53 protein-coding genes (2 of these 53 running past the window's edge) are annotated in these 57,671 nt (G+C 42.6%); 25 read left to right on the forward strand and 28 right to left on the reverse strand.

Annotated features, from left to right (window positions below):
• The 3 genes in view from BLS28_RS08625 to rseP are tightly spaced (at most 19 nt apart) and all read left to right on the forward strand, a layout consistent with a single transcriptional unit that may run on beyond the window.
• Positions 1-1,459 carry the 3' portion of a GH3 auxin-responsive promoter family protein gene (locus BLS28_RS08625; RefSeq protein WP_091164731.1) on the forward strand. The gene continues 41 nt to the left of window position 1, outside the view, so the window shows 1,459 of its 1,500 coding nt (coding positions 42-1,500); its start codon lies off the left edge, out of view; it ends in the stop codon at positions 1,457-1,459.
• Between the two features lie 6 nt (positions 1,460-1,465).
• The gene (locus BLS28_RS08630) at positions 1,466-2,653 is read left to right on the forward strand and encodes a 1-deoxy-D-xylulose-5-phosphate reductoisomerase (RefSeq protein WP_091164735.1); all 1,188 of its coding nucleotides are present in this window, start codon (positions 1,466-1,468) and stop codon (positions 2,651-2,653) included.
• A gap of 19 nt (positions 2,654-2,672) precedes the next feature.
• Positions 2,673-4,007, forward strand: a complete 1,335-nt coding sequence (gene rseP, locus BLS28_RS08635; protein ID WP_091164739.1) for an RIP metalloprotease RseP — start codon at positions 2,673-2,675, stop codon at positions 4,005-4,007.
• 175 nt (positions 4,008-4,182) lie between these two features.
• Here rseP and BLS28_RS08640 read toward each other — a convergent pair whose 3' ends face one another.
• The 5 genes from BLS28_RS08640 to BLS28_RS08660 all read right to left on the reverse strand — a co-directional run bounded on the left by BLS28_RS08640 (position 4,183) and on the right by BLS28_RS08660 (position 9,784).
• On the reverse strand, positions 4,183-4,749 hold the full coding sequence (locus BLS28_RS08640) for a DUF4199 domain-containing protein (protein WP_091164748.1): 567 nt from the start codon (positions 4,747-4,749) through the stop codon (positions 4,183-4,185).
• 442 nt (positions 4,750-5,191) lie between these two features.
• Entirely contained in the window at positions 5,192-5,767 is a 576-nt protein-coding gene (locus tag BLS28_RS08645) for a DUF4199 domain-containing protein (RefSeq protein WP_091164756.1), read from the reverse strand.
• Positions 5,768-5,776: 9 nt separating this feature from the next.
• On the reverse strand, positions 5,777-6,445 hold the full coding sequence (locus BLS28_RS08650) for a hypothetical protein (protein ID WP_091164758.1): 669 nt from the start codon (positions 6,443-6,445) through the stop codon (positions 5,777-5,779).
• Between the two features lie 7 nt (positions 6,446-6,452).
• Complete coding sequence (locus tag BLS28_RS08655) at positions 6,453-7,703, reverse strand: dihydroorotase (protein ID WP_091164761.1); 1,251 nt, start codon at positions 7,701-7,703, stop codon at positions 6,453-6,455.
• 32 nt (positions 7,704-7,735) lie between these two features.
• A complete protein-coding gene (locus tag BLS28_RS08660) occupies positions 7,736-9,784 on the reverse strand; it encodes a vWA domain-containing protein (RefSeq protein ID WP_091164764.1) in 2,049 nt (682 codons plus the stop codon).
• A 75-nt stretch (positions 9,785-9,859) separates the two neighbouring features.
• Here BLS28_RS08660 and BLS28_RS08665 point away from each other — a divergent pair, with 75 nt between their 5' ends.
• From BLS28_RS08665 to BLS28_RS08690, 6 genes are all read left to right on the forward strand, one after another.
• Entirely contained in the window at positions 9,860-10,462 is a 603-nt protein-coding gene (locus tag BLS28_RS08665) for a CDP-alcohol phosphatidyltransferase family protein (RefSeq protein ID WP_091164767.1), read from the forward strand.
• Positions 10,463-10,572: 110 nt separating this feature from the next.
• Entirely contained in the window at positions 10,573-11,568 is a 996-nt protein-coding gene (locus BLS28_RS08670) for an aldo/keto reductase (RefSeq protein ID WP_091164768.1), read from the forward strand.
• 26 nt (positions 11,569-11,594) lie between these two features.
• Positions 11,595-12,770, forward strand: a complete 1,176-nt coding sequence (locus tag BLS28_RS08675; protein ID WP_091164769.1) for a dipeptidase — start codon at positions 11,595-11,597, stop codon at positions 12,768-12,770.
• A 73-nt stretch (positions 12,771-12,843) separates the two neighbouring features.
• The gene (trxB, locus tag BLS28_RS08680) at positions 12,844-13,800 is read left to right on the forward strand and encodes a thioredoxin-disulfide reductase (RefSeq protein ID WP_090526227.1); all 957 of its coding nucleotides are present in this window, start codon (positions 12,844-12,846) and stop codon (positions 13,798-13,800) included.
• A 321-nt stretch (positions 13,801-14,121) separates the two neighbouring features.
• A complete protein-coding gene (locus BLS28_RS08685) occupies positions 14,122-16,425 on the forward strand; it encodes a family 20 glycosylhydrolase (protein WP_091164770.1) in 2,304 nt (767 codons plus the stop codon).
• 16 nt (positions 16,426-16,441) lie between these two features.
• On the forward strand, positions 16,442-17,185 hold the full coding sequence (locus tag BLS28_RS08690) for a hypothetical protein (RefSeq protein WP_091164771.1): 744 nt from the start codon (positions 16,442-16,444) through the stop codon (positions 17,183-17,185).
• Between the two features lie 121 nt (positions 17,186-17,306).
• Here the strand turns inward: BLS28_RS08690 and BLS28_RS08695 are convergent, their stop codons facing one another.
• Positions 17,307-18,935: an acyl-CoA carboxylase subunit beta gene (locus BLS28_RS08695; RefSeq protein ID WP_091164775.1), complete on the reverse strand. Its 1,629-nt coding sequence runs from the start codon at positions 18,933-18,935 to the stop codon at positions 17,307-17,309.
• A 187-nt stretch (positions 18,936-19,122) separates the two neighbouring features.
• Positions 19,123-19,707, reverse strand: coding sequence for an LOG family protein (locus BLS28_RS08700; RefSeq protein ID WP_091164777.1), 585 nt, complete (start codon positions 19,705-19,707; stop codon positions 19,123-19,125).
• 97 nt (positions 19,708-19,804) lie between these two features.
• Here BLS28_RS08700 and BLS28_RS08705 point away from each other — a divergent pair, with 97 nt between their 5' ends.
• The gene (locus tag BLS28_RS08705) at positions 19,805-20,584 is read left to right on the forward strand and encodes a hypothetical protein (RefSeq protein ID WP_090525667.1); all 780 of its coding nucleotides are present in this window, start codon (positions 19,805-19,807) and stop codon (positions 20,582-20,584) included.
• A 77-nt stretch (positions 20,585-20,661) separates the two neighbouring features.
• On the opposite strand, the gene guaB is transcribed toward BLS28_RS08705, so the two are convergent.
• The 3 genes from guaB to BLS28_RS08720 form a co-directional block, all read right to left on the reverse strand.
• Positions 20,662-22,134, reverse strand: coding sequence for an IMP dehydrogenase (gene guaB, locus BLS28_RS08710; RefSeq protein WP_091164782.1), 1,473 nt, complete (start codon positions 22,132-22,134; stop codon positions 20,662-20,664).
• Between the two features lie 278 nt (positions 22,135-22,412).
• The gene (locus BLS28_RS08715) at positions 22,413-23,690 is read right to left on the reverse strand and encodes a M16 family metallopeptidase (RefSeq protein WP_091164785.1); all 1,278 of its coding nucleotides are present in this window, start codon (positions 23,688-23,690) and stop codon (positions 22,413-22,415) included.
• A 103-nt stretch (positions 23,691-23,793) separates the two neighbouring features.
• Positions 23,794-25,032: a M16 family metallopeptidase gene (locus tag BLS28_RS08720; protein ID WP_091164789.1), complete on the reverse strand. Its 1,239-nt coding sequence runs from the start codon at positions 25,030-25,032 to the stop codon at positions 23,794-23,796.
• 123 nt (positions 25,033-25,155) lie between these two features.
• Here BLS28_RS08720 and BLS28_RS08725 point away from each other — a divergent pair, with 123 nt between their 5' ends.
• On the forward strand, positions 25,156-25,719 hold the full coding sequence (locus BLS28_RS08725; RefSeq protein WP_091164792.1) for a HEAT-like fold family protein: 564 nt from the start codon (positions 25,156-25,158) through the stop codon (positions 25,717-25,719).
• Between the two features lie 118 nt (positions 25,720-25,837).
• On the opposite strand, the gene BLS28_RS08730 is transcribed toward BLS28_RS08725, so the two are convergent.
• The 4 genes from BLS28_RS08730 to gpmA all read right to left on the reverse strand — a co-directional run bounded on the left by BLS28_RS08730 (position 25,838) and on the right by gpmA (position 29,496).
• The gene (locus tag BLS28_RS08730) at positions 25,838-26,200 is read right to left on the reverse strand and encodes a phosphoribosylpyrophosphate synthetase (RefSeq protein ID WP_218134381.1); all 363 of its coding nucleotides are present in this window, start codon (positions 26,198-26,200) and stop codon (positions 25,838-25,840) included.
• Positions 26,201-26,381: 181 nt separating this feature from the next.
• Positions 26,382-27,992, reverse strand: a complete 1,611-nt coding sequence (locus BLS28_RS08735; RefSeq protein ID WP_218134382.1) for a hypothetical protein — start codon at positions 27,990-27,992, stop codon at positions 26,382-26,384.
• A gap of 239 nt (positions 27,993-28,231) precedes the next feature.
• Positions 28,232-28,717, reverse strand: coding sequence for a hypothetical protein (locus tag BLS28_RS08740; RefSeq protein WP_091164797.1), 486 nt, complete (start codon positions 28,715-28,717; stop codon positions 28,232-28,234).
• Between the two features lie 89 nt (positions 28,718-28,806).
• Entirely contained in the window at positions 28,807-29,496 is a 690-nt protein-coding gene (gene gpmA, locus BLS28_RS08745) for a 2,3-diphosphoglycerate-dependent phosphoglycerate mutase (protein ID WP_091164799.1), read from the reverse strand.
• A gap of 104 nt (positions 29,497-29,600) precedes the next feature.
• Between gpmA and BLS28_RS08750 the strand changes: the two genes are divergently transcribed.
• From BLS28_RS08750 to BLS28_RS08760, 3 genes are read left to right on the forward strand one after another with little or no spacing between them, the layout of a single operon-like run.
• Positions 29,601-30,191 carry an acetate uptake transporter gene (locus BLS28_RS08750; RefSeq protein WP_091164801.1) on the forward strand — a complete coding sequence of 197 codons (591 nt, stop codon included), beginning with the start codon at positions 29,601-29,603 and terminating at the stop codon, positions 30,189-30,191.
• Positions 30,192-30,214: 23 nt separating this feature from the next.
• Positions 30,215-30,598: an SRPBCC domain-containing protein gene (locus BLS28_RS08755; protein ID WP_091164811.1), complete on the forward strand. Its 384-nt coding sequence runs from the start codon at positions 30,215-30,217 to the stop codon at positions 30,596-30,598.
• Between the two features lie 58 nt (positions 30,599-30,656).
• The gene (locus tag BLS28_RS08760) at positions 30,657-31,433 is read left to right on the forward strand and encodes an HAD-IIA family hydrolase (RefSeq protein WP_091164815.1); all 777 of its coding nucleotides are present in this window, start codon (positions 30,657-30,659) and stop codon (positions 31,431-31,433) included.
• Positions 31,434-31,543: 110 nt separating this feature from the next.
• On the opposite strand, the gene BLS28_RS08765 is transcribed toward BLS28_RS08760, so the two are convergent.
• Positions 31,544-31,900, reverse strand: a complete 357-nt coding sequence (locus tag BLS28_RS08765; protein WP_091164818.1) for a response regulator — start codon at positions 31,898-31,900, stop codon at positions 31,544-31,546.
• A 261-nt stretch (positions 31,901-32,161) separates the two neighbouring features.
• Here BLS28_RS08765 and BLS28_RS08770 point away from each other — a divergent pair, with 261 nt between their 5' ends.
• Positions 32,162-33,181 carry a serine hydrolase domain-containing protein gene (locus tag BLS28_RS08770; RefSeq protein ID WP_143020717.1) on the forward strand — a complete coding sequence of 340 codons (1,020 nt, stop codon included), beginning with the start codon at positions 32,162-32,164 and terminating at the stop codon, positions 33,179-33,181.
• An 18-nt stretch (positions 33,182-33,199) separates the two neighbouring features.
• Entirely contained in the window at positions 33,200-33,622 is a 423-nt protein-coding gene (locus tag BLS28_RS08775) for an acyl-CoA thioesterase (RefSeq protein WP_091164824.1), read from the forward strand.
• 2 nt (positions 33,623-33,624) lie between these two features.
• On the opposite strand, the gene xerD is transcribed toward BLS28_RS08775, so the two are convergent.
• Entirely contained in the window at positions 33,625-34,524 is a 900-nt protein-coding gene (gene xerD / locus BLS28_RS08780) for a site-specific tyrosine recombinase XerD (RefSeq protein WP_091164825.1), read from the reverse strand.
• Positions 34,525-34,564: 40 nt separating this feature from the next.
• On the opposite strand from xerD, the gene aroQ reads away from it, so the two are divergent.
• Positions 34,565-34,984, forward strand: coding sequence for a type II 3-dehydroquinate dehydratase (gene aroQ / locus BLS28_RS08785; protein WP_091164826.1), 420 nt, complete (start codon positions 34,565-34,567; stop codon positions 34,982-34,984).
• Between the two features lie 79 nt (positions 34,985-35,063).
• Entirely contained in the window at positions 35,064-37,607 is a 2,544-nt protein-coding gene (locus BLS28_RS08790) for a mechanosensitive ion channel family protein (RefSeq protein ID WP_091164827.1), read from the forward strand.
• On the opposite strand, the gene BLS28_RS08795 is transcribed toward BLS28_RS08790, so the two are convergent.
• Together BLS28_RS08795 and BLS28_RS08800 are read right to left on the reverse strand one after the other, a co-directional pair.
• Positions 37,579-38,616 carry a glycosyltransferase family 2 protein gene (locus BLS28_RS08795; RefSeq protein ID WP_091164831.1) on the reverse strand — a complete coding sequence of 346 codons (1,038 nt, stop codon included), beginning with the start codon at positions 38,614-38,616 and terminating at the stop codon, positions 37,579-37,581. The two genes, BLS28_RS08790 and BLS28_RS08795, sit on opposite strands and share 29 nt — an antisense overlap.
• Positions 38,613-39,497: a lysophospholipid acyltransferase family protein gene (locus BLS28_RS08800; protein ID WP_091164833.1), complete on the reverse strand. Its 885-nt coding sequence runs from the start codon at positions 39,495-39,497 to the stop codon at positions 38,613-38,615. The genes BLS28_RS08795 and BLS28_RS08800 overlap by 4 nt, the downstream gene beginning before the upstream one ends.
• A gap of 35 nt (positions 39,498-39,532) precedes the next feature.
• On the opposite strand from BLS28_RS08800, the gene BLS28_RS08805 reads away from it, so the two are divergent.
• Positions 39,533-40,144 carry a WbqC family protein gene (locus tag BLS28_RS08805; protein ID WP_091164834.1) on the forward strand — a complete coding sequence of 204 codons (612 nt, stop codon included), beginning with the start codon at positions 39,533-39,535 and terminating at the stop codon, positions 40,142-40,144.
• Positions 40,145-41,269 (forward strand): magnesium/cobalt transporter CorA, encoded by a 1,125-nt coding sequence (gene corA, locus BLS28_RS08810; RefSeq protein WP_091164835.1) that lies wholly within the window; start codon positions 40,145-40,147, stop codon positions 41,267-41,269.
• Between the two features lie 46 nt (positions 41,270-41,315).
• Here corA and BLS28_RS08815 read toward each other — a convergent pair whose 3' ends face one another.
• Together BLS28_RS08815 and BLS28_RS08820 are read right to left on the reverse strand one after the other, a co-directional pair.
• Positions 41,316-41,579 carry a DUF3820 family protein gene (locus BLS28_RS08815; protein ID WP_091164837.1) on the reverse strand — a complete coding sequence of 88 codons (264 nt, stop codon included), beginning with the start codon at positions 41,577-41,579 and terminating at the stop codon, positions 41,316-41,318.
• A gap of 37 nt (positions 41,580-41,616) precedes the next feature.
• Positions 41,617-42,552, reverse strand: coding sequence for an MBL fold metallo-hydrolase (locus tag BLS28_RS08820; RefSeq protein WP_091164841.1), 936 nt, complete (start codon positions 42,550-42,552; stop codon positions 41,617-41,619).
• 163 nt (positions 42,553-42,715) lie between these two features.
• Here BLS28_RS08820 and BLS28_RS08825 point away from each other — a divergent pair, with 163 nt between their 5' ends.
• Entirely contained in the window at positions 42,716-42,955 is a 240-nt protein-coding gene (locus BLS28_RS08825) for a hypothetical protein (RefSeq protein WP_091164845.1), read from the forward strand.
• 52 nt (positions 42,956-43,007) lie between these two features.
• Here the strand turns inward: BLS28_RS08825 and BLS28_RS08830 are convergent, their stop codons facing one another.
• From BLS28_RS08830 to BLS28_RS08860, 7 genes are all read right to left on the reverse strand, one after another.
• The gene (locus BLS28_RS08830) at positions 43,008-44,318 is read right to left on the reverse strand and encodes an MFS transporter (protein WP_091164847.1); all 1,311 of its coding nucleotides are present in this window, start codon (positions 44,316-44,318) and stop codon (positions 43,008-43,010) included.
• Between the two features lie 19 nt (positions 44,319-44,337).
• The gene (locus tag BLS28_RS08835; protein ID WP_091164848.1) at positions 44,338-45,000 is read right to left on the reverse strand and encodes a bifunctional 4-hydroxy-2-oxoglutarate aldolase/2-dehydro-3-deoxy-phosphogluconate aldolase; all 663 of its coding nucleotides are present in this window, start codon (positions 44,998-45,000) and stop codon (positions 44,338-44,340) included.
• Entirely contained in the window at positions 44,997-46,028 is a 1,032-nt protein-coding gene (locus BLS28_RS08840; RefSeq protein WP_091164849.1) for a sugar kinase, read from the reverse strand. Before BLS28_RS08840 ends, BLS28_RS08835 begins: the two co-directional genes overlap by 4 nt.
• Entirely contained in the window at positions 46,029-47,429 is a 1,401-nt protein-coding gene (gene uxaC, locus BLS28_RS08845) for a glucuronate isomerase (RefSeq protein WP_091164850.1), read from the reverse strand.
• 209 nt (positions 47,430-47,638) lie between these two features.
• Complete coding sequence (locus BLS28_RS08850; protein ID WP_091164853.1) at positions 47,639-49,345, reverse strand: sodium/sugar symporter; 1,707 nt, start codon at positions 49,343-49,345, stop codon at positions 47,639-47,641.
• Between the two features lie 48 nt (positions 49,346-49,393).
• Positions 49,394-50,719: a xylose isomerase gene (gene xylA, locus BLS28_RS08855; protein ID WP_091164857.1), complete on the reverse strand. Its 1,326-nt coding sequence runs from the start codon at positions 50,717-50,719 to the stop codon at positions 49,394-49,396.
• 111 nt (positions 50,720-50,830) lie between these two features.
• A complete protein-coding gene (locus tag BLS28_RS08860; protein WP_091164861.1) occupies positions 50,831-52,306 on the reverse strand; it encodes a xylulokinase in 1,476 nt (491 codons plus the stop codon).
• A 130-nt stretch (positions 52,307-52,436) separates the two neighbouring features.
• Here BLS28_RS08860 and BLS28_RS08865 point away from each other — a divergent pair, with 130 nt between their 5' ends.
• The 4 genes from BLS28_RS08865 (at position 52,437) to BLS28_RS08880 (ending at position 57,237) form a co-directional block, all read left to right on the forward strand.
• Positions 52,437-53,474 carry a LacI family DNA-binding transcriptional regulator gene (locus BLS28_RS08865; protein ID WP_091164875.1) on the forward strand — a complete coding sequence of 346 codons (1,038 nt, stop codon included), beginning with the start codon at positions 52,437-52,439 and terminating at the stop codon, positions 53,472-53,474.
• Between the two features lie 284 nt (positions 53,475-53,758).
• Entirely contained in the window at positions 53,759-55,081 is a 1,323-nt protein-coding gene (locus tag BLS28_RS08870) for a cytochrome ubiquinol oxidase subunit I (protein ID WP_091164876.1), read from the forward strand.
• Positions 55,078-56,091, forward strand: coding sequence for a cytochrome d ubiquinol oxidase subunit II (locus BLS28_RS08875; RefSeq protein WP_369596622.1), 1,014 nt, complete (start codon positions 55,078-55,080; stop codon positions 56,089-56,091). The genes BLS28_RS08870 and BLS28_RS08875 overlap by 4 nt, the downstream gene beginning before the upstream one ends.
• Positions 56,092-56,208: 117 nt before the next feature.
• Positions 56,209-57,237 (forward strand): GntR family transcriptional regulator, encoded by a 1,029-nt coding sequence (locus tag BLS28_RS08880; RefSeq protein WP_091164877.1) that lies wholly within the window; start codon positions 56,209-56,211, stop codon positions 57,235-57,237.
• Positions 57,238-57,343: 106 nt separating this feature from the next.
• On the opposite strand, the gene BLS28_RS08885 is transcribed toward BLS28_RS08880, so the two are convergent.
• A protein-coding gene (locus BLS28_RS08885; RefSeq protein WP_091164879.1) for a 3-keto-disaccharide hydrolase crosses the window boundary here: on the reverse strand, positions 57,344-57,671 show its 3' portion. Its footprint extends 1,034 nt past the window's final position; only the last 328 of its 1,362 coding nucleotides appear in the window; the start codon falls outside the window, past its right edge; the stop codon is at positions 57,344-57,346.

A 57,671-nucleotide genomic window follows, 5' to 3' on the forward strand; every position in this document is an offset into this window, starting at 1 on the left:
TGTTAATCGGGAATTAAATAAGGTCCGTAAAAACGCGGTTGCATTTCAGCAAAAGGCATTTACAGATCTGGTGCATGTGGCCAAAGACACCAGTTTTGGTAAAGATCATCAGTTTGAAAAGATCAACAACTACGAGGATTTTAAGCGATTGGTGCCTGTACATGACTATGAAGACCTTCGCCCCTATATCGACCGAGTGGTTAATGGCGAGGAGGATGTGCTATGGCCCGGCAAACCTGCTTATCTCGCCAAAACATCCGGTACAACATCCGGTGTAAAATATATCCCCATCTCTAAAGAAAGCATGCCAGAGCATATCAAAGCGGCACGTAATGCTTTGCTAAGCTATATCCACGAAACCGGTAACGCTGATTTTGTTGATGGCAAATTGATATTTTTGCAGGGCAGTCCCATTTTAGCCGAAAAGCATGGCATTTCAACAGGCAGGCTTTCGGGCATAGTTGCACATCATGTTCCGGCTTATCTGCAAAAAAATCGCCTGCCGAGCTATGAAACCAACTGCATAGAAGACTGGGAACAAAAAGTTGATGCCATTGTAGACGAAACTTTTAATGAAGATATGCGCCTCATCAGCGGGATCCCTCCCTGGTGCCAGATGTATTTCGACAGGCTTTCGGCTAAAGCAGGTGGTAAAAAGATAAAAGACATTTTCCCAAACTTTAAGCTTTATGTTTACGGAGGGGTTAACTATGAGCCTTACCGCGCCCGTATTGAGGAAAGTATCGGTTTCAAGATCGATTCGATAGAAACCTACCCGGCATCCGAAGGCTTTATCGCGTTCCAGGATTCGCAAAAAGAAAAAGGCCTTTTATTATTAGTTGATTCTGGGATCTTCTACGAGTTTATCCCATCCGATGAGTATTTTAATGAAAGCCCAACCCGCATTAATATTAAAGATGTAGAGTTGAATAGAAACTACGCGCTCATCATGAACACCAGCGCTGGTTTATGGGGATATAGCATTGGCGATACGATTAAATTTATTTCAAAAGATCCGTATCGTATTGTCGTAACCGGCCGTATCAAGCACTATATATCGGCCTTTGGCGAACATGTTATAGGCGAAGAAGTGGAGCATGCATTAATGAGTGTGGCTAAAGAAGAAGGCATTGACGTAGTTGAATTTACCGTTGCACCCCAGGTTAACCCGGCAGCGGGGCAATTACCTTACCATGAATGGTTTATTGAGTTTGGTACAGCCCCTGACAATCTTCAGGCTTTCGCCATAAAAGTGGACAAAGCGTTGCAGAATAAAAATATTTACTATTTTGACCTGATTGAAGGTAACATTTTGCAACCTTTGGTGATCCAAAGCCTGCAAAAAGATGCTTTTATAAATTATATGCGTTCGGAAGGCAAGCTTGGCGGGCAAAACAAAGTACCAAGGCTATCAAACGACAGGAAGATTGCCGAAGGATTAAAGAGTTTTATAAAATAAAGATAATTGAGTAACCAGGTAAAAAACATTGCCATTCTTGGCTCAACAGGCAGCATCGGTACACAAACACTTGATGTTATAAGGTGGAACAGCAATTTATTCAGGGCGTTTTTGCTCACAGCACATTCCAATGCCGATTTGCTCATTAGCCAGGCTATTGAGTTTGTGCCGGAATATGCTATTATCTGTAATCAAAGCAAATACCAGGAAGTTAAAGAGGCTTTAGCGCATTTGCCCATAAAGGTACTTGCCGGTCACCAGGCTATCATTGATACAGTAACGCATCCCGAAATTGCGGTTGTGCTGACTGCCATGGTAGGCTTTGCAGGGCTTGAACCAACTATTGCAGCTATTAAAGCGGGTAAAGACATTGCCCTGGCCAACAAAGAAACATTGGTTGTTGCCGGCGATATCATAACCGCATTGGCGAAACAAAATGAAGTTCAGATTCTACCGGTTGATTCGGAGCACTCAGCAATATTCCAAAGTCTCGTTGGTGAGGAGTATAAGTCGATAGAAAAACTGATCATTACCGCATCGGGCGGGCCTTTCCGCGGCCGCGGTCTTGATTTCTTAGCTAACGTTACCCGCGAAGACGCGCTTAAACATCCAAACTGGGTAATGGGCGCCAAAATCACCATCGATTCAGCATCGTTAATGAACAAGGGGCTTGAAGTAATTGAAGCTAAATGGCTGTTTGATGTTGAAGCAGATCAGATTGAAGTTGTAGTTCACCCGCAATCTATTATTCACTCACTGGTGCAGTTCAGGGACGGCTCAATCAAGGCACAATTGGGTTTGCCCGATATGAAGCTGCCTATACAGTATGCCCTCACCTATCCCAACCGGATCGAAACGAATTTTAAACGTTTCAGCTTTAGCGATTACCCTAATCTTACTTTCGAAAAACCAGACATGGAAACTTTCCGTAATCTAAGCTTAGCGTATACTGCTTTAAAGCAGGGCGGTAATATGCCTTGCATCATTAACGCCGCCAATGAAATAGCTGTTGCAGGGTTTCTTGATCGTAAAATTGGCTTTTTAACCATGAGCAGTATCATTGAAGAGTGCATGCAGAAAATAAATTTCGTTGCAAACCCTACCTTAGTAGACTATTTGAATACTGACAAAGAAACACGCATCTTTGCGCAAAATTATATACAGCAATTGCCCTCAAAGGCATTACAGTTTTAATATTACATAAATATAAATAATGAGTATAGTGATCATGGTGGGCCAGCTTATACTGGGCCTTTCAATTTTGATAATCCTGCATGAACTGGGGCATTTCCTGGCGGCACGTGCCTTTGGCATCAAGGTAGAAAAATTCTACCTGTTTTTTGATGCATGGAACGTGAGCCTGTTTAAATTTACATATAAAGGCGTTGAGTATGGCATTGGCTGGTTACCGCTTGGTGGCTATGTTAAAATTGCCGGTATGATTGATGAGTCGATGGATACAGAGCAAATGGCTGGTCCACCGCAGCCGTGGGAATTTCGTTCAAAACCAGCCTGGCAACGCCTTATTGTGATGCTTGGCGGTGTTACTGTCAATGTTATATTGGGGATCCTGATATTTTGGGTGTTAACCATGCGTTTTGGTGATAGTTATATACCTAATTCGGCAGCAAAATACGGTATTGTACCTGGCGAAGTAGGTAAAAAAATAGGCCTTCAAATAGGCGACAAGGTTGTCGCTATCAACGGTAAGCCTTTCGAGCGTTTTGATGACCTTACAAGCCCGCAAGTGCTATTGGATAACACTGTATTTACCGTATTACGCGGCACCCAAACTTTGCAGATCAGCATCCCGCGTACCATCCTAAACGATTTGAACGATCATGACATTGAAGGTTTTATCAGTCGCCTGCCCCGTGCTAAGTTCATTGTTGATTCGTTGGAGCCAGGCAGTAACGCTGTAAAAGCAGGTTTAAAAAAGGGTGACAGTATTGTGATGGCGAATAACCATGCGGTTGTATTTTGGGATGAATTACAAGCTCAGCTATCGGCCAACAAAGGCAAACAGGTCGAGTTAGGTATAAAACGTAACCATGAATTGGTTACACTTAAGGCACAGGTTACACCAGAAGGAAAGCTGGGCTTTTACCGTGCAAAAAGCGATTTCCCGGATATCAAAACTATAAAATATGGTTTCTTCGAGGCTTTCCCTATAGGGGCGCAAAGAGCATGGGGAACCTTCAGAGATAATGCCAAAGGAATCGGCAAAATTTTCAGAGGTGATGTTAACCCGGGCAAAGCAGTAAGCGGACCGGTAGCTATAGCCAACCTGTTTGGTGGTACTGTTGATTGGGTTCACTTTTGGACACTGGTAGGCTTCCTTTCGATGGTATTGGCATTAATGAACCTTTTGCCTATTCCAGCTCTTGACGGAGGCCACGCGGTATTCCTGATCATTGAAATGATTAAAGGCAAACCGTTAAGCGATAAGTTCCTTGAACGTGCGCAAATTGTAGGCTTTGTAATATTAGTTACCCTTATGGTATTTGTTTTTGGTAACGATATTGTGAAGCTGGTAATGAAGAAGTGATTTAGAGATTAGTGATTGGATGTTAGAGATTAGTTGCCTCCCAAGCATATGAAATAAGAAGGCCTTTCAACCACTGAAAGGCCTTTCTTGTATTATATGAATTTATCAATCAATTGAATAGCTGTACAAATTAGAATTAGCTTTAAGCTTTGAGCATTCTGCTTTCAGCTTGTTTTTATACCGCAGGATCAGTTGGTTTCGGATTTTCGTAATTATCGGAAATGTTGTCAAAAGGTGATCTTTCATTTTTAAATACCGCTGCTGAGATCAGACTTACTATAGCGCCGAAAATGGCGTATATAAATACCACACTTACGGTTGCTATAACCGCAAAATATTTACTCACCATACTTAAGGCATTGTCTATTTGGTCCTGCGACAGGTTTCCTTTTGCTTCCATTTGTGCGCGCGAAGCAGTTAGAGCCTTATTAACCATTTCCGGACTTAATATCGCATAATACACATAAGTGAATACCGCCACGAAAACTCCTGTAAAAATCGCATATAAAAACCCGGATAAGAAACCTTCTCCATAGGTAATATATCCGCCAAGCTGGTCTTTGTATTCTTTTTGTGTTAACAGCAAGAAAGCGATGAAGGGCAAAAAGCTGAGGTATTTAAGAGATGAGTTGGGGTCAAGGTCCAGAAACTGAAATGCGTAAGTTATAACTATTGAGGTTACCAGGTTAATTAACGCCCACTTCAGGGCTGGTTGCGACGGGCTCGCTTTTTTTATTTCCATGATATAGGTTATTTAGTGTTTGGTTAAAATTAACTAATTATCCTATATCATGTATATGTTTATTTTTTTACCCAGACAAACGTATTTCAAATATTTATCGCCGATATTTTGTTGTTAAATATGCTTAAGGAAAAGGTTATTATGCAAATGAGCCATTAGATACTTGTTTTATGGTCTGAAGTAGGTTAACGCCCAAGCCGCCTCGGTACCTACAACAGGCACAACCATTCGGATGTGCTTAATTACTCCGAAAAATAAATTAGTGTTAACTCATTAAAAATTCAAAATATTGACTATCAATTATTTGCATTCGTTATATTTAAAATGTGTTAACCCCATTTAGATGCGTTTTTCCTGGTTTTAACTCCTCAAATTTGCTATAACAAAACAGGCCTTTCAAATTTGAAAGGCCTGTTTTGTTATACAATTAATGTTTTATTCTTTAAACGGATCCTGCTGGCTCCCGTTTAAAGAAGGCTGCGAAAATTATCGATAAAACAAACAAAAATATAATGCTTATACCTAACGACTGGATTTGCTGCCCTATGGTAACGCTTTTTCCGGTTTGAAAGCTTTTCTCCATCTCCTGAATCTTGGCGTCAGCTTCCTTCTTTTCTTCCGGTTTAGCAGTGCTTTCTTTCAGTTTATTCAAAGCGGTAACCATAGCTGTTTTAGTTTTCTGAGCCATTTGCGGTTCTATAGCGTTTGCAAATATCTGATCACGTAGTATAAATATGGTCAGGTTTGAAATGAAAAACATAATGAAAATTCCGGTGGCGGCCTGCCTCATTGTCCAATACCCGCCCACTTTGCTCCTCAGATTTATGCAAAACAAAGCAGCAATAGCTATCGGAAATATGTACGTGAAAAGTATTGCACCAACTGTTATTGCGACAGCCGATGCTACACTTACCATAAAATAAAAATAAATAATACTTACAACAGCCAATACTGCACCTAAAATCAATCCTTTGATAAGTCCTCGTATTTTTATGGTTCTTTCTAATTGTGCGCTCATTTAAGAGGGTTATTGAAAACTAACTAAAATTTCTAAAACAGCCATATCAAATTCCTTGTTGATGGCATTATCGGCAATCTCCTTTTTCTCCTCATCAGATGGATCGATATTTTGGAAAAAGCACATCATTGGGTAAAACAGTTCTTTAAGCTCTGAATCCTCAGGAAGCGTTGTTGCTACTTTACTGATCTCAGATGCCGGGCTTTCAATCAGGATTTGATTGGCAATAACCGGCTCATAAATGCGATATTCATCTTGGAACTCATCTTCATCAACCAATAAAAACTCCTTCAGGTAGTCTTCAAGTTCCGGTTCAATATCTTCGTCTTCACACTCGTTTAGATATAGTAAAAGATTAAGAAGTTCAGTACCACGGTCGAGTGTTTCTTCTTCAATGCTTTCCCACTCCGGTGTATCAAGATAATCTTCTTCCAGTTTTTTAACGTCTGCGCTAAAGAAGTTGATCATCAGCAAGTCGAAGAAGATTTCACGAAGTTCTTCTACTTGTGGGTTTTCATCAAAAACCGCATCAAGCTCATCTACTTTAGATAAAAAATCTTCGTCAGATGCAAATACGTCGCCAAACTCGTCGGTTAACTGGGTTGCATCAAAGCTGTTGTATTTTGAAAAAGCCTCAAGCGCTGCTATAAAGGCGGTTTCTATTTTTGGATCGATCATAGGTATGTTATTTAAAGATTTGTTTATTGTTGTAAGTTAACAATACTTTACCTTTTAAACGTTGCCCGATATAAGGCGAGTTTGCAGATTTAGATTTGTTGTTAGCCGCAGTGTATTCCCATTCGGCATCGGTGTCAAAAACCACGAGGTTTGCCTTTTCATCTTCAGCGATAACCGGCAGTTCAACACCAAGTATCTCGCGGGGATTAACAGCAAGTTTTTCAACTATAAGTTCAACCGGTAAACCCGCTTTTAAAGCCAGGGCGAAGGCTGTTTGTAAACCGATAATACCATACTCGGCAACTTCAAATTCCACATCTTTAAATTCAATTTCGTGTGGGGTATGCTGCGATACAATAGCATCAATAGTGCCGTCTTTTAAGCCTGTTACCAGTGCGGATACATCATCGGCAGTGCGCAACGGCGGTTTAACTTTATATAAGCTATCGAAGCCCAAAAGGGATTCATCGGTTAAAACTAAATGATGTGCAGCAACATCGCAGGTAACCTCAATACCTTTACGCTTAGCTTCACGGATCAACTCGACCGAACGCGCTGTTGATATAGTTGTAAAATGAATGCGTGATACTGTGTATTCCGCAAGATAAAGATCGCGGGCAACCATCAGTTCTTCGGCCAGTGATGGGATGCCTTTCATACCCAGCAGCGTGCTGATCTCGCCTTCGTTAACTTTTGCTTTACCTGCTATTGCTATATCTTCCGGATAAGAGAAAACCAGTGCATCAAAGCCCTGTGCGTACAGTAAAGCTCTTTCCATTAAACCGGCATCCTGTACCGGGCGACTGCCATCGGTAAAAGCCTTTGCGCCGCTTTGGTACATATCGTACATTTCTGCAAGATCTTTCCCTTCACGCTTCTGGGATATGGTACCCAGAGGATAAACATTAACCAGGTTACCTTTTGAGCGGTTTAGCAGGTATTCAACTTCCGACTTGGAATGCACCGGCGGCTGGGTATTGGGCATTAGTGCTATGCCGGTAAAACCTCCTGCCGCCGCGGCCATTGTACCTGAGCGAAGGTCTTCCTTGGTTTCAAGGCCCAACTCGCCTACGTTACAGTTAAGATCGAAAAAGCCGGGCGAAACATATTTGCCTTCGGCATCAAACAGTTCGGTATCGGCATCAATATCGTCGGCTATGCGGGTAATAACACCATTTTCAATTAAAATATCGGCAACTTGTTGATGAAAGGATGATCCGGGATCAAGAATAGTGGCTGATTTGATAAGCAAATTCATTAGCACTGCTTTATGTGTGGATTTGTATGGACCTATCCCGCCTGAATAACACCTTGTTGATCAGGCTTATAAAATCTGATTAACAATATTTCTGCAAGCAGGAAGATCAGCGCCAAAATTATACAAAGTTTCCATAATTGTGTGCCAAAATTTGATTCGGCAACAACACTTTTTAATGAGCCGTTTCCCGCTATTAATAAGGGCTTTGCATTTGGTATCAATTTTTCCAGGTCGGCTGCCGAAAAATAACTCATGTCAGATTCGGCACGGTCGTCGTTAACTGCAAGCGTCGCCAGCGTGCTGTCCTGTTTCCGGAGCGAATAAATTCCGGGTTCATTCAATTGGTCAGAAACATATAACAACGCACTTCCCTCCCGCTGCCTTGCATCCGGGATAATGCTTTGATTGCCTTTGATGAGTTTGAGCAATTGCTTTTCAGTGGTTTGTACAGGTGGTACCTCAAAATTTTCGTCGGTGCCAAGGGTGTAAAATAAGGGTTGGTCATGCCCGCTTAATAATGCCATCCTAAAAAGTATGGGTACAAACAGTGCATGCCTTTGCAGGTTACTAAAATCCTCGTTAAGGGGCACGGCACATACATAAACATTTCCTCTTCCGCTCCAGTACCCCCCCCAAAAAGCTTCGCCGGTAGCAAGCTTCATCAGGCTTTCCTGCTTAGCACCGCTTTTACTCAGTTGATAGTATTTTTTAACGGATGGTAAATCGGGGTTTTGAGGAAAGCTTTCAAACACGTTCTTAAAAACAGGGCTCTGCCTGTTAAGGGAAGCTACTTTTACATCCTGGGTTATTAGCTTTTCAGGATATCCGGTATTTAAGGCTAATAAAAATGACTTATAATTAGCCAGATCGGCATCGGCCGACGGAAATACAACCAGCGTCCCTCCTTTTGTCACGTACGTTCTCAACTGCTGTGCCAGTCCGGTAGCTATGGTTTTAATGTCGCTGATAATTACTATAGGGTAGCTATTAAGTGCAGTGTAATCAACGTTACCATCGGTTACACGGGATGCAGCAAAGAAAGCGTCAGATGCAAAAACAGCTTTCAGATATGGATTTGGAGCGCCTCCATCTATCAGCAGAACCGGCATTTGCTGCTTTACATTAAAACTAAAATAAAACTGGTTGTCAAATGTGACCGGATTGTCCTGCAACTTAATTTCACCGCTCTGCCATCCAGGTTTTAAGCCCGAAAATGATAAGGTATCATTTTGAACCTGGCGGGCATTGATACTGAAGCTACCGAGCGCCTTTTGCTCACCGTTAATTAATATTTTGAGGGGAATCTTTTCTTCTTTTTCTGTAGCGTAATTATGTAGGCGTACAACCAGTTTTTCACTTTCACCCGGGCGATGTACCGCACTAAGTAACCAAACCGAATCAACAGCAACATTTGGAAGGTTTCCGGCTTTAAGCTGAACAAGGTTAACGGTAATATTACTATCGACTTTCACTGGTTTATCATTTCTGTTTTTTTGAAAATCAGAAATAATAAACACCGACCTAGCAGCTCCCGGTTGATTTTGCAATAGGTTTTCCTGTCTGCTGATAACCTGTTGTAAGCTCCTGCTTTGTGAACTTACTTTAACCGCATCAACTGCATCATTAAATTCATCACGGCTCAACAGTCTTTGATGTTTACCTTCAAAATCTTGCGTAAGTAATTGAAAGCGATCGTTAATGTTATAAGCCGAAGCAATTTCCTTAGCACGGCGTTTAGCTTCATCAAGTAACGACCCCTCGCGGTTAAGGGTTTCCATGGAGTAAGAATTATCCACAAAAACGCTTATCACCTGTTGTTTACCAGCATTAGCATTTTGCGCGCCGGGGATATAAGGTCGGGCAAATGCCAGTATCAGAAATAACAAAGTGAGTAAACGCGCCGCCAATATCAATCGCTCCTTCAAATTGCGACGCGAGGCCTGCCGTTCCTGCACCTCTTTCAGAAACTGTACATTACTGAAATATACCTTTTTGTATTTACGAAAATTAAATAGGTGGATCACAACCGGGATGGCCAGACTTAACAACGCGAATAAAAAAGCAGGATATAAAAAATACATATTTTATATAGATGGTTGTGCTATTTACAAATGTGGTAATTAAATTGAATTTCTGTTATCTTGCAGTACCGGAACATGAAAAAAATCCCCCTGTTATTAATTTTATCGCGAGTTTTATTTGGTATCATAATTATTGCATTAAGCTTAATACAATGCCTGTATTTCCGAAACATCATTATAATATTAATGATACTCGGCTTACTATCAGATATTTTTGATGGAATCATTGCCCGACGGCTGAACGTTTCAAGCCCCATGCTCAGACGGCTTGATTCAGGTGTCGATCAATTTTTTTGGTTGAGTATTGTGGCAGGATGTTATATCACCTGTCCACAGTTTTTTAAAGACAATCTGCTAAAGATAAGCTTGCTGGTTGCCATGGAAGCAGGATGTTATGCCATAAGCTATATCCGGTTTGGTAAAGAGGTGGCCACACACGCCATATCTTCAAAGTTTTGGACACTTGTACTGCTCGCAACTATGATTCAGGTTACAGTAAGTTGCTCTTCTGTAATTCTATTTAATATTTGTTTTTATCTGGGAATAGCTACCCGTATAGAAATAATAGGCATGCTACTTATTATAAAAGAGTGGACAAACGACATCCCAACTATTTACCATGCTTTTTTGATAAGGAATGGCAAAGAGATAACGCGCCATAAACTTTTCAATGGCTAATTGCAAGAAAACAATATGGCCTTGTCTCTTTAACTATCTTAATATCGGTCTTCCCTTTCAAATCATGTATAAATAAATATATTTGGTGCATACATCAATCTACTTAAAAAATGGAATACAGAAGATTAGGCGAAAGTAAACTAAGCGTATCGGCAATAACTTTTGGAGCATGGGCTGCAGGCGGCTGGATGTGGGGTGGCAATGACGATCAGGAAGCTATTGATGCCATGCGTGCGGCTTACGACCTTGGAATAACATCAATTGATACAGCCCCGGTTTATGGACAAGGTAAAAGCGAAGAGCTGGTGGGCCTGGCCATTAAAGGCCTACCCCGGGATAAGGTACAGATCCTGACTAAATATGGCTTGCGCTGGGACCTTGTAAAAGGTGAGTTCTTTTTCAAAAGTAAAGACAACAGCGGAAAGGATATTGATGTGTATCGATATGCCGGTAAAGACAGCATTATAGCCGAGTGTGAAAATAGTCTCAAACGTCTCGGTACCGATTATATCGACCTGTACCAAATTCATTGGTCGGACAAAACTACGCCTATTGACGAAACTATGGAGGCCATTTTACGTCTGCAAGAACAGGGTAAAATTCGCGAAGCAGGTGTTTGTAATTATAATTTGAGTCAAATGCAAATCGCTGCCAAAACCATTAAGCTGGCGGCAAACCAGGTTCCGTTTAGCATGGTAAACCGCGCTATTGAAGATGAGTTAATCCCTTATTGCATCGAAAACAGGAAAGCAATATTAGCTTATAGTCCCCTTGAGCGTGGTTTATTGACCGGTAAAATGAAACCCGGCCAAAATTTCGGCGAAGGCGATCATCGTGCAGGCGTTAAATATTTTAAAGATCAAAACATTGAGCGTACCAATGCGTTCCTTGCCAAAATAAAACCATTGGCCGACGAAAAAGGTGCAACTTTAGGGCAATTGGTTATCCGCTGGACAATCAATCATCCAGGCATAACCGTAGCGCTGGTTGGCGCCCGTAATGCCGAACAATCAGTTGAAAATGCAAAAGCAATAAATATTCATATCAATGGAGAAGAAATGGAGTTTATCAATAACCAGTTAAGTGATTTGGTGATTGTAGATTAAGATCAAGGATTTTCCTATATTCCATTATGAAAAAATCGTTGCTACTCTTCCCTTTAATGTTGGCATTAAGATTATCTGCTCAAAATGCCCAGCAGATCCATCAAAAAGCTATTTTAATTGATACGCATAACGATGTTATTTCAAACGAGTTGATCACCGGCGCTGATTTAGGCAAACGTCAGAGCGAAGGGAATTTTGATTTAGTCCGCGCTAAAGAAGGCGGACTTGACGCACAGATCTTTTCTATCTGGTGTGGTGAAAGTTACGGTAAAGGGGCTGCCTTTGCTTTTGCAAACCGGGAGATAGATTCGTTGTACGCGCTCATCAAACGTAATCCTGATAAAATAGCTTTAGTGCGCAATACCAAAGAACTTAAAAAAGCTGTGGCCGGTAAAAAGCTGGCAGCATTGATTGGTGTTGAAGGCGGGCATATGATCGAAGACAGGATGGATTACATTGACAGTCTGGCTAAACGAGGGATGCGCTATCTTACCCTCACCTGGAATAACAGCACTTCATGGGCAACTTCGGCACGTGACGAGGTTACTAAAAAGGATAGTTTGAAGCATTTAGGACTTACCGATTATGGCAAACAAATAGTAAAGCACCTGAATGAGCTTGGTGTTATGGTTGACGTATCGCATGTGGGTGAGCGTACTTTTTATGATGTGCTGGCAACAACCACAAAGCCTGTTATCGCTTCACATAGCTGTGCTTATAGTATCGATCCATTTCGCCGCAACTTAAAGGATGACCAACTAAAGGCGCTGGCAAAAAACGGCGGTGTGGTATGCATTAATTTTTATAGTGGCTTTGTAGACAGTACCTATACACCCAAAGTGCTTAAGTTTTTGGCGCTGCATAAAACAGAGCTCGATTCATTGACCAAAGTTTATCATGACGTCGATCTGGCCAATATCAGGATAAATGCCATGTATAAAGTTGAATCTGACAAGCTCAGACCACCGCTTGAATTGCTAATTAAGCATATTGATTATATAGTAAAGCTGATAGGTGTTGATTATGTGGGTATCGGGTCGGATTTTGATGGAGCCGAATCATACCCTCTTGGTTTGGATAGCGTTGCTGATTATCCAAAAATAACCGGAGAACTATTGAAATTAGGCTACAGCCAAAAAGATATTGATAAAATATTAGGTGGAAATGTAATGCGGGTGCTTGCCGCAAATACAGGTAAATGATGTCACTTTGTTGACGATATGCGCTTTGCCTTATGCGCTTAAAATCGTAAATTCGCAACTCATTTATAATAAAATGTCTCAAGAAACTGAACACGTAAAATGCCTGATCATAGGGTCAGGTCCTGCAGGTTATACTGCAGCTATATATGCTTCCCGCGCTGATCTTAAGCCAGTTATGTATACCGGTTTACTGGCAGGCGGCCAGCTTACACAAACTACCGAAGTTGAAAATTTCCCAGGCTATCCGCAAGGCATTATGGGCCCTGAACTGATGGAGGATTTCCGCAAACAGGCTGAGCGCCTGGGTACCGAAATCCGTTTCGGATATGTTAGTTCTGTTGATTTTTCAAGCCTGCCACATAAAGTTGTAGTTGATGATGTGAAAACTATCACAGCAGATACCGTGATTATTTCAACCGGAGCTTCGGCCAAATGGCTTGGTTTAGAGTCTGAACAAAAATACAGCGGCTTTGGCGTTTCTGCCTGTGCCGTTTGCGATGGTTTCTTTTTTAAAGGCCAGGACGTAGCTATTGTTGGTGCCGGTGATACTGCAGCCGAAGAAGCTACCTACTTAGCCAAATTGGCCCGCAAGGTATATATGATCGTTCGCAGGGACGAGTTCCGTGCTTCAAAAGCGATGGTTCACCGCGTGCTGAACACACCAAACATTGAAATATTGTATAATACCGAAACCAAAGAAATTTTAGGCGATGGTCAAAGTGTTACCGGTGTTAAAGTGATCAATAACCAAACCAACGCCGAAACCGATCTTGATGTTACAGGATTCTTTGTAGCAATTGGTCACCACCCTAATACCGATATTTTTAAAGGCTGGTTACATATGGATGAAACCGGTTATATCATCACCCGTCCCGGTTCAACTGAAACCAACGTTGAGGGTGTATTTTGCGCCGGCGATGCACAAGACCATATTTATCGCCAGGCTGTAACAGCAGCCGGTACCGGCTGTATGGCCGCTATCGATGCTGAGCGCTACCTGGCTGCCAAAGAGCATGTGGTGACAGCTTAATCAAGCGATTAGAGATTGGAGGTAAGAGATTAGATGGTTTCTTACGATCATAAAAAGCGACAGGTATCCCCTATCGCTTTTTTCATTTCTGAACCGGGGTTTGGGGAGATTTTTCGGTTTACACTGCACACCGTGGTCTAACCCGAATTAGCAAACAATAAGATTCTTTTGAATTTGCTTAGCATCCTGTTAATTCGTTTCATTCCATAAATTCGAGTTCAGACAAATACTTACTGAACTAAGATTTTTACATATTAAAACTTTTTAAATTTTTTAAAAAAGTTTTATCTTACGGGCTCACACTAACCTGTTAGATAAATTATGTATAAAAAGGTTTCTTTAGTACTGCTCGCCGTGCTTGCAGTGTACACCTCCACTGCAAATGCGCAGGATGCTGATCCAAACCTGGGCATTATCCCCGCACCTGTTTCATTGAAAAAAGCTTCCGGTCAATTTATTTTGAGCCAGGAAACCACGATCCAGGCGGATACGCCCTCAAACAAAGCAGTAGTATTTTTTGAAGATTATCTTGCCAATAACCAGGCATACAACAAACCAATTGTTGTAAAAGGCAGCAAAAGCAACAACGTTATAACCCTTACTGCTGCCGGTACTGATGGTTTACCTGCCGAAGGTTACCGTTTAACTATTACTCCGCAACAAGTGATTGTTGCAGGTAAAGGAGCCGGGCTTTTTTATGGAGTGCAAACACTGCTCCAGCTAATGCCCGTAGAGCATTCGGCTACCATAAAGCTGCCTGCCGTGCAAATTGAAGATTACCCACGCTTTGGTTATAGGGGCGCGATGCTTGATGTTGGTCGCCACTTTTTTGGGGTGGAAATGGTTAAGAAATATATCGACCTCTTGGCCGCTTATAAACTGAATACCTTTCACTGGCACCTTACTGAAGATCAGGGCTGGCGGATTGAAATAAAGAAATACCCTAAGCTTACCCAAATAAGCAGTATGCGTGCACAAACGCTTATAGGTGGTTATCACGACCGTACGCCACAACAATTTGATGGGACACCGTACGGCGGCTTTTATACACAAGATCAAATACGCCAGGTAGTAAAGTATGCATCAGACAGGTTTGTTACCATAGTGCCTGAAATTGAAATGCCGGGGCACTCTAAAGCTGCGCTTGCTGCTTATCCCAAGTTAAGCTGTGACCCGTCAAAAACGTATCAACCTGCCGAAACGTGGGGCGTATTTAACGATATTTACTGCCCTAATGAAAATACCTTTGCCTTTTTACAGGACGTTTTAACAGAAGTGATGGCGCTTTTCCCGAGTAAATACATCCACATTGGCGGTGACGAAGCCCCGAAAGATGCATGGAAAAGCTCGCCATTTTGCCAGCAGCTAATTAAAAAATTGAAACTGAAAGACGAGCACGCACTGCAAAGCTATTTTATACAACGCATTGAAAAGTTTTTAAACTCAAAAGGTCGCAGCATCATTGGCTGGGACGAGATCTTAGAAGGCGGCCTTGCTCCTAATGCTACCGTTATGAGCTGGCGCGGCGAGGAAGGCGGAACAGCAGCAGCGCAGCAAAAACACGATGTGATCATGACGCCAGGAAGCAACGGTTTATACATTGACCATGGCCAGGGTAGGCCAAGCCAGGAACCTTTAAGCATCGGTGGCAACGAACCGCTTTCAAAAATCTACAGCTATAACCCCACTCCTGCTGTATTAACGCCTGATGAGCAAAAATACATTAAAGGTGTGCAGGCCAATTTGTGGACGGAATATGTGGCCACAGATGCCAAAGTGGAATTTATGCTGCTGCCGAGGTTGCTTGCATTATCAGAAATTGCCTGGTCGCCATTGGCTAATAAAAATTATGTTGATTTTGCTGATACACGCTTACCTGGTCATTTGGCATGGCTGGATAAAAATGGTTTTGATTACCACGTGCCAACAGCTATAGGTGCAAAAGATACAGTGATGATAGGAAGCAAGTTAAATGCTGTATTGAAACCATCTGTTGAAGGTGCAAAAGTTCATTATACTATTGACGGTTATACCCCACGCGAAACAGACTTGATTTATACTACCCCACTTAATTTGGATATACCCGCCGATCAATATCGCGAACTACAGACTATTGTGATCACTCCTTCGGGCAAACGGAGCAATGTTACCCGTACATTGGTTTATAATAAAGCGCCAATGGCAGCCGTTACTTATACAGGTACAGCATCGGGACTAAAGTATCAGGTTTTTCCTGGTCTTTACAGCAGTACAAACCAACTTGGCGTTATGCCTGCCGACAGCGGCGTAACCAAAACCTTTAATACGACTGATCTGCGAAAAAATAAAGGTAAATATGGTGTGATTTATACAGGATTTATTAATATTGAAACCGATGGCGTTTATGGCTTTGCAACGTCATCTGCAGGTGGTTCGGTTTTGTTAATTGATGACCAACCGGTAGTTGATAATGATGGAAAACACACCATGAATGAACAAATGGGAGCTGCGCCGTTATTAAAAGGCTACCATAAGGTAACGGTAAAATATTTTGACCAGGGAGTTGGCCCTGTATCGTTAAAAGTGTTTATTACTGCGCCTGGTAAAGCAAAAGCCGAGCTAACACCAGATACATTATACAACTAAGTTGAACCCAAAAAATATGACTAACAGGTTTTACCTTTTTGCGCTTGCGATAAGTGCATTAATGGCTGGATGCGGCGGGCAGGAAACAAAAAAGCCTGCCGCTCCTACGGCACCTAAAAAGCCGGAATTGATGGCGCCTTTCAGGTTTCACAAACTGATAGAGGTGTCTCCGGGCCAAAGCTATGACATTTTGAGCTGGGGGCGCGGCGCCGAAGAGGCCGGTTCGTTCATGATATTACATTCAGATTCGTCGGCTATAAAATACACTACGACAACCGGCGATTTGGATGGGGCTATTATTGACGTTTACAATTCGGATATGGATGTGGATGGCAATCCTGAAATCCTGATACAGGCTAAATCGAAAGATACAACCAATTACACGTCAATTTACGCCTTTGAGTTTAACGACAATAATAGTAAGGCCAATAAGCTGGATTTTCCGAAGCTGACCAGCTCGCAGCGCAAAGGTTACCGTGGTAATGATAATTTCTATATTAAGGAAGGTAAGCTGATGCGGGAGTTCTCGATATTTAACGGAACCGGCAAAGATGCCAAACCATCAGGAGCAAAACGCCAATTGGAGTATGGTTTACGGGGTAATGAATTTACCGTTAAGCAGTTGAGCAAAGATTCGACAGATGTAAAGCAACCGGACAATCAGCCTGCTAAAACTGATGAGAAAAAATCTTCGGATAAACAAAGCTCATCTTCTTCTTCAAAATCGTCTAAGAAAAAACATAAAAGACATAGAGGATAATTTAGTTTGCGTTACAAACGAGCGCAAGGCGAAACAAGTCAAAACATTAAAAGCGCCGTGATGAGCAGTTCATCATGGCGCTTTTTACTAATCTCTAACCTCCAGCCTCTAATCACTAAAATCACGTCTGTATCACCCCTACATTAAAAGCCTTTTCTATTGGTGCGTGATTAGCGGCTTCAATCCCCATTGATATTACTTTACGGGTTTCAAGCGGATCGATGATCCCGTCCACCCAAAGCCGGGCAGCGGCATAATATGGAGTTGTTTGAGAATTATATTTATCTGTTATCTGTTTCAACAATTCGGCTTCTTTTGCAGCATCTATCTCTTCGCCTTTAGCTTTGAGACTTGCTTCCTGGATCTGCAACAAGGTTTTGGCTGCTTGTCCGCCGCCCATTACCGCAATTTTGGCCGACGGCCAGGCGTAGATCAATCGTGGATCGTAGGCTTTGCCACACATGGCATAGTTTCCTGCTCCGTAGCTATTACCTACAACTATGGTGAATTTAGGTACAACGGAATTTGCTACTGCGTTCACCATTTTTGCTCCGTCTTTGATTATTCCCCCTTGCTCCGACCGGCTGCCTACCATAAAACCGGTAACATCCTGTAAAAACACCAGCGGAATTTTCTTTTGATTACAATTCATGATAAAACGGGTAGCCTTATCTGCCGAATCGGAATAGATTACCCCACCAAACTGCATTTCGCCTTTTTTTGATTTGATCACCTTGCGCTGATTAGCTACAATCCCTACGGCCCATCCGTCAATACGGCCTAAGCTGCAAATGATAGATTGTCCGTAGCCATCTTTATAGGGTTCAAATTCTGAGTTATCCAACAAACGGAGAAGAATCTCCTTCATATCATAGGCTTTTTCCCGGTTATCGGGCAGTATTCCATAAATTTCTTTTTCACTGAGTTTTGGAGCTGAGGGCTGGATCCTGTCGAAACCGGCTTTGGTATAATCGCCCGTCATACTCATGATATTGCGGATGGAATCAAGAGCGGCTTGATCATTAGGCTGTTTATAATCGGTAACGCCTGAAATTTCGCAATGAGTAGTGGCACCGCCAAGTGTTTCATTATCCACATCCTCGCCAATGGCCGATTTTACCAGATATGACCCCGCCAGGAAAACTGAACCCGTGCCTTCCACGATCATGGCCTCATCGCTCATGATAGGCAAATATGCACCTCCTGCCACGCATGAACCCATAATGGCGGCGATCTGGATAATTCCCATACTGCTCATGATAGCATTATTGCGAAAAATGCGGCCAAAGTGTTCTTTATCCGGAAAGATCTCGTCCTGCAAAGGCAGATAAACTCCTGCCGAATCGACGAGGTAAATGATAGGTAACTTGTTTTCGATGGCTATTTCCTGGGCACGGAGGTTCTTTTTTGCTGTTATCGGGAACCAGGCCCCTGCTTTTACCGTGGCGTCATTAGCCACAACAACACATTGCCTACCGGATATATATCCGATACCGCAGATAACTCCTCCGGATGGGCAGCCGCCATGTTCAGTATACATGCCGTCGGCCACAAAAGCGCCGATCTCCAGCCATGGTTTATCTTTATCAATGAGGTAAGCCACCCGCTCGCGGGCCAGCATTTTTCCTTTTTCTTTTTGTTTGGCTGCGGCTTTTTCACCACCGCCCTGATGTACTTTGTTAAGCCGGGTGTTTAGCTCATAAACAAGCTGCTTATTAATATCTTCATTTTTATTGAATTCGATATTCATAATTGGTTTTAGATAGGACAGGTAATTTAGAAAATTTCCTATCTAAAAAAGGAAATTGCAAACGGTTTTGTTTCAAAGAGGTGCAACCTTACCAGTTTGCCGTAAAAAGTTCGCATCAGGTCGTTTAATCAGCCAACTAAATCTTTCTACACATCAAGACTTTGACTCAGAACTCCAGACTTAAGACTTACGTAAGGTTTCTATCCTTAAACCATACATCATCTGGTTTGGCGTTGAAATTATCCATCAGGTTTACCAGCTCTATCGGATCGCCTGAGGTAAGAATCAGTTCGCGATTGGTTGGCTTCAGAAAACGTTGTTCAACCATTACATCCATTTGTTTAAGTAACAGATCGTAAAAGCCGTTGACGTTGAGCAAGCCGATAGGATGGTTATGCAAACCCAACTGCAGCCAGGTTAGCACCTCAAAAAACTCCTCAAGAGTGCCCCATCCGCCCGGAAGCGTAATGATGCCTTCACTAAGATCGTTCATCATTTGTTTACGCTGATGCATATTTTCTACAATGTGCAACTCGGTTAAACCTGTATGTCCTACTTCTTTATCCATCAAAAACTGCGGGATTATACCGATAGCTTTACCTCCCCTGCTTAACACAGCATCGGCCATCAAACCCATAACGCCAACTTTACCGCCGCCAAACACAAGTGTAATGTTACGGCTTACCATAACCTCTGCCAATAATTCGATGGCTTGTTTTAATGCAGGATCGCCATTGAAATTGGCACCGCAGAATACACAGATAGATTTCATGCTCAATGATAGCAAAATTTGTTCAATGGCCTATTAAGGTTTTGTTACCTGTTGATTGTATGTAATCCAATATTTATATATTTAGAAAAATTATCACATGAAAAAACCTATCTTAACCATTATCACGTTTTTTATTGTTGCAGTGCAGGCATTCGCACAAAACATCACAACTCCTAATGTTGAGCAAAAAGACGATCAATCAACAATCATCAAAAAAATAGAAACCAATAGTCAGTATACTATTGTGACCTTTGAAAACTATGCCTACCAGGATAATGCGTGGCTACAGCTCAATAAAGAGATCTTTATTCAAACTGATTTAAGCAACGCACATTATGAGTATGTTAAGTCGGAAAACATAGCCATGGTACCCAATAAAAATGTATTAAAAAAGGCTGGTGATAAGCTTGAGTTTAAGGTATATTTTAAAAAAATACCTTCTGCTGCAAAATCCATTGACATCATAGAGCATGCCGGGTTAAGCAGGTCGGGAATTAACTATTTTAATTTTTATAATGTTAGTTTAACTGAGCAAGCTGCTGCAACCAAGCATGTCAAGGTAACCGATGTTGTATTGCTTCCGCCACCACCTGTAGCCACGGATACAGCCTCAACAGGACTATTTAATGGAAGCCCCTCTAATGACATGCAAAACGCGATGAATTCTATGGGACCGATGTACGCATCGATGGCAAAATCAGTGCTTGACGCTCAACTCGCTTACTTTAAGCAGCCCGGCAAAATAGCCGAAATAGCTAAATTAAATAAAGATTATTTTGATGCACTTGTTAAAGTGGGGTTCAATTACGAACAGGCGTTAAAGATCATCACCGCGAACGGTTTAATTTCAAAATCATCATCAGTGACCGGCCAATAGGTTATTATCAAAAACAAAAGCGGCTGAAAGATAGAGGATCTTTCAGCCGCCTTATTTTATGCAGTTTATATTAAGAATTACCTGCTTGTATAGTTAGGCGCTTCTTTAGTGATAGTAATATCATGCGGATGACTTTCGCGCATACCAGCAGCGGTGATCCTCACAAATTTGGCACGTTGGAGGTCTTCGATATTGGCAGCACCGCAATAGTGCATGCCGGCACGTAAACCACCGATGTACTGGAAAATCACTTCGGCCATGCTGCCTTTAAACGGCACCCGACCAACAATTCCTTCCGGTACCAGTTTTGTAACCACATCGGTTTCATCCTGAAAATAGCGGTCTTTTGAGCCTTTGGCCATCGCCTCAACCGAACCCATACCACGGTATGATTTAAATTTACGGCCTTCATAGATAATAGTTTCGCCGGGCGACTCTTCAACACCTGCAAATAATGAACCTGCCATGATTGAGCTTGCACCGGCGGCAATAGCTTTAACGATATCTCCGGTTTGTTTAATACCGCCATCGGCAATTACCGGAACGCCACGGCCTTCAAGTGCCTTGGCGCACTCATATACCGCGTATAACTGTGGTACACCCACACCTGCAATGATACGGGTTGTACAAATCGAGCCTGGGCCAATACCTACTTTAACCGCATCAGCCCCGGCATCAGCCAGTGCGATAGCAGCATCGCCCGTTGCAATGTTACCGGCAATTACCTGCAGGTTAGCATAGAGTTTTTTAACTGCCTTAACCATATCAATAACTCCTTTTGAATGGCCATGAGCTGTATCAACCGTAATTACGTCAACACCGGCATTAACCAGGGCGGTTACCCGGTCAATGTTATCGGCGGCTACACCAACGGCTGCACCAACACGTAAACGACCGTATTCGTCTTTACAAGCGTTCGGGAAGTTTTTAACTTTCTGAATATCTTTATAAGTAATGAGGCCCACCAGTTTCCCATCTTTATTCACAACCGGTAGTTTCTCAATTTTATTGCTTTGCAGTATGTTAGCAGCATCCACAAGGGTGGTACCTGCAGGTGCGGTGATCAGGTTGGTTTTGGTCATTACTTCGCTCACGGGAACGCTCATATCTTTTTGGAAGCGAAGATCACGATTGGTGATAATGCCTTTCAGATTATGATCTGCATCGATAACCGGGATACCACCAATGCTAAATTCCCTCATGATCTGGAAAGCATCTGCAAGCAGGGCGTCTTCCAGTAAAGTTACCGGGTCTTGGATCATACCGCTTTCTGAGCGTTTAACCTTGCGTACCTCGTCGGCCTGTGCCTGTATGGTCATGTTTTTGTGTAACATACCTATACCACCTGCCTGCGCAATGGCTATAGCCAGCTCAGCCTCGGTAACCGTATCCATGGCGGCCGAGATAATAGGAATGTTTAACCGGATGCTTTTAGTTAAGTAAGTGCCGGTATTCACTTCGCGTGGTAAAACTTCTGAATAAGCCGGGAGTAGTAAAACGTCGTCGTAAGTTAATCCTTCGGCAACAAATTTTGATGGGTCTAACTGCATAGCAAATAATTATTTTGGAGTTATTATTTGCCGGGCAAAGGTAATAAAATATTTCGGAATTCGGAATTTCGCTTTTCTATTTATTTAAAATTGCCTTAAGATGATAATTCGGGATTGGCATTTTGAATGTTCGATTTCGGATTTATTTTATTTTTACTACTCAAATCCATTCAAGAATTTGGGAGTCTCGCTTTCTGATTCGCCGTTAAACAAATCAAAAAGCGAATTTCCGAATCAAAGTAATCCGAAATCGAACATCCCAATTCCGAAATCAAAAATTAATATTTCCCTACAATCACTTTATAAAACTGATCGAAGTTGAAATAAGTATTAGCCAGTTGGATCAGCTTATCTGAAGTTATGTTTTTTACGGTCACCGTATACCTGTCATAATAATCGTAATCCAAACCTGCAAAATAGATGGTTTTGAACTTATCAGCATGCGAAAATACATTTTCCAAACTTCCTAATAATGAGCCTAACATGTAATTGCGCACCAGGGAAAGTTCCTCTTCCGGTACCAGTTCGGTTTTCAACAGGTTCATTTCTTTTTCAATCTCGGCAACCGCCGACTTACAAACATCTGCACCAACCTCTGTCGCTATAAAGAATGATCCGCCCTGCTTAAATGACGCCAGCCCCGATCCTATACCATAGGTATACCCCTTATCCTCGCGGATATTAGCCATTAACCGCGATCCAAAATAACCACCGAATACTGTATTTAAAACCTGTAACGCCTGGAAGTCTTCATGCGAACGGTTGATGATAGGCGTACCTATCCGGATAGCCGATTGCAAAGCTTCCGGTTTCTCTGTAAAATAAAACAGGTCGGCGGCGGCTTTAATATCGGGCTGAATTGTAACCGCCGGGATTGGGCTGTTTTCCCAATCTTTATCAAATGTATCGGTAAGCAATGTTAGCATTTCCGGCTCAATCTTACCCGCTATAACGATAGTGCAATTGGAAGGCTGGTACATTTTTTTGTAATGTGCCAGCATATCATCATGCTGCAGGGTTTGATAGTCGGTCATCTCAGCAGCATATCCAAAAATGGTAGTTCCATAAACAGCCCTGTTAAATGCTCTGCGGGCCACCACATCATTTTTTTGCAGACTAACCTGCAATTTTTGTTGTTGGTTGCGCTTAAAGGTTTCCAGTTCCTTCTCCGGAAAAATGGAATTATTCAGGATATCGGCAATAACCGGTAAAGTATGGTGCAGGTGTTTATTTAAGCTATACAGTGTTACCTGCGAGTTTTCGTATCCATAGTCAACCTGTAAAAAGGCGCCGTAAAAGTCAATTTTGTCGGCAATCTGTGCAGCAGTTAAAGTTGTAGTGCCATCAGTAAGCATGGAGTTTACGGCCATGTTAAGCAATGGTTTCGCCGGATCAAAGCTCAGGTTACCAAAGACCCACTCAATGCGCACAAGCTCCTGGTCGCCGGAGTTAAAGCAAAAAATGTTGCAGCCATTGCTTAGTTTCTTGTGCTCTGGCCTAATCAGATTAATATTATCGATAGCCCTGAATTCGGGGGCTAATTTTCTGTTGATCATATGTATATTGTTTGACCTTGATTTGTGTGATTTAAAGATTTCCTGATTCAAACGGTGTCCATACATCAAGGCAATCCTAAAATCCTTTTAATCATGGTTTCTTTTATTTCTCAGCCAAATAAATAAGTGTTGATGAATTATCTTTTCTGAACAGTTTATTGGCTTGTGCTTTTACCTGGGCAGCGTTTACAGCAAGATATTTTGCTGTTTCATGGTTGATCAGGTCAGCATCACCCAGCAATTCAAATGAGGCCAGGTTCATGGCCTTATCCAATAGCGACATTTCGGAAAAAATCATGGTTGACTCGGTTTTGTTCTGAACTTTAGTAAGTTCATCTGCCGGGATTTCCTCAGCTTTTATTTTTTCCAGTTCCTCCCATAATGCAGTCTCCGCCTGTTCAATGCTGATGCCATCGAGCGGTTTGCCTTCTAACACAAACATGCCTTTATCCAAACTGCCGGTAATATAGGCATGCACCTCGCTAAAAATCTGTTTTTCCTTAATCAGCGATTTATATAACCGTGACGAATTGCCGCGCGAAAGAATATCCGAAAGCAGCTCTACCACATAGTAATCTTGATCTGTGCGGGCCCCCATCTGAAAAGCGATATACACATCATTGAGTGGTACTTTGGCGGTAACCGTTTCGCGGCGGGCTTCCTGCTGTTCAGGTTCCTGGGGAAGGCTGCGGTGATATCTTTCGCCGGCCGGGATCGGAGCAAACCATTTTTCGGAGAGCTCTTTTACCTGTTCAGTTGTTACGTTACCCCCTACTACCATAATGGCGTTTTGTGGGTTATAATGTTTTTTGAAGAACGCTTTTACGTCTTCGATTTGTGCATCCTCGATATGTTTGATGGTTTTGCCGATAGTCGCCCAACGATAAGGGTGTTTTTTGTAAACCAACGGACGAAGCTTTAACCAAACATCTCCGTAAGGCTGATTTAAGTACCGCTGTTTAAACTCTTCTATAACTACGTTACGCTGCACCTCAAGGCTTTTTTCGCTAAAAGCAAGGCTCAGCATCCGGTCACTCTCCAACCAAAATGCGGTTTCCAGGTTAGCCGATGGCAGAGTGATATAATAGTTGGTGATATCGTTGCTGGTAAAGGCATTATTTTCACCTCCTACCCTTTGCAGTGGTTCGTCATAAACAGGGATATTGACTGATCCGCCAAACATGAGGTGCTCAAACAAATGGGCAAAGCCGGTTTGTTCGGAATCTTCATCGCGTGCACCAACATCATATAAAATGTTAAGCACCGCCATTGGCGTTGTATTATCTTCATGCACAATAACCCTAAGGCCATTGTCAAGTGTGAATCGGTTGAATTTAACCATGTATCTCTTAAATTTTTAATACGGATAGCAAATGTATAACTTTTGATGACATTGAAAGTGAATGCCAAAAATGAACAAGTGTTTTAGGTTAGGCACCGGTATTTTTTTACTTTTAGGCTACCAATGACCCGCGACGAACTTACCCAAAAAATAGCGAATACCATAGGCAAACTCAAAGTGCTTGAATTAAGCCGTATTTTGACTGAACAACAGTTTGATTTGCGCGACCTGATAGAGATTACCTTTCATGCTGATAAACCCCTCGGGTTCCGTGCGGCGTGGCTCCTGGAAAACATGTTTTTAAAAGACCCTGAGGTTTTTACCAATAATCTTGAATATTTGATTGAACGGCTACCACAGGTTACCAATCCAGGCTGCCAAAGGCATTATGCTAAAATATTGATGTACGCCACCGAGGAAAAAGAACAATCGCCGGTAAAACAAAAACTGAACAGCATCGATCTTGAACCAGCGGTTGAGCAGCTTTTTGGCTGGATGATAGATCCAAAAGTTAAAATAGCGGTGAAAGTATTTGCTGGTTGGGCTTTGTTTAATTTGCGGCACCGTTACCCCTGGGTGGCCGATGAGCTACCGGCCCAGCTTGAATTTTTAATGCGTAATGGTACCGCGGCTATCCAGTCGGCAGGAAAAAAAATGATGAAGGAACTGAGACCTAAGCCTCTCTAATCACCGAAGGGAAGACTTCTAAAGTCTGCTATTGTATTAAAAGCTAAAAGCCGCCAACAAATATCCCGCTGTCCCTACAGAAATATTTGTCACCGACTTTTAACTTAAGATTTTTGACTCAAGGCTTTCGACTTACATACGCCGTTGGCCTGTCGTCGCCGTGCAGGTTATGACTCACCTGGCCATGATGCAATTTGGCAGCTAACGCGGATGAGCTATCATCGGCATAAGTACCATAAGCATTTACCAGCACTCCTTTTAAGTTATATTTTGATGATGATACAGCGTATACTATCGACATATCCGATGGATTACTTGGACCTTCAAAGCGATAAAACTCATCAATCTCAAAATCATCGGCAGTCATCCTGATATCTTTTTCTTTATCATCAATAGTATCGCCATCAAGGCTAAGGTTGGCCGTATATCCCCTCTTCATGAGGTCATTAGTGGCATCCACTAAGGTTTCATAATTTTTCATGGTGATGTTTTTGTATAGGTAAAACAGAAGATGAGTTCATTGATCACCTTCATATAATATATAACTGCAAAAGCAACTAACTTGTTTGAAGCGGGGTAATAAAAAAGTCCGGCTGCCACGGGCAACCGGACTTAAGCTAACAAATGAAAATTCTCCCGTTCGGGGAAAGGTTATTCTATGCTTACTGAGCTTTGGCCAGCCAGAATGAAGCATTTAAATGAAATGACGAATGCGAGGTATATCCTGACGGAGCATCACCCGACCAACCATTAAACAGGTTATCGCCTGTATCACCTGTGCCGTCATCGGCGTCCGAGCTGTCGCCGATCCAAACAACACGGCCGCTTCCATAGGTTGCCAATAATGCCATAGCGTTGGCATTGCCACCATTGGTAGCGCTGTTACGCCAGAATAAGCCCTGTACGGTTGAGTTGTTGGCCGGGAACAAGGTTGCTGTAGAACCATCGTAGAAAGCCATTTTTGAAGCAGTACCTGCCGCACCATTCAGCACTTTTTGCGCATCGGCATTGGAACCGGTATAAACGTTGGTTGACGGGCTTTCGTTGATATCAACATAATTTACAAAAAAGCCGAAAGGGTTGTTGTTATTGATGCCATTGTTGGTCATCAAGTCATTCCAAACCCTTGGCGAATCATAACCATCACCATCGCGGTCTGAAGGATTGTAGCCATTAGCATCAGTACCAGCAGTTGTGGCCGCGGTATGGTCTGCTATCATGAATAAACCACCACCATTAGCTACAAAGTTCATCAAAGCAGTTTTCTCGGCGGCAGTAAATAAGCGGTTAGGTTCGCAAACAACAAATACATCGTAATTGCTCAAATCCTGGGCTCCACCACCACCATAAGTGATTGCAGTACCTACAGGTAACGATTCAACCAGTTCGCCGCGTTTTACCAATTCTACCGCCCATGCTGAAAGAGCGCCTTTCCAATAAGTTTCGGTAGTAGATGAAGTGATACCTGTGTATGAAGGAGTAGGAACGCGTTGTGCTTTGGTTTCGGTAGTGGTTCCGCCTGTGTAAATAGCAACCTGTTCAGTGCCATCGGCATCTATTTGCCAGTCGGCACTGCCCGCGTTTTCAAGGTGACTTGCATCAAACAGGAATTTTTTGCCTGTAAGTACAGTACCCCCGCCTGTACCGCCGCCGCCGTTATCATTAACGGTGATATCATCAATATTGATACGGTTGGTGCCGCCAGATAATTTACGGATCTCTAAACGTACATTACCGGTTTGTGTAACAGTAAAAGTTGATATAGTAAGAGTTGTGGTAGTAGTAATTGCCGAACCGGATTGTGTCCAGGACGAACCTCCGTTAACAGAATAAAACAATCCCCATGTGCTTGGAGTATCGCCGCCGTAGGTAGCGCTTTTGATGGTAACCGTGCTGATGCCCGTGGTAACGTCAAACAGCATAGTAATTTTACCGGTGTTGCGGATCCGGGCACTCCATGAGCCCGCTTTTTGGTCGGCAGAGAGATTGCCGATCAGGGCATCATACATATTCCATGAATTGCCAGACAGGGTAACATTGTCGCCGCTCGATGAACCGGTTGGCGATACATCATAAGCAGTTTTGGGACTGGTTGCGCCAACTTCAAAACCCTGTGTTAAGGATACAGCTAAGGTTTTAATTGTTTTTGTACTGGTTGCAGTTTGGTCGGCAGCTTTCAATGCAGGCATCTGGCCGTTTTTTTGACAGCTTGCCAACATGCCTGTAGCGGCAGCAGCCAATACCCACATACGTAGATTAGTAAGTTTTAGCATAATGATTTTTCAGGTTTTAATGTATAAGTTAATAATGTTAAATTATACGGTAAAACCGTACAAAGGTTAATTCGTAATCATTGCTATTTCATTAACTTATTGTTAAGTAAACCTATTGAAGCTTCTTACATTTATATAAGTGTTCCATTTTCAGAAGTGGAACGGCTAACATATGGCTCGAAAATAAAAAAAGCGTCCAAAAAAGGTCGCTCTTTTAATACATTAAATTTGTTCAACTTTTACCTGGCAAAATAAGCTCCTATCCTTTTGGCAAAAGCTACGGTTAGTATGCCGATAAATATTTTCGCCCCTGCCGATATTACACTGCTTTGTTCATTAACATTGGCAAGCGTATACAAGTGGTATAAAAAATCGGGTATGGTGCCAACCAACAATAACCCTCCTATTATTACCAGGGATATCTCGTAGATGACTTTGCGCTCTGCAAAAAGTTTCGCGTTTTCCTGATAGTCACTTTCGTTGGTGATCCAGCGGGTGATTTTTTTTGTACCGGCAATTAACAACACCGCTAATACGATCAGGAAAATAAAGTTTAAACCATTTACCAGCAAAAGGTTTCCCTGATCGGCAGGCTGCTGTTCGAGAGAGGAACCCGCATGGTTACTGATAAAGGTGATCAGGCCGGGAAGTTTAGAGATATCGGCCACCAGCAGGTATATGCCCAGTACTTTAATGGCGACTTCATAAATGTCGGATTTTTTCATTCGTCTTAATTAGGGATTAATTGGTTTATGGCTTACAAGATAAACAATTGTGCTACATAAAAAAGAGAAATGAAGATCCGGAGGGTAAATTATTCAAGGTAATAATGCCTGATCCTGTTTAAATCCCCATCAAGTTCATAAACCCAGGGGGTGGCGGTAGGGATTTCCAACGCAGTCACTTCCTCATCATTTAAATTATCTATATATTTTATAAGCGAACGCAGGCTGTTACCATGTGCCACTACAATGACCTTTTGATTGCGGCGCAAGGCCCTGACAATTCTTTCGTTCCAGAAAGGCAATACCCTGTCCATAGTTTCGCTCAGGTTTTCGGTCAGCGGGAGCTCACGCTCGGTCAGATCTTTGTACCTAAGATCATGCCCCGGGTAGCGCGCATCATCTTTGGTTATAGCAGGCGGGTGTTCATTGGGGTCGCGCCGCCATTTTAATACCTGCTCTTCGCCGTACCGGGCAATGGTTTCGTCTTTATTTAACCCTTGTAAGGCACCATAAAAGCGTTCGTTCAACCGCCATGATTTTTCAACGGGGATCCATAGGTGGTCGAGCTCCTCCAGTATGTAATGCAATGTTTTGATTGATCGCTTTAAATAGGATGTAAAGCCAATATCAAAATTATAGCCATTCTTATTAAGGATTTTTCCGGCGCGATGAGCCTGTTCGTAACCTTTGTCTGACAGGTCGACATCTTCCCAGCCTGTAAATCTGTTTTCCTGGTTCCAGATACTCTCACCGTGGCGTATTAGTACTAATTTTTGCATAGGTACTTAGTTAACGCAAAAGTAGGTTAAGGGTTGTGAAAAACTTGCTTAATATTTATAAATCAATTAGCTTGCGGTACAAACCAAATAAACTAAAACCTATTATGATCCCTACTACACCAGTACCGGTGAAAGATGGCATTGCCAATCCCGCACCGCTTGGCCTTTGTGCTTTCGGAATGACTACTGTTTTGCTAAACATCCACAACGCCGGCTTTTTTGAAATGAACACCATGATTTTAGCCATGGGTATATTTTACGGTGGGCTTGCACAAGTTATCGCCGGTGTTATCGAAGCTAAAAAGAACAACACCTTCGGGCTGACAGCATTCACTTCGTACGGATTTTTCTGGCTTTCATTAGTGAGCCTGTTGGTAATGCCCAAGTTTGGCTGGGGAGCTGCGCCATCTGAAGGCGCCATGATCGCATACTTAAGCATCTGGGGTGTGTTTACCCTGCTGTTGTTTTTTGGAACATTGAGGCTTAACCGTGCGCTGCAATTTGTTTTTGCATCGTTAACTATATTATTTTTCCTGTTAGTGGCTGGTGATGTCACCGGCAATGCAGGCATTAAACACCTGGCTGGTTATGAAGGTATTATTTGTGGGGCATCGGCTATCTACACCGGTATCGCTAATGTTTTGAATGAGATTTACGGAAAAACCGTTTTGCCGATTGGCCCGGTGAAGGTTTAAATTATTTGAGCTAAATTGCGCGGGTGAAAGATTATAAAAAATATTACAGCATACCGGCCACTCCCGAAGAGATTTACATGGCCATCACCAACCCGGTTACCATTGAATTGTGGACTGGCGAAGTCGCCGAAATGTCGACAGAGCCCGGTACGGAATTTTCTATGTGGGATGGTAGTATCGTAGGTAAAAACATCGAATTTGAACCCAATAAAAAGGTGGTTCAGCAATGGTATTTTGAAGGACAAAGCGATAATTCTATCGTTACCATCAAATTACATGCTGATAAGCAAGGCACTTCGGCCGAGTTAAGGCACACTAACATTCCCGATGATGATTATAATGATATTGTTGACGGTTGGAACGAGAGTTACTTTGGCGGCCTGATCGACTTTTTTGAGGGAGCTTAACACGTCGGGTATTCAACATCACCTCTTTAATAAAACAAAACATTTATAATTTATACGCATGAAACAAGGTCTTTTAATTGATATGGATGGTGTAATTTACAGCGGCGAAGAACTGATACAGGGCGCTGATAAATTCATCAAACACCTTATTGATAATGATATACCATTTGCTTTTATGACCAACAACAGCCAGCGCACCAGCCTGGAGGTAGTACGGAAACTTAAAAGATTGGGAATAACTGTAGAAACAAAACATATTTATACAAGCGCCATGGCTACCGGGAAATTCCTGGGCGATCAAAGCCCCAATGGTACCGCTTTTGTGCTGGGTGAGGGTGGTTTGTTGAGCAGTTTGCACGAAAACGGGATCACACTTGTTGATTCCGACCCGGAATTTGTTGTTTTAGGCGAAGGCCGCAACTTTACATTGGAAATGGTGCAGCGTGCGGTCGACATGATCCTGGCAGGCGCCAAGTTTATAACCACAAACAGGGACCCATCTCCTAAAAAACCGGGCTGGAACAATTTAGGTATCGCAGCTACAACAGCCATGATAGAGGAAGCTACCGGCCGCAAAGCTTTTGTAACCGGCAAACCAAGCCCGGTAATGATGCGCTCGGCAAGAAAATTCCTTGGGCTTGAAACGGCCGAAACGACTGTTATTGGCGATACTATGGAAACTGATATTCAGGGAGGTGTACAAATGGGCTATAAAACTATCCTTGTACTATCAGGCATTTCCAGCAAAGATCAATTGAGCCATTATGCCTTTAAACCTGATATGATAGCAAGCTCGGTTGATAAAATAGTTTTTCCGCTTAAATGGTGGTCATAAGATAATTCTGCAAGCCTGTTTAAAAGCGGACGATCATTTTTACTGGTCGTCCGTTTTTTGTTTTTGACTACATGAGTAAATTAAATCATTTGGAGTTTTGCAACAAGTTATTAAGCCATAACCCTTGTCAAAACATCCACCAGTTCCTGAATTTCGAAAGGCTTGCCAATATAGGCATCTGCTTCTCCAATTGCTGCTTTTTGTTTAATTGCAGGGTTGGCAGAAATCAACACAACAGGAATTTCCCGGGTTACGGGCTTCGATTTAAATAAAATACAAATTATATGGCCGCTAATAATCGGCAGGTTTTCATCAAGTAAAAAACAATCAGGCTGTAAGGCCACCATTTCTTCCAAAGTGGTGAAAGCCTTAAATCCAGACACCCGAAAACCCTCATTTTCGAGCAGCAGCGTGGTAGATTCAAGGATATCAGGTTCGTCTTCTATTAATACAATGTGTTTGCTCATAAATTATCCTTCTTCTACGAAAGTACTCCCCTAGTAGTTGGGTGGCCGCGAAAGTATGATAAAATCTGTAACCATCTAGTTAATGCTTGCGTCTCAATAAAAACACACATCATACTTTACCTAACAGTGAAAAATCACATACAATACTTATACCATAAATACACTGAGTTATTTATTCTCATCTGCTTAATTTCATTTGGGTTCTGCGGTATTTCAGAAGCCCAAATAGTAACTCCGGCAGGAAAACTTATCAGCAATGCCATGATAGACACATTTCTGCAAAAACAGATCGACTCATTGCAGCTTCCCGGATTATCAATAGCATTTATCAGTAAAGGCAAAATCGTTTATCACCGTGCTTTAGGAGTAACAGATATTAAAACAAAAACCCCAATAGACGAACAGTCGATTTTTGAAGCGGCTTCGCTCTCCAAGCCTGTATTTACCTATTGGGTTATGAAATTGGTTGACCGGGGCATATTAAATATGGATACCCCTTTGTATAAATATCTTCCCTATCCTGATATTGCACAGGATGAGAGATATAAGCTAATCACCGCCCGGATGGTGCTTTCTCACCAATCCGGTTTTCCAAACTGGCGTTTCTTCACTGCCGATTCCTCTTTACACGTGAAACAAGGTGACCTTTATTTGAATTTTAAGCCAGGTACAGCATTCAATTATTCGGGCGAGGGGTTTCTTTACCTGGGCAAAGTGGTAGCGCATTTGCTTAACTGTTCATTGCAAAATATGGAGCCACTGTTTGAACGTGAAGTTGCTATCCCACTACACATGCCCCATAGTTCATACACTGCCAATCCCTATATTTTGAAACATAAGGTCAGAGGACATCACGATGGGCACATAGATCCTGCTAACGGATTAAACTGGCCTATAATTCCATCCATCAGCATTGATTCAAACACTTTCAATCCTGCAGCTTCCCTGCACACCAACGCTTTAGATTATGCCGCATTCCTCATAGCCCTGATGAATGACCAAGGACTAAGTACCAATAGTATCCATGAAATGTTCCGGCAGCAATTAACCGTGCCCCTTCCCGAAGATTTCCGCAAAGCAGGCTATTCAGCCTGGGGATTGGGCATAGCAATAGCGCAAATTCCATCAGGTGCAATTTACTTACACTCAGGCAATAATGGCAATTTTCAATCAGCTTTCATGATGGATAAGGCCCGGCAGTCCGGCTATGTATTTTTTACCAATTGCGATCACGGGAACACTTTTAATGAGAAACTGGAGGCTTTCCTTTCGCTTAAATAGGTTTACTATATTTGCTGCATGGATACACCACTCCAACTTTCCACTTTTGAATCTGAGTTTCGCGTACGCCCCGATGATATCGACATGTTTCAGCACGTACATAACAGCAAATATTTTGATTATGTACTGGCTGCGCGTTACGAACAGATGGAGCGTTGCTATGGAATGGCGATGGAAAAATTTATGGAACGCGGCTTCGGCTGGGTGGTACGTACCGCCCATGTGGATTATAAACGTGCTTTAACCATGGGCGATTACTTTATTGTGAAAACCGGTATTGAAAGTATTGACGACAAAGGCTGCCGTGTAAAGTTTATCATCACCAATAAAGCCACTAAAAAGATCTGCTGCGATGGTTGGTTTGATTATGTGATGATTGACATGGCTACCGGACGCGGTGCAAAGATCCCTCAGGATGTAATTGATCAGTACCTGATCTGACCTTAACTGCGCGGATGGAATTGGCTGATGGTGCTTTTTAAATACTCCCTGTCTAAATGGGTATAGATCTCTGTTGTGGTGATGCTTTCATGTCCCAGCATCTCCTGTACTGCCCGTAAATCGGCGCCACCTTCAACCAGGTGTGTGGCAAAGGAATGCCGAAAGGTATGTGGACTTATCTTTTTCTTCAATCCGATGATTTCAGCCAACCCTTTGATGGTTAAAAAAATAATCTGCCGGCTTAACCTTGTGCCGCGCCTGTTCAGGAAAACATAATCCTCCTCACCTCTTTTTATTGGGTTATGTACCCTTACATTTTCTATCCAGATCTTCAGCGCTTTTATAGCTTCGCTGCCTATAGGCACTAATCGCTCTTTGTTGCCTTTACCGGTTACCTTTATAAATTCAATGTCAAGGTACAGGTTAGACAGTTTCAGTTCGGTAAGCTCGGATACACGCAGGCCTGATCCGTACAGGGTTTCCAGGATGGCTTTGTTACGCATGCCTTCAGGTTTGGAAAGGTCTAAGGCAGCTATAATTTTGTTGATCTCTTCATAGCTCAATGTATCCGGCAGTTTACGCCTGATCTTGGGCGATTCGAGCAGTTCTGACGGATCTGATTTAATGATATCCTCCATCAGCAGGTATTTAAAAAACGCTTTGATCCCCGAGAGGATCCTGGCTTGAGATGACGGGATCACCCCCAGTTCATTTATCCAGTTAATGAACCCGCGTAAATCAGTTAAAGTAATTAATTCTGGCTTTAATTTAGCTGTCTGTGAATCTGAATATTGATATAACTTTTCTATATCTCTGCTGTAAGCTTCGATGGAGTTGTCGGATAGCGACTTCTCTAATTTTAAATATGCCTGGAAACCTTTTATCGCCGAACGCCAATCCAATTGATTTTAGTTTTGATGATTTATAGCTAAGTTTGAACTAATGAAGATACAAATTATAAACGGTCCCAATTTGAACCTGTTAGGCGTTCGCGAAAAATCAATTTATGGCGATGCCAGTTTTGAAACCTACCTTGAAACTTTGCGCCAACGCTATGCAAACATCACCATTGATTATTATCAAAGCAACATTGAGGGCGAAATTATAAATAAACTGCATGAAATTGGGTTTAGTTACGATGGTATTGTGATGAATGCCGGGGCGTATACCCACACTTCTATTGCCATTGCCGATGCTATTGCTGCAATAAACACACCGGTTATAGAGGTGCATATCTCCAACGTACACAAGCGCGAGGAGTTCAGGCATAAATCAATGATAGCGGCCAGTTGTCGTGGCGTAATTGCAGGTTTCGGGATGGATAGCTATCGCCTGGCCATTGAAAATCTGTCGTTTAAATAATATTAAAATATTTTTTCGTTTTGATAAAACGCTTTTGGTGTAAAAGCGTTAAAACATTGCTTTCAGCTTATTGTTCCAGATGCTTAAAATATTCAGGGTTGCCGCGCTAAGTTTGCTTTTTGTTACGCTGTTATTCAGTGTTGATGCATTTGCCCAAGCCAAAAAGAAAAGATCAAAATCGGTAAGAGACTCGCTCCGCGCCTCTATCCTTTCGCGCGATTCGATGATGCGCGCGCTCAAACGCTCGGATACATCGGTAAACAACCTGCTGCAAAAGGTTGAATATTATACATCTGCCTTTAACCAGATCAAAAGCAACCTGTCAAAAAAGTTAGATACGGCAGAGATCAGCACTAAGCTACCATCATTTGAAAGGCGGATTACGCTCATCAAATCGCTTATTGATAATGATAAATCGAGCACGTTAAGGTACCTTTATACCATCAGGGATGTGCTTACCCGCAGTGATGACCAACTTGACCTTTGGCAGGAACAGCTTGCAGATATCAATAGTAAACTTGTTCAAAATCAAAACGATTTGGACGCCATATCGCGCGATAGCGTTTTAAAAATCCTGCCTGCTGATAGCTCACTGGCTACTACCTATCTCATCCAAAAAATAGCAATCGACAGCAAATATCACCGCCTGGATACTACCAATAAAAAGGTAATGGTGAAAGTAGGCCTGCTGCAAAACCGCACCTCAGCTGTTTATATTTCGATACTTGACCTCAAAGACCAGATTGATACCAAGATCAGGGATTTCAGCATTAGGGCGATGTCCCAGGAGTATAGCAACATATGGAACATGAATGCTGATGAAGGCAATGATTTCGGTACAGCCACAAAGGCTACTGCCGATATGAACGCTAAGCTTTTTAACTTTTTCATTGGCAGGGATATTCTGATCCATCTCGGGGGTTTAGTGGTGTTATTAGTATTTTTCGCCTGGGTCCGCGCCAGTCGCCGCAGGATCATGCGTGATAACGATACGCCCGAAAGTGTGTTTAGCCAGGCCAATTACGTTGTGAATTATCCGTTTGTATCCTCAATTGTTTTAACTTTTACGTTGCTGCCAAACGTTTATGATCACCCACCGGTAATTGTATTGGAGATGTTTTTATTGGTGCTGATGATTGCCCTGCTTTACCTCATAAAAAAGGCATGCCCTGCAACCATGTTCCGTTACATGCTGCAGTTATTTTGTATCACTATTATTTACAGCCTGAGCAATCTTTATATCCAGGTTACCAATATCGACAGGGTAGTTATTTTGATTTTAGGCCTCGCTGCATCGGTAATAAGTTTCAGGTTTTTATCAGAAGTGCGCAAGGCCACGGCTGATTACCTGCCTTATACCGGCTTTATATTGAAGGTTTTCATATTTCTGCAAGGGGCATCTTTTTTATGCAATGTTTTCGGCAGGGTAAGTTTGGCTAAGATCATTGGTGTAAGTGTGGTGTATAACCTTTGGCTTGCCCTGGCTTTGTATTATATGGTGCACATCATTATGGAAGCCTTGTTCCTGCAACTGGAAGCCGGTAAAAAGAGCAATAACCTTACTTCTTTTATCGATTATAAATTGATGCAAAATAAGTTCAGGAGTGTGCTGAGCATATTGGCTACCTTGTTGTGGCTGGTAATGCTTACCCAAAACCTGAACGTTGAAGATACCGTATTTGATTACCTGGGTGATTTTCTGACCAAAAACCGCAGCATCGGGGGTACCAATACCCAGTTCACGTTTCAAAGCGTAATCATATTTGTGGCCGTGATCTGGCTGTCATCCATCGCGTCAAAGATCATCAGTTACCTTTATGATATTGCTGCCAAACACGCCAACGATATCGACGTAGCCAAGAAAAAGAACCGCACCTCTACCCTGCTTATCCGCATCGGCGTAATTGCTTTAGGCTTTTTCCTGGCCGTTGCTGCTTCGGGTGTGCCTATTGATAAGATTACCATCATCATCAGTGCCTTTGGTATTGGTATTGGTTTTGGCTTACAGAATATCGTAAACAACCTGGTATCGGGTTTGATACTGGCTTTCGAGAAACCTATCCAGGTTGGTGATATCATTGAGGTTGATAACCGGTCGGGCACTATAATGGATATCGGTATCCGGGCCAGTAAAATAGCCACTTCCGATGGCGCCGAGGTAATCGTTCCTAACGGTGACCTGATTTCGCACCATGTAATTAATTGGACGCTAAGTAATAACAATCGCCGCGTAGAGCTAATAGTAGGAGTAGCATATGGATCTGATATCGAAAAAGTTAAGAATATATTATTAAACTTATTGATGAGCCATGATGATATCATGGCTCAACCCGCGCCGTCTGTGTTCCTGCACAACCTCAACGAAAGCTCGGTTGATTTCAGGCTATTCTTTTGGGCTGCAGATATCTCCACATGGCTTTCATTGAAAAGCCGCGTGCTTGCCGATATCTATGATGCTTTTGCTAAAGAAGGTATCGAAATACCGTTCCGCCAGCAGGATGTACGGGTGATATGGCCTAAGGGTTTGCCACCTATTAAAGTAGAAGCGCCGGGAATAAGGGAAGCTGAAGAAACAGAACAGGATACAAACGATACTAAAGCTCCGAAGGATCAAGATCAGTAAAATGAGTTTTCTTTTTCACAAAGAAATCCCAAACTATACTGCCTCTGTATATGCCTTTTGTGTTTTGTACCGCGTTGCCTTTCGCCTTTTGCCTTTCGCCTTTACCCTTCTTAAAGAGGCTTAACACAAAGCTTTGATGTGCCCTGCTTACTGCCCAGGCATCTTTGCGTTTACCTTCCATCAAAAACCTGAACAAGGCCAGTAGATCCATTATAAAGCGGATGCTGATCACCCAAAACGTCCGCCAAAATGGAAGGTTCTTTTTTATAAGCAGCAGGTTATTCCTGAAATTGAGATAAGTCTTAAACGGATTTTCGGCATTTAATGTACCGCCGCCAACGTGATATATGGTTGATTGCGCGCAATACATTACTTTATAGCCCATGTTTTTTAAGCGCCAGCAAAGGTCAATCTCTTCCATATGGGCAAAAAAGCTTTCATCAAAGCCGCCGGCTTCATCCCAAATGCTTTTTTTGATAAACAAAGAAGCTCCCGATGCCCAGAATACCTCACCTGATTGCTCATATTGACCGTTATCCTTTTCCAGCTCGTAAAAGATTCTACCGCGGCAAAAGGGATAGCCGTGCTTATCAATAAAGCCACCGGCAGCGCCGGCATGTTCAAAATATTCTTTTTGTGCGTATGACCGGATCTTGGGAGCAGCAGCAGCGATTAAACTATCTCTTTCCATTAATTCGATAACAGGTTCAATCCAGCCTGGAACAACCTCAACGTCGGAGTTAAGCAGGATATAATAATCGGCATCAACCTGGGCCAGCACCCGGTTATACCCCCCTGTAAAGCCGTAGTTTTTATCATTTTGGATAATCCTTACCGATGGATAGTTTGCGCGCATAAACGCTACTGAATCATCCGAAGAAGCGTTATCCCCCATAACGATATCCAGGTTAGGATACGTTGAGGATAATACCGAAGGAAGAAATTGTTTAAGGTACTTTGCGCCGTTCCAGTTTAAAATAACTACAGCAACTTTAGGTGTATGGGTCATCTATGTAAATCCTCCGGCTTAAATTTCCATCTCCGGTGCGACCATAGCCAATATTGCGGTTCCCTCCTGATCATCCCCTCAAGATATTTAACATGCATATCTGTTATTTCGTGTTCGGCAGTTTCTTTTGGTGTTTCGGTAAGCGGGATTAGCGTATATTCATAATATCCGCGTTTTACCCTTTTCATGTCGTAAAAAACAACAGCTGCGTCAATTGTTTTGGCAATTTTTTCGATACCCAAAAATACCGCAGTAGGCTGGTTTAAAAAATTGGTGAAATAGTTTACCTCATGCATCACGGGAGTTTGATCGCCTACGAGCACACTTACAGTAAGTTCTTTACGGTATTCAATCATTTTACGCAATGTTTGCTTCATGGCAACCGGCTGCCCACCAAACCTAGAACGGATCTTGATGAAAAAATCATCAAACGTTTTGTTAGACAAGTTTTTGTAAATGATCATGAACCTTTTATCGGTAACAAAGTTGAAATTGAGGGCGGCCATTTCCCAGTTGCAGTAATGGCCGGCAACTGCAATAATACTTTTACCTTTAGCAAAGTATTCAAACACCAAATCGGAGTTGGTAGCCACTACCCTTTTCTGGATCTGTTTTTCTGATACGGTGATCATTTTAATGGTTTCCACTATCAGGTCGGCCAGGTAGCGATAATACTTTCGTTCAATATCATGACGTTCCTGATCTGTTTTTTCGGGAAACGAATTGCGGAGGTTTTGCTGCACCACATCGCGGCGATAATGAACAATGTGGTAGATAATAACGAAAGAAATATCAGATAAAATGTATAAAAACCAAAAGGGCAGCAGCGATATCAGGTATAAAATTAATATGCCAAACTTAGTAAAGCCCTTTTTTATCATTATTTTAGCCAATTTTGAGCACAAACATAAAATATATGATTGAAAAAGGCGCTGTGTTACCTATGTTTTATCTTCCACCGGTCGACTATTTTGTACAGTTAAATATGTACAAGCCTGATATACTGATAGAAAGAGAAGAGCATTTCCCCAAACAAACTTATCGCAACCGGGCTAATATCTACTCGCCCGATGGGGTACTGGCATTGGTGGTGCCGGTAATAAAAGGTTCAAAAAACCATACTAAAGTTAAAGATGTAAAAATCAGCTACGATTTTATGTGGCAGCGCCTGCACTGGCAAAGCTTGCAGGCCTGTTATCGCCGTTCGGCTTATTTTGAATTTTATGAAGATGATTTAGCGCCTTTTTATGAAAAACAAATCACCTATTTGTTTGATTATAATCAGGAGCTTTTGAACCTGCTGCTCAAGCTTACTAAAATAAAAACAGAACTAAATTATACGGATGAATACCAGGCCGAATATCCTAACCTGCACGATTTTCGGTTTTCTATTCATCCTAAAAAAGAAAGCGAAATGCAGCAGAAACCATATTTCCAGGTATTTGAAGACCGACGGGGCTTTATGAAAAACCTGAGTATTATTGACCTGCTGTTTAACCAGGGCCCGCAAACCATAAACTATTTGTAGATGAATGGCAACTTTAAACGCCTGCGCCTTAAAAAACACAAACACGCAGGAAATGTAGGTGACAGACCGGGTACTATCAGGGTAGCCGATGATGCACTGAAACCCATTATATCCGTTTACTCATATAATAAAGATGAGTTGGTAACCTGTGAGGGAAAGGATATCAAAACAGCATTAAAACAGCTCAATAAATGTGACAATCATACCCATTGGATCAAGATTAATGGGTTAGGCGATGCCTCGCTGATTGAGCAAATTGGTGAGCATTGCAGTATAAATGCCCTGGTTTTGGAGGATATTGCCAATACGCACCAGCGCCCCAAATTTGATGAATACGAGGATTATGCCTTTTGTACCAGCCGCATCGTTCAATTTAACAAGGATAACGAGATCATTAACTGCCAGTTTTCGGCTATCATAAAAGATAATATCATCATTAGTTTTGAGGAGGATCACACCGAGCGCTTTGACGCCGTAAAAGCCCGTTTGAAAGCCGGAAAGGGTGCTATCCGTACCGCGGGACCCGGATATATGTGTTATGCGCTTACTGACACTATAATTGATACCTACTTTGTGCTGCTTGCCGAAATTGGCGATCATTTGGATGCCCTTGAAGATAAGCTTTACCTGAGCGCCGATAAAACCATCATGTTTAATGCCCAGCAGCTAAAACGTACGCTCATTGTTGTACGCCGTGCCAGCTGGCCCGAGCGGGATAAGATCAATGACATGATCAGGTCTGAAAGTCCGCTGATAACGTCGGAAGTTAAATTGTTTTTACGCGACGCTTACGACCATTGCATCCAGGCTATGGATCTCATTGAAAATTATAAGGAGGTAACATCAAGCATCATCGATCTGTACCTATCCATGGTAAGTAACCGCATGAACGAGATCATGAAGGTGCTTACCATTATTTCGGTGATTTTCATTCCGCTTACTTTTATTGCGGGCATTTACGGCATGAATTTTTCGCGCCAGGATGATAAAGGCCATATCCTTCCGGATAACATGCCCGAATTGTACTGGCACCATGGTTACATTTATGCTATCGTGTTTATGTTTTTGATAGCCTTAATACAGGTGTTTGTATTTTGGAAAAAGGGTTGGTTTAACAGGCTATAAGCTCCCCGCCCCCTAAAGGGGAGAAAAAAGGAGTTATTGAACAAGCTTACAAAGCACCCCCTTTACGGGGCCGGGCGGCTTGAACTTGTTTCTTTACCATATACAGGATCTCACCCAGCCCATTTGTTTTGATCTCAAATGTGGTTGAAAGCAACATCCCCATTTTATCTTTACTAAAACCCTTGCCCGCCATCCATTCCAGGTATGATACCGGGATATCGGCTATAATAGTGCCTTTATATTTACCGTAAGGCATTTTGGTTTGTACAATATCAATGAGGATCTTTGGATCTGGCTTTAAATTTTCCACGCGGTAAAGGTAAGCACAAACCGATGGGATTCTGCTCCTATTCCTGCAATCCTTTTATAATAAAAAATGTTGCGAGTGCAGCTGCGACGCCAACTGTTGCTTTTAAAATACTGCTGCTTATATAAGGCGGGATATAGGTCACGCCCATTTCATCGGCAACAGCCGGATGCCCCACATAGCGGCCTTTTACAGGTATTGCTACCTGCTCAAAGTTATCGGCCAGTTCATGTAATTGATCATGCAGCTCACGGCCGCGCATTACGGGGCCATGACCTGCCGCTACTGTGCGTGGTTCAAGCGCGGCAAGCCTTCGTACTGATTGGGCAGCAGCTTCCCAGTCGGTAGTGAAATACCTCGGCGGGCCGGTTAACTTTTTAAGCGAACTAAATGAATAGAAAGCTGATTCGGCCTTGGTAGTTGAAAACGCATCCCCGGCTATTAAGGTCGAATTTATTGGCAAAAACAGCGAAATATGGCCCGGCGTATGTCCCGGTGTGTGAATGATCTTCCATTCGGGCAGTTCTGGAATCCCTTCCTCCATATCGATGGTTTTTACTTTAGTACCGAGGTTAATGGGGGATGTTGGGAAAAATACCGACAGTAAGCTCATCAGCCCGTCGGTCAGTGATGGATCAGCCGGCGGATATGATGACAGGCCTGTTAGGTAAGGCAATTCAAGTGCGTGGGCATAAACAGGTACATTCCAAATCTCCAAAAGTTCTGCCAATCCTCCCGAGTGGTCGGCATGTCCATGTGTGAGCACAATAGCGGCAGGCCTGGTTCCCGGGCCAAAAAGCTCTTCGGCCATGGCAATGATTTTTTTTGCCGAACCTTTTAAGCCCGTATCAACCAAAACCCAGCCTTTGGCAGCACCGGGACGGTTGGCGATCATGTAAACATTAACAAATAATAGTTTAGTTCCCCATACCCTTTGCGATACCTGGAAATATTTTGTACTGAGCCTTCTGTTCATGGTTTATAATTATTAACAAAACGTAACTCTTGTATTAAAAGTTTTAGCTGCTTAAATTTAAACACAATTTTATCAGTCTAAAACAAATAACATGGCCTTCGGCTTAACACCAGCGCAAACAGAAACTGCCAGAACTATGTTAGGTTAGTAAACTATAAACACTATGAAACAACAATTTGATGCCACGCTTACGGGGACCGATAGCATTATTGAAGGTACAGCGCAACAGGTGACCTGGGCCGGTTATGCCAATGCATATGAGTTTAAATCGATAGATGGCACACTACATTTAGTAATTGTCAAAGACCAGGATGGCGAATGGATCAGGATTGATGGTACAGAGCCTTACCTTTCGAGCTGGATTGATGAACTGGCCGAACAGGCAGTAAGCCACTCTTTATAAAAAAAGGAAGCCGGATCATTTGCCCCGGCTTCCTTCGTTATATTTCATATGATTAATCCAATTCAATTGGTTTCATTTTAGGCACCAGGAAATGCATAATGAGCCAGGCTAAAATGTAAGCGCTTCCGCAAACAAAGAACATAATATAATAGGCTATCTCAATTTTACCGATTGACCGGTAATACACAAACAGGTTTTTTTGCACGGCAAGCGACAGGAATACACCACCGATAGAACCGAACATGCCACCTAAGCCCGTTACCGAACCAATAGTGCGTTTTGGGAACATATCCGAAACTGTGGTGAATATATTAGCGCTCCATGCTTGGTGCGCCGATGCTGCTATCCCTATCACTATAACAGCAAGCCACATATTAACACCACCCAGAATTTGCGCAAATATGATTGGTATTACCGCCAGTGCGTAGATAAACATAGATGTTTTACGGGCTTTAAATACAGGCCAATCCTTTTTAATAAGGTTCATAGGCAACCAACCGCCGCCAACACTCCCAAAGGTAGACATGGTATAAACCAACGCAACGGGAATGGCTATTTCTGTGCCCTTTAAATGATACTGGCTTTCCAAAAAATCGGGGAGCCAGAACAGGTAAAACCACCATATAGGGTCGGTAAGGAATTTACCTATAACAAATGCCCACGTTTGCTTAAACGAAAGCAGCTTGCCCCAAGATATTTTCTTTTGCTCAACTGGCTGTAAAGCTTCAGTTTGACTGTCATGATCACTGTTGATGTAATCAAGCTCGGCTTTTGATACCTTGCTATGCTTTGAAGGTGCGCGATAAATTACCTGCCATAATACAAGCCATATAAAACCGATTGAGCCGGTTATGATAAATGCCCAGCGCCATCCCCAGGCAGCTGCTATAAACGGAACCGTTAAAGGGGCAACTATAGCACCTATATTTGCACCAGAGTTAAATATCCCCGTAGCAAATGCACGTTCTTTTTTAGGAAACCACTCGGCCACTGTTTTAATGGCTGCAGGAAAATTTCCCGCTTCACTAAGACCCAATGCAGAACGCACTACGCCGAAACCAAAGGTGCCGCCAACAAAAGCGTGGCACACCGCCGAAATACTCCATAGTAGTGTTGAAAGGAAATAGCCGAGTTTGGTGCCTATCTTATCGATGATCCGTCCGGCAGCCAGCAAACCTATTGAATAAGCTATTTTAAAAGCAATCTCAATATTGGCATAATCGCCATCATTCCACTTAAACTCCTTGGTAAGGTCTGATTTAAGCAAACTGATTACCGCCCGGTCAAGGTAATTAACGGTTGTTGCGAAAAACACCAGCGAGCAGATCACCCAGCGGTAGTTTCCAACTTTTTCTTCTCTCATTATAATTTAGGTTAACTGGCTATTTAATGGTTTGTACTATTTCAAGCAGCTTCAGGGTATCGTTATACAGTTTATCGTACTCCTGGTTTTCCAGTACGCTTTTGCTGATTAGTTTACTGCCCATGCCCACGGCGCATACCCCTGCTTTAAACCAGGTACTGATGCTGTCATGGTTCAAATCAACCCCACCTGTTGGCATGAACAACTGACCGGCAAACAAATCCCTGATTGAGGATACAAACTCAGGCCCCAGTATATTGGCCGGGAATATTTTTATCAGCGCAGCCGCGTTTTGTTGAGCTGTGTAAATTTCGGTTGGTGTCATACAGCCAGGAATCCATAACAAGTTGTGCTGCGCTGCCAGTTTGCCAACCTCGGGATTAACAATCGGTGATACGATAAAATCAGCTCCGGCAGCAATAAAAGCTTCAGCTTCCTGAACACTTTTGATGGTACCGATACCTAATTCCAGGCCCGGCATTTCGCCGTTTGCAAGGGCTTGTTTTAAAACCTTGAAGTTTTCGAGGGCGGCTGCACCGCGGTTGGTATATTCAAATACCCTAATGCCAGCTTTATAAAGCGTGCGGGTTATTTGCAGGCTTACTTCCGGGTCTTTATAAAAGAACAGCGGTAATGTACCCTGCTTTAATATCGCGTCAAGTACTATATCTTTTTTACTCATTGTTTCATTGTGTTATAAATTTGATCAACTCTTTTGGTGGTCGCATCGCCTTCAATAAATAGCTTCTCGAATGCGGCTGCCGTTGCAAAGTCCAGCAATTGCTGCGGATCTTGCTTGTTATAAAAGCCGTAAATAAGCCCGGCCATAAAGCAATCGCCGCTGCCAACTTTGTCAACCACGGTTTCGGTAGTATAGGTTGGGGAGTGATAAAAGCGGTTACCTGTATAAAGCGAAGTATAATATTCAACGCCTTTGCCTGCATCAAAGCGGAAGGTATTGGCAACAGCCCGGCAGCGCGGGTAGGCATCCATGATCCTTTCAGACGAATAAAGCCCTTCTTTCAGGTAAATACTTTGCTGGCCCGATTCATGCATATCTGGCGTAACGGGAATACCAAGCATGGTTTCTTCGGCCCAAACATTACCCATAATGATATCGGCATATTGTACCAGTTTCGGCATGATCTCTACCGGCTTTTTACCGTACTGCCATAATTTGGGGCGATAATTAAGATCGACAGATATGGTGATATGTTTTTTGCTTGCTGCTTGTAAAACTTCTTCGCAAACATCGGCTGCAAGCTGATTCAAGGCCGGACAAATCGCACTGAAATGAAACCAGCTTACACCTTCCAAAACAACATCCCAGTTAACCATACCCGGTTTGAGGTCGGCAAAGGACGAGCCTGCACGGTCATATACAATGGCATTGTTCTTTACATCCTTACCACGGGTAAGATAATAAAGACCTATTCTGTTACCACTATGATGTATTGCTGATGTGTCGATACTTTTGCTTTCCAGGTAACTGATAATCTGTTCGGATAAGGCATTATCAGGCAAAGCGGTAAAATATTTTATTGGCTGCTCCCAAAGGGCTAAAGCATTGGCTACGTTAAGCTCGGCACCACCCATAAAAAATGGCAGCTTGTTGCTTTTTAACCATTGCCCTTCGCCGTCCGGGCACATGCGTAATAATAATTCGCCGAACGACAGGATGCTTCCCTTTGTATTTTCTATATTGCTCATTTAAAAATTGAAATAGTTTTTGGCGTTAAAATAGCAAATATCGCTCACGATCTTTCCTGTCCATTCAATATCGTTTGGTAATTCGCCGTTTTCAATGTCGTCACCCAACAAGTTACAAAGCAACCTGCGGAAATACTCATGCCTCGGGAATGACATAAAGCTCCTCGAATCGGTAAGCATCCCAACCAAACGGCTCAGCAGGCCCATGTTTGATAAAGCGTTTAATTGCTTGATCATGCCATCTTTTTGATCCAAAAACCACCAGGCCGATCCAAACTGCATTTTGCCGGCTACCGAACCGTCGTTATAGTTGCCCACCATAGTAGCAAACAACTCGTTATCGGCAGGGTTAAGGTTATAAATAATGGTTTTGGCTAACTGGTTAGTGGTATCCAATCTGTTCAGGAATTTGGATAATGCCCTGCCTTGTGCAAAATCGCCTATAGAATCCCAGCCGGTATCAGGCCCCAGATTGGTTAAAGCACGCGCATTGTTATTACGCAATGCACCAAGGTGGAATTGTTGTACCCAGCCTTTTTCATGATCCCAAATGGCAAAGTAATACAACATGGCCGATTTAAATTTCAGGATTTCCAAAGGCAACAACACTTCGCTGTTCCTTATTTTGGTAAAGATGGTAGCTATCTCTGCGTCGGTATAATCTTCGGCATAAATTTGCTCCAGTCCGTGATCTGATAATTTGCAGCCGTTTTCGGCGAAGTAATCGTGTCTTGCTTTTAAGGCCGAAAGATATTCATCAATGTTAGATATGGATACATTTGCCACTGATTCCAGTTGGTCAATGTATTTGTTGAGCCCGGCAATGTCATCGGCGTTCATAGCTTTATCGGGGCGGTAGGCCGGCAATACTTTCACGCTGTATCCATCCTGTTTCAGTTTCTGATGATGGCTAAGGTTATCCAACGGATCATCAGTAGTACCCACAACCTCTACATTTTTACTTTTTAAAATATTACGGATGCTGAACTCCGGCGATTGCAGTTTTTCGTTGCACTGGGCATATATTTTTTGTGCCGACGCTGGCGAAAGCAATTCATTTATGCCAAAATAACGCTGCAATTCAAGGTGTGTCCAATGGTATAGCGGGTTTCTCAAAGTGTAAGGAACCGTAGCAGCCCATTGCATAAACTTTTCTTCGTCGGTTTTATTACCTGTGATATAGGCTTCATTAACACCATTTGCCCGCATAGCGCGCCATTTGTAATGATCGCCATAAAGCCAGATCTGGGTTATGTTTTTAAAATTGATATCATCAGCAATCTGATCTGGCGGCAGGTGGCAATGATAATCAATAATGGGCTGATGGCTGGCGAACTCATGATATAAGCGCTGCGCCGTTTTTGTTTGAAGTAAAAAATCCTGATCTAAAAAATTCTTCATTGGTTATTGACAGATATATACCGGAGTTAGCGGTATAGTAGTTTATACTTGTAAGCGGCAAATTACACATCATACGGGCAAGTTGGAAGTAATAAGCCTAAACAATCCACGCAAACGTTTTCGTTGAGACGTAAAAACAACTACTATGAAGCAAAAAGGCGATGAGGTTATCACCCCATCGCCTTTTTTATCTATTGGTGAAATTTCTGCTACCAGAAAATCGAGTACAATGCAACCACAATACCTGTTACAATTAAGGCGCCTGCTAAAAATCCTCTCGAAGTTTTAAACATTGAGCCATCAATTTCGAGGCCGTTTGTTGTAACGCCCCTGGCCTGGTCAATTTTTGAAATAATGTACATACCGATAACGCACAGGATAAATACAAAACCCATACGGTCAAGGAAAGGGATTTCATATAACTTCGTTACTTTATCATCCTGCAAGGCTAATTTTGAGAAGCCATACGGCGACAGGAAGCTCAGGTCAATAAACTTTGGACAAAGTTTAAAGAAACATGAGAAAATGAAACCGCCAATAGTTGCAAATAAAGCCGCATTTGAAGTAGCTTTTTTCCAGAAGAAACCAAGGATAAACATGGCAAAGATACCCGGAGACACGAAGCCCGTATATTCCTGGATATACTGGAAGCCCTGCTTACCTTCGCCCATTAATGCTTTACCAATAAGCTCAGATAACAGGATACCTAACAATAAGGCAACAAGTACCGAGATTTTACCCAGGTTAACCAGTTTCTTATCGGTAGCTTCAGGATTGATTGCTTTTTTGTAAATATCCAACGTAAAGATGGTAGCGATACTGTTTGCTTTACCCGCTAACGACGCTACAATAGCAGCCGTTAACGCAGCGAATGAAAGGCCTTTTAAGCCGCTTGGCAATAAGTTTAATAATGATGGATACGCTTTGTTAGGATCCAAAACTCCGGATGAACTCGCCATTTCCTGGTGGAACATACCTTTTTGATATAAAAGGTATGCCGCAATACCAGGCAGCACCACAATAACAGGCATCAGCAACTTAAGGAAAGCTGCAAACAGGATACCGCCACGGGCGGTTTTAAGGTTTGCGCCCAAAGCTCTTTGGGTAATATACTGGTTACAGCCCCAATAGTTAAGGTTAGTGATCCACATGCCGCCTATCAGAACAGATAAACCAGGCAGATCCATGTAATTTGGATTATCCTTTTTAAAGATCATATGGAAGTGATCCGTAGCTTCGCTATGCAGGATCTTGAAACCATTGAGCAAGCCTGTTGTACCTTCTTTTTCGCTTAACAAAGTAAGTGCAAGGTAAGATGCCATTAAACCACCCAATATCAATACCGCTACCTGGATTACGTCGGTATAGCCGATAACCTTCATACCGCCCAGTGTAATAACTGCCGAGAATATGGCCAACAGCCAGATACACAAGTGAATATCAAGACCTGAAATACCGCTGACAGCTAATGCACCGAGGTAAAGGATTGACATTAAGTTAACCACAATGTACAGCAACAGCCAAAATATGGCCATGATCATGGCTACTGTTCCGTTATACCGCTGATGCAGGAACTGCGGCATGGTAAAGATCTTATTTTTAAGATATACCGGGATAAAGAAAACCGCCACAATGATGAGGGTGATAGCGGCCATCCACTCGTAAGTAGATATGGCTAAGCCCATTTTAAACGCAGACCCACTTGTACCTATAAATTGTTCGGCAGAGATATTTGAGGCGATGAGCGATGCTCCGATAGCCCACCAGGTTAACGACCCTTCGGCCAAAAAATAGTCTTTTGAGGTGGCATCGGCGTTGTGTTTACGCTTATACACCCACCAGCCGTAACTGGCAACAATTATAAAGTAGATAAAGAAAACAGCATAATCGCCATTTGAAAGGGTTTTGAGGTTCATTGTTTTGGTTTGTCTTTGGGTTTAATATGTATGATTGACAATTATAAACTATATATATCGATTTATCAAATTTTCGATGTATTCTTGTTTACCGCTTGTCACTTTAGGTTCGCCGTTAGCTATCGCATAGTTACGCAAATCTTCCAAAGAAACCTTACCCTCTTCAAAATCTTTCCCGGTGCCGGCATCAAATGACGCATACCTGTCGGTACGTAATTTTTTGTATTCTGATTTTTGCAGGATATTATCAGCTGTTACCAATGCCCTTGCAAAAAGGTCCATACCACCAATGTGTGCATAAAACAAATCAGCAGGATCAGTAGAGTTACGGCGGATCTTGGCATCAAAGTTAATACCACCACCCTGGAAGCCGCCTGCTTCAAGAATAATCAGCATACATTCTGTCACTTCATTGATATCATTCGGGAACTGGTCTGTATCCCAGCCATTCTGTGAATCACCGCGGTTAGCATCTATCGAACCTAATAAACCCGAATCGGCAGCTACCTGAAGCTCATGTTGGAAAGTGTGGCCTGCTAAAGTAGCGTGGTTAACTTCAAGGTTCAGTTTAAAATCATTGATCAGGTCGTATTTCTGCAAGAAGCCCAGTACGGTTGCTGCATCATAATCATACTGGTGCTTGGTTGGCTCACATGGTTTAGGCTCGATGAAGAAAGTGCCTTTAAAGCCTTGTTTGCGCGCGTAATCTTTAGACGCGTGTAAAAACCGAGCTAAATGCTCCTGCTCGCGTTTCATATTGGTGTTGAGCAGACTCATGTAACCTTCGCGACCACCCCAGAAAACATAGTTTTCGCCACCTAATGCAATAGTTGCATCCATAGCAGCCTTAACCTGCGCACCGGCATGCGCCAATACATGAAAATCGGGGTTGGTTGATGCTCCGTTCATATAACGTTTGTGGCTGAACAGGTTCGCAGTACCCCAAAGCAGTTTTACCCCGCTGGCAGCCTGTTTTTGTTTGGCATAATCAACCAAAGCCTGCAAACGACGATCATTTTCGGCAACATCATTGCCATAGTCAACCACGTCAACGTCGTGGAAACAGTAGTAAGGCAGGTTCATTTTGGTCAAGAACTCAAACGCTGCATCCATTTTGTCTTTAGCGCGCTCAACAGCGTCAGCTTTTTCATCCCATGGGAAAACGTGCGTAGCACCGCCAAACGGATCGGCACCGTTACCGCAGAACGAATGCCAGTAAGCACCTGCAAAACGTAAATGGTCTTTCATTGTTTTGCCTGCCACCACCCTGTCCGCGTCATACCAGCGAAACGCCAGCGGGTTGTCTGATTCAAGACCTTCAAATTTTATCTGGCCTATTTCTTTGAAAAATTCTTTTTCGCCTGTTACTATCATTTTAATTATTGAATTAGTGAGTTATTGAATTAGTGATTTTTTTATTGGGCAATTGTTTAATTATTTATTTGGATACACGGGCAACACCTTTCGCCTTTAACCTTTTCCCTTTCACCTCAGTTTCGCTTCTAAAAGGGCTTTCCACTCCTGGTAAACGGGCTCAAACTGGTCGGTTGTTGGTTCAACCAGTTTAATGGCTTTGATATTGCTGAATGCCTCGGCCGGTGATTTGAAGATGCCTGCGCCTATACCTGCGCCTAAGGCAGCGCCTACACTTCCGTCGTTATTATAGAGCTCGACAGGAACGCCTGTGGCATTTACAAAAGTTTGGGTAAACAGATCGCTCAGGAAAAGGTTGCTTTTGCCCGCACGGATCACAGTAGGGTTCATACCATTGCCGCGCATAATGTCAAAGCCATAACGAAACGACGAGGCTATCCCCTCCTGCACAGCCCTGAAAATATGTGCCGGTGTATGCAGGTTAAGGTCGATATTTTGAAAATGCGCGCCTACCTGCTTATTATTTAACATACGCTCGGCACCATTGCCAAAAGGCAGTACCTGTAGGCCTTCGCTGCCCAAAGGGGCTTTTTCAGCTTCGGCATTCATTTGGTTATAGCTATAGCCCGTACCGAACGTGTTTTTTACCCAGCGATATAAGCTTCCGGTTCCGTTAATACAAAGCAACACACCAAGTCTTTTCTGTTCGGTGGCATAATTAACGTGTGCGAAGGTGTTAATGCGCGATTGTTGATCATAAACCAATTGATCGTTTACTCCATATATAACGCCCGATGTGCCAGCAGTAGCAGCTACTTCGCCGGGATTTAGTACATTTAACGATAAGGCATTGTTGGGCTGATCTCCTGATTTATAGGTAACAGGAATGCCTGCTTTTAAATTCAGTTTTTCGGCGACTGATGCCTGCAAACTTCCGTGCGATGAAAATACAGGATTAATAACCGGAAACAGGCTTTCGTCAAAACCAAAATAATTGATGATCTCTTTGGAGATGCCATTGGTTTTGAAATCAAAAAACACCCCTTCAGATAATGCCGATACAGATGTGGTGATCTCGCCGGTAAGCTTCATGGCGATATAATCACCAGGCAGCATGATCTTATCTATTTTACTGTAGATCTCCGGTTCGTTCTCTTTTACCCAGGCCAGTTTTGAGGCCGTAAAGTTGCCCGGCGAATTGAGTAGATGAGATAAGCAATGTTCTTCGCCAATTGTAGCAAAAGCTTTATCGCCAATTTCAACGGCGCGGCTATCGCACCATATAATACTATCACGAAGTACGTTTTGATTTTTATCAACAAGTACAAGGCCGTGCATTTGGTAAGCGATACCAATGGCAGCTATATCTTTTGAGTTGTAACCTCCCTTAGCATGACAGCGCTCCAATGCTTTGTGCGCCTGCTCCCACCACATTGAGGGAGATTGTTCGGCCCAGCCGGGATGCAAGGCTTTAATTGGCGACTCCTGGTCAGGGTATTGTGCCGAAGCGATTGTATTTTGCGTTGCGGCGTCAACAACACTTACTTTTACCGACGAAGTACCTATATCGATCCCTAATAACAGCATAGCCTATTCAGATTTTTGTATGATTTTTTGGTTGTATTTATTAATTGGTAACTTAACGCAACGAAAATAAAGAAATAAATAAAAATTGCAATCGATTGCGTAAAATATTTTTTCCAATTTGCACGCTATAATGAAGAAAGTTAAACGCACCACCATTTATGACATTGCCGCAAAGCTCGGCATAACCGCGTCTTCCGTATCAAGAGCGCTGAATAACAGTAGCCAGGTGAACGAAAAAACCAGGGAGCTGATTATCAAAACCGCCGATGAGCTCAATTATAAACGCAACACCCTTGCCTCCAACCTGCGCAAAGGACATTCAAAAACTATTGGCGTAGTGGTGCCGCGGATAAACCAGAACTTTTTCAGTAACGTGATAGCCGGCATTGAGGAAACAACCTATCAAAAAGGATATAACCTCATCATATGTCAGTCGGGCGAGGTGCATGATAAGGAAATTCAATGTGTAAATACGCTCATTAATCAGCATGTGGATTGTATAGTGATCTCGGTATCGGCCGATAGCTATGATTACCAGCACCTGCAAAATGTGCTCGACCATGGCATTCAGCTGATCCAGTTTGACCGTGTTGCTGAAGAACTGGAAACGCTTAAAGTGATCAACGACAACGAACAGGCTTCATTTGAAGCGGTATCGCACCTGATAGAAAACGGCTATAAACGTATCGCTTTACTTGAAGGCCCCCAAAATCTCAACATTTTTCGCCAGCGAAAAAACGGGTACCTAAGGGCATTAGAAACGCATAAGGTGAAAGTGATTGACGAACTGGTGGTTGAAAATGCATGGACAAAGGAGCTTGGTGCCGAAGCTACCCGTAAGCTGCTTAACCTCCCCCACCCGCCGGATGCAATATTTGCCTCTACGTCTGATTTTTCGGCCTTAGGTGTTTTGGAGGTAGCCAATGTTATGAATATCAAGGTACCTTCAGAGTTAGGTATTTGCGGTTACTCTAATGAAGCTTTTACAGAGATTACCAGTCCATCGATAACCACTATAGATCAGTTTAGCGTTTATATGGGCAAAACCATTGGCAACCTGTTTTTCCAGGAGATTGCCAACGTCGAGGTTTCGGTTAAACCCAAGATTATCAGTATTAAGCCTGAGTTGATTATAAGGGGATCGACGAAAAAGAACAGCTCGCTCTAACCCCCTCTAACTAGGGCAAGCATAAAGTGAAGGCTACTTGTGCCGCGGCTTAGCAGCACAAATAGTTTTCGTTAATAGTCGGCCCTCCATACTTGCGCCAGTAAAAAGCATTGTCGTTTCTCTCTAGCAGTGAACACTGTGTTTGTAAATTTTTACTAAATTATCCTCATTAATACAACACTCGTCGGATAGAAAACATATTTTAAATTCAATATCGATAAGCATTTAGTTACAGATTTGTTACATTAAGCTTTAATTTCAACCATTATTTAAGTGTAACACATATGGATGATTTTTTAGCGGCCAGATCCCAAATGGCCTTATCGTTAGGTTTTCATATCATATACTCCTGTATCGGCATGGTGATGCCGGTTTTTATGGCGATATCACATTATAAATGGATCAAAACCCAGGACCCGGTTTATAAAAACATCACTGTAGCCTGGAGTAAAGGCGTGGCCATATTTTTTGCCACCGGCGCGGTATCCGGCACCATGCTCTCTTTTGAGCTCGGCTTACTTTGGCCCGGCTTCATGAAACACGCCGGACCGATCTTCGGGATGCCGTTTTCGTTAGAAGGCGTCGCCTTTTTCATCGAAGCTATAGCACTTGGCTTATTCCTTTATGGCTGGAACAAATTAAATAACTGGGTACATTGGACAGCCGGGGTTATTGTCGGTATAAGCGGCGTTGCATCAGGTATCCTCGTAGTGTCAGCCAATTCCTGGATGAACAGCCCTTCCGGTTTCGATTTTGTGAACGGACAGTATATCAATATTGATCCCATAAAAGCAATGTTCAATAAAGCCTGGTTTTCAGAATCATTGCATATGATTATAGCCGCCTTTTCGGCAACAGGTTTTGCAGTGGCCGGGATCCATGCGCTCATGATCTACCGTAAAAAGAATATCGCTTTCCATACTAAGGCGTTTAAAATAGCTATCATCTTTGGGGCAGCCGCAGCTATTTTACAACCTTTCAGCGGCGACTTATCAGCCAAAAACGCAGCTAAACGCCAGCCTGCAAAACTGGCCGCAATGGAAGCTTATTTCCACACCCAGGAATACGCACCGCTGGTTATCGGTGGTATTCCTGATACCGCTGCAAAAAAAGTGAATTACGGTTTAGAGATCCCCGGCCTGTTAAGCTTTTTAGTGCATGACAATTTTAAAACACAGGTAAACGGGTTGGATAAAATCCCTGTTAAAAACCAGCCGCCAGTGGCTGTTACTCATTACGCATTCCAGATTATGGTGGGTATAGGCGTTTTGATGATGCTGATGGGGGGCATTTATTTTTACGAGCTCTGGAAAAAGAAGGACCTGCTCTCTAAACCATGGTTCCTGAAAACTTTTATCTGGGCGACACCACTTGGTTTTATAGCCCTTGAAGCCGGATGGACGGTGACCGAGGTTGGCCGCCAGCCATGGATCATACAAGGTGTTATGCGTACCAGCGAGGCAGTTACGCCAATGCCAGGTATCCAATATTCGTTTTACCTGTTCAGCTTTATTTATTTTTCGCTGAGTGTAGCTGTTATATTTTTATTAAAAAGGCAAATCCAGATGGTGCCTGAATTGTATGACCGTAAAACTGCCCAGCCATGATGTTATATATTGTAATTCTTTTTCTTTTTGCGGCTATCACCCTCTACTTTTTATTGGGCGGAGCTGACTTCGGTGCTGGCATTATCGAGCTTTTTACATCAACTGACAATAAACACCGCACCCGCAATATCATGTACCAGGCTATCGGCCCAATTTGGGAGGCCAATCACATGTGGCTGATCATTACAGTGGTAGTACTTTTTGTAGGATTTCCGGTTATTTATAGTGAAATGTGCATTTACCTGCATATTCCCTTACTGGTAATGCTGCTTGGAGTAATAGCCCGGGGCACCGCATTTTCGTTCCGTAATTATGACGCCATTAAAGACGAAAAAACACAGGCATTTTATACGCATATATTCGTTTATTCAAGTTTTGTTACACCATTGTTCCTGGGTATCATTGCAGGCAGTGCCCTATCCGGGCAGATTGATCCTAAAGCCACTGATTTTCTGCACGCTTACATCTTTAGCTGGTTTAACTGGTTTTCAGTATCTGTTGGCTTTTTTACCGTGGCACTATGCGGTTTCCTTGCAGCTATTTATATAGTTGGTGAAACGGAAGATGTTGACGAAATTAAACGCTACATCCGTAAGGCAAAGATTATGAACATAGCCGCCGTGATATGTGGTGCATTGGTGTTCTTAGCTTCTCATTTTGAGCACGTTCACCTGGCCAGCTGGATTTTTGGCAACCCCGTAAGCTTAGTTTCGGTAATTGCTGCAACCATTTCATTGGTAGTGCTTTATCTGATTATATCACACCGCAGAAACAGGCAATGGATCAGGGTGCTTGCTGCCTTCCAGGTGTGTATGATATTGATATCGGTAGGGTTTTCGCGCTTCCCGAGGTTCGTTATTTTTAAGGATGGCAGTTCTATGTCTTTACTTACCGAACATGCCAATAGCAATAGTATCGATGACCTGGGGATTGGTTTATTGGTGGGTAGCTTGTTTATATTGCCGGCGCTGGGCTATTTGTATTATGCGTTTAAAAAGAAAGACCGTTGATTTTTTTGATCACGCTGATTTCGTTGATTTGATTATAATATTTATTTGCAAAGCTTAACCGTCTTTATCTGTCTTGTTTAAAAGACGAGATGTGCTGTCAAATATTACATTTGTGTTGTGAAGAATTATTTAAAGATCCTGTCAATCGACGAATATTCCATTACGCCTAAGTACCTGCAACTCTCCAATGCTATTATCAGGGCCATTGAAAGCGGGCAGATTGTAAAGGATGATATGCTCCCTTCAATCAATGATCTCAGCTATGCACTGGATACTTCCCGCAATACCATTGAGCGCGTTTATAAGGAACTGAAGGAAAAAGGCATAGTAAGCTCGGTTCCGGGAAAAGGCTTTTTTATTTCCAATACCGATTTTCAGAAGCCACTTAAGATCTTCCTACTGTTCAACAAACTCAGCGCGCACAAGAAAATTATTTATGATGCCTTTGTTGCTACTATCGACGAGCAGGCTGCTATAGATTTTTATATCTACAACAACGATTTTTACTTTTTTAAAAAGATCATTGCCGAAAGTATCCAGAGCGATTATGCCAAATACATCATTATCCCACATTTTTTAGATAATGAAACCAAGGCTCATGAAATTATCAATACCATCCCTAAAGACAAGCTGATTTTACTGGACAACCTTGTACCTGGTGTAAACGGTAAATTTGCTGCTATATATGAGAATTTTGCGACCGACGTTTATGAGGCGTTGAAGAGCATGTTGGATAGCCTCAGTAAATACCATACGCTCAAGCTGATTTTCCCCGGCAAAACCTATCACTCTAAAGAGATTATGAAGGGCTTCCTGAATTTTTGCAGGCAGTATGCTTTTGAATACGGTATAGTTGAAACGTTATCTACAGAAACTATACAGAAAAATACCGTATATATCAGCCTTACAGAGGACGACCTGGTTGAACTTATTAAAAAGATCATCGCCTCCGATTTAAAAGTGGCTAAGGACGTTGGCGTGATATCCTATAACGAAACGGCGCTTAAAGAGATCATTCTTGACGGCATCACTACCATCTCAACCGATTTTAAATTGATGGGCAGCAAAACTGCCGAGTTTGCGCTGAATAACTGCCACGAGCATTTCGCTGTGCCGTTTACAGTGCGATTGAGAAGCTCGTTGTAACCCCCTACCCCCTAAAGGGGGAACGATAGTTTAAAAGTAACGATGATTGAAGACTTGCGAAGTTTTAAAACTTCGCAAGTCTGGATTTTAGCATATTATGTGCTGTTTACTTCAACTCCTTAACCTTAATACTCCTGAAAAACACTTCATTGCCATGATCTTGTAGTAATAAATGCCCTTCAGCGGCTTCGCCAAAGTTTTTCCAGATTTTGTACTTACTGATTGCTACCAGGTCGCGGAAAGTTTTTGAACCGCGTTCGTATTCCAGTACTTTAACACCGTTCAGGTAGTGCTCAACATGGTTGTTTGGATATACTACCACACGACCAGTATTCCAGGCACCTATCGGGTGTACAAAACGTTCTTGTTTATTGGCTTTGATAAGGTCATACAACGAGGCTAATGTACGGTCGCCATCGCGGCCAAGTTTGGCA

Source organism: Mucilaginibacter gossypii, assembly GCF_900100945.1.
Classification (GTDB): Bacteria; Bacteroidota; Bacteroidia; order Sphingobacteriales; family Sphingobacteriaceae; genus Mucilaginibacter; species Mucilaginibacter gossypii.

Coding starts and splice junctions, on each gene's coding strand:
- rseP (WP_091164739.1), top strand. CDS start 2,673: ATGAGTATAGTGATCATGGTGGGCCAGCTTATACTGGGCCTTTCAATT.
- BLS28_RS08640 (WP_091164748.1), bottom strand. CDS start 4,749: ATGGAAATAAAAAAAGCGAGCCCGTCGCAACCAGCCCTGAAGTGGGCG.
- BLS28_RS08645 (WP_091164756.1), bottom strand. CDS start 5,767: ATGAGCGCACAATTAGAAAGAACCATAAAAATACGAGGACTTATCAAA.
- BLS28_RS08650 (WP_091164758.1), bottom strand. CDS start 6,445: ATGATCGATCCAAAAATAGAAACCGCCTTTATAGCAGCGCTTGAGGCT.
- BLS28_RS08655 (WP_091164761.1), bottom strand. CDS start 7,703: ATGAATTTGCTTATCAAATCAGCCACTATTCTTGATCCCGGATCATCC.
- BLS28_RS08660 (WP_091164764.1), bottom strand. CDS start 9,784: ATGTATTTTTTATATCCTGCTTTTTTATTCGCGTTGTTAAGTCTGGCC.
- BLS28_RS08665 (WP_091164767.1), top strand. CDS start 9,860: ATGAAAAAAATCCCCCTGTTATTAATTTTATCGCGAGTTTTATTTGGT.
- BLS28_RS08670 (WP_091164768.1), top strand. CDS start 10,573: ATGGAATACAGAAGATTAGGCGAAAGTAAACTAAGCGTATCGGCAATA.
- BLS28_RS08675 (WP_091164769.1), top strand. CDS start 11,595: ATGAAAAAATCGTTGCTACTCTTCCCTTTAATGTTGGCATTAAGATTA.
- trxB (WP_090526227.1), top strand. CDS start 12,844: ATGTCTCAAGAAACTGAACACGTAAAATGCCTGATCATAGGGTCAGGT.
- BLS28_RS08685 (WP_091164770.1), top strand. CDS start 14,122: ATGTATAAAAAGGTTTCTTTAGTACTGCTCGCCGTGCTTGCAGTGTAC.
- BLS28_RS08690 (WP_091164771.1), top strand. CDS start 16,442: ATGACTAACAGGTTTTACCTTTTTGCGCTTGCGATAAGTGCATTAATG.
- BLS28_RS08695 (WP_091164775.1), bottom strand. CDS start 18,935: ATGAATATCGAATTCAATAAAAATGAAGATATTAATAAGCAGCTTGTT.
- BLS28_RS08700 (WP_091164777.1), bottom strand. CDS start 19,707: ATGAAATCTATCTGTGTATTCTGCGGTGCCAATTTCAATGGCGATCCT.
- BLS28_RS08705 (WP_090525667.1), top strand. CDS start 19,805: ATGAAAAAACCTATCTTAACCATTATCACGTTTTTTATTGTTGCAGTG.
- guaB (WP_091164782.1), bottom strand. CDS start 22,134: ATGCAGTTAGACCCATCAAAATTTGTTGCCGAAGGATTAACTTACGAC.
- BLS28_RS08715 (WP_091164785.1), bottom strand. CDS start 23,690: ATGATCAACAGAAAATTAGCCCCCGAATTCAGGGCTATCGATAATATT.
- BLS28_RS08720 (WP_091164789.1), bottom strand. CDS start 25,032: ATGGTTAAATTCAACCGATTCACACTTGACAATGGCCTTAGGGTTATT.
- BLS28_RS08725 (WP_091164792.1), top strand. CDS start 25,156: ATGACCCGCGACGAACTTACCCAAAAAATAGCGAATACCATAGGCAAA.
- BLS28_RS08730 (WP_218134381.1), bottom strand. CDS start 26,200: ATGAAAAATTATGAAACCTTAGTGGATGCCACTAATGACCTCATGAAG.
- BLS28_RS08735 (WP_218134382.1), bottom strand. CDS start 27,992: ATGCTAAAACTTACTAATCTACGTATGTGGGTATTGGCTGCTGCCGCT.
- BLS28_RS08740 (WP_091164797.1), bottom strand. CDS start 28,717: ATGAAAAAATCCGACATTTATGAAGTCGCCATTAAAGTACTGGGCATA.
- gpmA (WP_091164799.1), bottom strand. CDS start 29,496: ATGCAAAAATTAGTACTAATACGCCACGGTGAGAGTATCTGGAACCAG.
- BLS28_RS08750 (WP_091164801.1), top strand. CDS start 29,601: ATGATCCCTACTACACCAGTACCGGTGAAAGATGGCATTGCCAATCCC.
- BLS28_RS08760 (WP_091164815.1), top strand. CDS start 30,657: ATGAAACAAGGTCTTTTAATTGATATGGATGGTGTAATTTACAGCGGC.
- BLS28_RS08765 (WP_091164818.1), bottom strand. CDS start 31,900: ATGAGCAAACACATTGTATTAATAGAAGACGAACCTGATATCCTTGAA.
- BLS28_RS08770 (WP_143020717.1), top strand. CDS start 32,162: ATGATAGACACATTTCTGCAAAAACAGATCGACTCATTGCAGCTTCCC.
- BLS28_RS08775 (WP_091164824.1), top strand. CDS start 33,200: ATGGATACACCACTCCAACTTTCCACTTTTGAATCTGAGTTTCGCGTA.
- aroQ (WP_091164826.1), top strand. CDS start 34,565: ATGAAGATACAAATTATAAACGGTCCCAATTTGAACCTGTTAGGCGTT.
- BLS28_RS08790 (WP_091164827.1), top strand. CDS start 35,064: ATGCTTAAAATATTCAGGGTTGCCGCGCTAAGTTTGCTTTTTGTTACG.
- BLS28_RS08795 (WP_091164831.1), bottom strand. CDS start 38,616: ATGACCCATACACCTAAAGTTGCTGTAGTTATTTTAAACTGGAACGGC.
- BLS28_RS08800 (WP_091164833.1), bottom strand. CDS start 39,497: ATGATAAAAAAGGGCTTTACTAAGTTTGGCATATTAATTTTATACCTG.
- BLS28_RS08805 (WP_091164834.1), top strand. CDS start 39,533: ATGATTGAAAAAGGCGCTGTGTTACCTATGTTTTATCTTCCACCGGTC.
- corA (WP_091164835.1), top strand. CDS start 40,145: ATGAATGGCAACTTTAAACGCCTGCGCCTTAAAAAACACAAACACGCA.
- BLS28_RS08820 (WP_091164841.1), bottom strand. CDS start 42,552: ATGAACAGAAGGCTCAGTACAAAATATTTCCAGGTATCGCAAAGGGTA.
- BLS28_RS08825 (WP_091164845.1), top strand. CDS start 42,716: ATGAAACAACAATTTGATGCCACGCTTACGGGGACCGATAGCATTATT.
- BLS28_RS08830 (WP_091164847.1), bottom strand. CDS start 44,318: ATGAGAGAAGAAAAAGTTGGAAACTACCGCTGGGTGATCTGCTCGCTG.
- BLS28_RS08835 (WP_091164848.1), bottom strand. CDS start 45,000: ATGAGTAAAAAAGATATAGTACTTGACGCGATATTAAAGCAGGGTACA.
- BLS28_RS08840 (WP_091164849.1), bottom strand. CDS start 46,028: ATGAGCAATATAGAAAATACAAAGGGAAGCATCCTGTCGTTCGGCGAA.
- uxaC (WP_091164850.1), bottom strand. CDS start 47,429: ATGAAGAATTTTTTAGATCAGGATTTTTTACTTCAAACAAAAACGGCG.
- BLS28_RS08850 (WP_091164853.1), bottom strand. CDS start 49,345: ATGAACCTCAAAACCCTTTCAAATGGCGATTATGCTGTTTTCTTTATC.
- xylA (WP_091164857.1), bottom strand. CDS start 50,719: ATGATAGTAACAGGCGAAAAAGAATTTTTCAAAGAAATAGGCCAGATA.
- BLS28_RS08860 (WP_091164861.1), bottom strand. CDS start 52,306: ATGCTGTTATTAGGGATCGATATAGGTACTTCGTCGGTAAAAGTAAGT.
- BLS28_RS08865 (WP_091164875.1), top strand. CDS start 52,437: ATGAAGAAAGTTAAACGCACCACCATTTATGACATTGCCGCAAAGCTC.
- BLS28_RS08870 (WP_091164876.1), top strand. CDS start 53,759: ATGGATGATTTTTTAGCGGCCAGATCCCAAATGGCCTTATCGTTAGGT.
- BLS28_RS08875 (WP_369596622.1), top strand. CDS start 55,078: ATGATGTTATATATTGTAATTCTTTTTCTTTTTGCGGCTATCACCCTC.